The organism is Streptomyces flavofungini (assembly GCF_014650815.1).
In the GTDB taxonomy this organism is placed as follows: domain Bacteria; phylum Actinomycetota; class Actinomycetes; order Streptomycetales; family Streptomycetaceae; genus Streptomyces; species Streptomyces flavofungini.
Window position 1 is genome coordinate 418,380 of record NZ_BMVR01000007.1, and the last position, 56,294, is coordinate 474,673.

51 protein-coding genes, 1 pseudogene and 2 riboswitches (2 of these 54 cut by a window edge) are annotated in these 56,294 nt (G+C 71.1%); of the genes and pseudogenes, 26 read left to right on the forward strand and 26 right to left on the reverse strand.

All coding sequences use genetic code 11. The annotated features are described in order from the left end of the window. Both lanKC and IE274_RS20965 read right to left on the reverse strand, forming a co-directional pair. Nucleotides 1-47: the start of a class III lanthionine synthetase LanKC gene (gene lanKC, locus IE274_RS20960; protein ID WP_190117358.1), read on the reverse strand. Its footprint begins 2,554 nt before the window's first position; 47 of the gene's 2,601 nt are visible here — the first part of the coding sequence; its start codon is at nt 45-47; its stop codon lies beyond the left edge, outside the window. A 312-nt stretch (nt 48-359) separates the two neighbouring features. After that, nucleotides 360-1,457, reverse strand: coding sequence for a radical SAM protein (locus IE274_RS20965; RefSeq protein WP_190117359.1), 1,098 nt, complete (start codon nt 1,455-1,457; stop codon nt 360-362). A 353-nt stretch (nt 1,458-1,810) separates the two neighbouring features. Here IE274_RS20965 and IE274_RS20970 point away from each other — a divergent pair, with 353 nt between their 5' ends. Both IE274_RS20970 and IE274_RS20975 read left to right on the forward strand, forming a co-directional pair. Beyond that, nucleotides 1,811-3,682, forward strand: coding sequence for a sensor histidine kinase (locus IE274_RS20970; RefSeq protein ID WP_190117360.1), 1,872 nt, complete (start codon nt 1,811-1,813; stop codon nt 3,680-3,682). Further along, nucleotides 3,675-4,439, forward strand: coding sequence for a response regulator (locus tag IE274_RS20975; RefSeq protein ID WP_307822151.1), 765 nt, complete (start codon nt 3,675-3,677; stop codon nt 4,437-4,439). Before IE274_RS20970 ends, IE274_RS20975 begins: the two co-directional genes overlap by 8 nt. Here the strand turns inward: IE274_RS20975 and IE274_RS20980 are convergent. Next, nucleotides 4,390-5,220, reverse strand: a complete 831-nt coding sequence (locus IE274_RS20980) for a class I SAM-dependent methyltransferase (protein WP_190117361.1) — start codon at nt 5,218-5,220, stop codon at nt 4,390-4,392. The genes IE274_RS20975 and IE274_RS20980 overlap by 50 nt on opposite strands. Before the next feature lie 457 nt (nt 5,221-5,677). Between IE274_RS20980 and IE274_RS20985 the strand changes: the two genes are divergently transcribed. Continuing rightward, nucleotides 5,678-6,079: a 6-pyruvoyl trahydropterin synthase family protein gene (locus IE274_RS20985; RefSeq protein ID WP_190117362.1), complete on the forward strand. Its 402-nt coding sequence runs from the start codon at nt 5,678-5,680 to the stop codon at nt 6,077-6,079. Here the strand turns inward: IE274_RS20985 and IE274_RS20990 are convergent. Continuing rightward, complete coding sequence (locus tag IE274_RS20990; RefSeq protein ID WP_190117363.1) at nt 5,985-6,551, reverse strand: PfkB family carbohydrate kinase; 567 nt, start codon at nt 6,549-6,551, stop codon at nt 5,985-5,987. The genes IE274_RS20985 and IE274_RS20990 overlap by 95 nt on opposite strands. Before the next feature lie 91 nt (nt 6,552-6,642). Between IE274_RS20990 and IE274_RS20995 the strand changes: the two genes are divergently transcribed. Both IE274_RS20995 and IE274_RS21000 read left to right on the forward strand, forming a co-directional pair. Further along, nucleotides 6,643-7,950 carry an MFS transporter gene (locus IE274_RS20995; RefSeq protein ID WP_190117364.1) on the forward strand — a complete coding sequence of 436 codons (1,308 nt, stop codon included), beginning with the start codon at nt 6,643-6,645 and terminating at the stop codon, nt 7,948-7,950. A 336-nt stretch (nt 7,951-8,286) separates the two neighbouring features. After that, on the forward strand, nt 8,287-9,411 hold the full coding sequence (locus tag IE274_RS21000) for a hypothetical protein (RefSeq protein WP_229909693.1): 1,125 nt from the start codon (nt 8,287-8,289) through the stop codon (nt 9,409-9,411). A gap of 26 nt (nt 9,412-9,437) precedes the next feature. On the opposite strand, the gene IE274_RS21005 is transcribed toward IE274_RS21000, so the two are convergent. Next, nucleotides 9,438-9,845: a RidA family protein gene (locus IE274_RS21005; RefSeq protein WP_190117365.1), complete on the reverse strand. Its 408-nt coding sequence runs from the start codon at nt 9,843-9,845 to the stop codon at nt 9,438-9,440. 383 nt (nt 9,846-10,228) lie between these two features. On the opposite strand from IE274_RS21005, the gene IE274_RS21010 reads away from it, so the two are divergent. Together IE274_RS21010 and IE274_RS21015 are read left to right on the forward strand one after the other, a co-directional pair. After that, nucleotides 10,229-11,479 carry a lipase family protein gene (locus IE274_RS21010; RefSeq protein WP_190117366.1) on the forward strand — a complete coding sequence of 417 codons (1,251 nt, stop codon included), beginning with the start codon at nt 10,229-10,231 and terminating at the stop codon, nt 11,477-11,479. A gap of 259 nt (nt 11,480-11,738) precedes the next feature. Further along, nucleotides 11,739-12,230: a hypothetical protein gene (locus tag IE274_RS21015; protein WP_190117367.1), complete on the forward strand. Its 492-nt coding sequence runs from the start codon at nt 11,739-11,741 to the stop codon at nt 12,228-12,230. 57 nt (nt 12,231-12,287) lie between these two features. Here IE274_RS21015 and IE274_RS21020 read toward each other — a convergent pair whose 3' ends face one another. Further along, a complete protein-coding gene (locus IE274_RS21020; RefSeq protein ID WP_190117368.1) occupies nt 12,288-13,523 on the reverse strand; it encodes a winged helix DNA-binding domain-containing protein in 1,236 nt (411 codons plus the stop codon). A gap of 146 nt (nt 13,524-13,669) precedes the next feature. Here IE274_RS21020 and IE274_RS21025 point away from each other — a divergent pair, with 146 nt between their 5' ends. Further along, the gene (locus IE274_RS21025; protein WP_190117369.1) at nt 13,670-14,086 is read left to right on the forward strand and encodes an MmpS family transport accessory protein; all 417 of its coding nucleotides are present in this window, start codon (nt 13,670-13,672) and stop codon (nt 14,084-14,086) included. Between the two features lie 87 nt (nt 14,087-14,173). On the opposite strand, the gene IE274_RS21030 is transcribed toward IE274_RS21025, so the two are convergent. The 4 genes and pseudogenes from IE274_RS21030 to IE274_RS21045 all read right to left on the reverse strand — a co-directional run bounded on the left by IE274_RS21030 (nt 14,174) and on the right by IE274_RS21045 (nt 18,069). Further along, nucleotides 14,174-14,641, reverse strand: a complete 468-nt coding sequence (locus tag IE274_RS21030) for an SLAC1 family transporter (protein WP_372447112.1) — start codon at nt 14,639-14,641, stop codon at nt 14,174-14,176. 43 nt (nt 14,642-14,684) lie between these two features. Further along, a pseudogene (locus IE274_RS21035) lies at nt 14,685-15,385 on the reverse strand (molybdopterin-dependent oxidoreductase); the annotation flags it as partial. Nucleotides 15,386-15,808: 423 nt separating this feature from the next. After that, entirely contained in the window at nt 15,809-16,264 is a 456-nt protein-coding gene (locus IE274_RS21040; RefSeq protein ID WP_190117371.1) for a hypothetical protein, read from the reverse strand. A 212-nt stretch (nt 16,265-16,476) separates the two neighbouring features. Further along, the gene (locus tag IE274_RS21045; RefSeq protein WP_229909695.1) at nt 16,477-18,069 is read right to left on the reverse strand and encodes a purine-cytosine permease family protein; all 1,593 of its coding nucleotides are present in this window, start codon (nt 18,067-18,069) and stop codon (nt 16,477-16,479) included. 70 nt (nt 18,070-18,139) lie between these two features. On the opposite strand from IE274_RS21045, the gene IE274_RS21050 reads away from it, so the two are divergent. Both IE274_RS21050 and IE274_RS21055 read left to right on the forward strand, forming a co-directional pair. Next, nucleotides 18,140-18,778 (forward strand): TetR/AcrR family transcriptional regulator, encoded by a 639-nt coding sequence (locus IE274_RS21050; protein WP_190117372.1) that lies wholly within the window; start codon nt 18,140-18,142, stop codon nt 18,776-18,778. Nucleotides 18,779-18,974: 196 nt separating this feature from the next. Further along, complete coding sequence (locus tag IE274_RS21055) at nt 18,975-20,600, forward strand: amidohydrolase (RefSeq protein WP_190117373.1); 1,626 nt, start codon at nt 18,975-18,977, stop codon at nt 20,598-20,600. An 83-nt stretch (nt 20,601-20,683) separates the two neighbouring features. Here the strand turns inward: IE274_RS21055 and IE274_RS21060 are convergent, their stop codons facing one another. Beyond that, nucleotides 20,684-21,595: a LysR family transcriptional regulator gene (locus IE274_RS21060; RefSeq protein WP_198897840.1), complete on the reverse strand. Its 912-nt coding sequence runs from the start codon at nt 21,593-21,595 to the stop codon at nt 20,684-20,686. Between the two features lie 90 nt (nt 21,596-21,685). Between IE274_RS21060 and IE274_RS21065 the strand changes: the two genes are divergently transcribed. Then, nucleotides 21,686-23,098, forward strand: coding sequence for an aspartate aminotransferase family protein (locus tag IE274_RS21065; protein WP_190117375.1), 1,413 nt, complete (start codon nt 21,686-21,688; stop codon nt 23,096-23,098). 92 nt (nt 23,099-23,190) lie between these two features. Here IE274_RS21065 and IE274_RS21070 read toward each other — a convergent pair whose 3' ends face one another. Then, nucleotides 23,191-23,751 carry a TetR/AcrR family transcriptional regulator gene (locus IE274_RS21070; RefSeq protein ID WP_190117376.1) on the reverse strand — a complete coding sequence of 187 codons (561 nt, stop codon included), beginning with the start codon at nt 23,749-23,751 and terminating at the stop codon, nt 23,191-23,193. 114 nt (nt 23,752-23,865) lie between these two features. On the opposite strand from IE274_RS21070, the gene IE274_RS21075 reads away from it, so the two are divergent. Both IE274_RS21075 and IE274_RS21080 read left to right on the forward strand, forming a co-directional pair. Further along, on the forward strand, nt 23,866-24,876 hold the full coding sequence (locus IE274_RS21075) for an NADP-dependent oxidoreductase (RefSeq protein ID WP_190117377.1): 1,011 nt from the start codon (nt 23,866-23,868) through the stop codon (nt 24,874-24,876). Nucleotides 24,877-25,001: 125 nt separating this feature from the next. Continuing rightward, nucleotides 25,002-25,397, forward strand: a complete 396-nt coding sequence (locus IE274_RS21080; protein WP_190117378.1) for a VOC family protein — start codon at nt 25,002-25,004, stop codon at nt 25,395-25,397. Nucleotides 25,398-25,530: 133 nt separating this feature from the next. On the opposite strand, the gene IE274_RS21085 is transcribed toward IE274_RS21080, so the two are convergent. After that, nucleotides 25,531-25,872, reverse strand: a complete 342-nt coding sequence (locus IE274_RS21085) for a hypothetical protein (protein ID WP_190117379.1) — start codon at nt 25,870-25,872, stop codon at nt 25,531-25,533. A gap of 161 nt (nt 25,873-26,033) precedes the next feature. On the opposite strand from IE274_RS21085, the gene IE274_RS21090 reads away from it, so the two are divergent. Both IE274_RS21090 and IE274_RS21095 read left to right on the forward strand, forming a co-directional pair. Continuing rightward, nucleotides 26,034-26,945, forward strand: a complete 912-nt coding sequence (locus IE274_RS21090) for a LysR family transcriptional regulator (protein WP_190117380.1) — start codon at nt 26,034-26,036, stop codon at nt 26,943-26,945. 141 nt (nt 26,946-27,086) lie between these two features. Next, complete coding sequence (locus IE274_RS21095; protein ID WP_190117381.1) at nt 27,087-28,139, forward strand: S1 family peptidase; 1,053 nt, start codon at nt 27,087-27,089, stop codon at nt 28,137-28,139. Nucleotides 28,140-28,198: 59 nt separating this feature from the next. Here the strand turns inward: IE274_RS21095 and IE274_RS21100 are convergent, their stop codons facing one another. Beyond that, nucleotides 28,199-29,251: a radical SAM protein gene (locus IE274_RS21100; RefSeq protein ID WP_229909696.1), complete on the reverse strand. Its 1,053-nt coding sequence runs from the start codon at nt 29,249-29,251 to the stop codon at nt 28,199-28,201. 399 nt (nt 29,252-29,650) lie between these two features. Here IE274_RS21100 and IE274_RS21105 point away from each other — a divergent pair, with 399 nt between their 5' ends. Both IE274_RS21105 and IE274_RS21110 read left to right on the forward strand, forming a co-directional pair. Beyond that, nucleotides 29,651-31,492 (forward strand): ABC transporter ATP-binding protein, encoded by a 1,842-nt coding sequence (locus IE274_RS21105; RefSeq protein ID WP_190117383.1) that lies wholly within the window; start codon nt 29,651-29,653, stop codon nt 31,490-31,492. After that, entirely contained in the window at nt 31,485-33,569 is a 2,085-nt protein-coding gene (locus IE274_RS21110; protein WP_190117384.1) for an ABC transporter ATP-binding protein, read from the forward strand. The genes IE274_RS21105 and IE274_RS21110 overlap by 8 nt, the downstream gene beginning before the upstream one ends. Here the strand turns inward: IE274_RS21110 and IE274_RS21115 are convergent. From IE274_RS21115 to IE274_RS21140, 6 genes are all read right to left on the reverse strand, one after another. After that, nucleotides 33,543-36,305, reverse strand: coding sequence for a LuxR C-terminal-related transcriptional regulator (locus tag IE274_RS21115; protein WP_190117385.1), 2,763 nt, complete (start codon nt 36,303-36,305; stop codon nt 33,543-33,545). The genes IE274_RS21110 and IE274_RS21115 overlap by 27 nt on opposite strands. A 373-nt stretch (nt 36,306-36,678) precedes the next feature. After that, a complete protein-coding gene (locus IE274_RS21120; protein ID WP_190117386.1) occupies nt 36,679-37,623 on the reverse strand; it encodes an AraC family transcriptional regulator in 945 nt (314 codons plus the stop codon). A 142-nt stretch (nt 37,624-37,765) separates the two neighbouring features. Beyond that, nucleotides 37,766-38,692, reverse strand: coding sequence for an NADP-dependent oxidoreductase (locus IE274_RS21125; RefSeq protein WP_190117387.1), 927 nt, complete (start codon nt 38,690-38,692; stop codon nt 37,766-37,768). 293 nt (nt 38,693-38,985) lie between these two features. Beyond that, the gene (locus IE274_RS21130; RefSeq protein ID WP_190117388.1) at nt 38,986-40,044 is read right to left on the reverse strand and encodes a vWA domain-containing protein; all 1,059 of its coding nucleotides are present in this window, start codon (nt 40,042-40,044) and stop codon (nt 38,986-38,988) included. 218 nt (nt 40,045-40,262) lie between these two features. Beyond that, nucleotides 40,263-40,829 (reverse strand): hypothetical protein, encoded by a 567-nt coding sequence (locus IE274_RS21135; protein WP_190117389.1) that lies wholly within the window; start codon nt 40,827-40,829, stop codon nt 40,263-40,265. A gap of 118 nt (nt 40,830-40,947) precedes the next feature. Continuing rightward, nucleotides 40,948-41,973, reverse strand: coding sequence for a Leu/Phe/Val dehydrogenase (locus IE274_RS21140; RefSeq protein ID WP_190117390.1), 1,026 nt, complete (start codon nt 41,971-41,973; stop codon nt 40,948-40,950). A gap of 227 nt (nt 41,974-42,200) precedes the next feature. Between IE274_RS21140 and IE274_RS21145 the strand changes: the two genes are divergently transcribed. Beyond that, entirely contained in the window at nt 42,201-42,761 is a 561-nt protein-coding gene (locus IE274_RS21145) for a hypothetical protein (RefSeq protein ID WP_190117391.1), read from the forward strand. Nucleotides 42,762-42,968: 207 nt separating this feature from the next. On the opposite strand, the gene IE274_RS21150 is transcribed toward IE274_RS21145, so the two are convergent. After that, nucleotides 42,969-44,099: a serine hydrolase domain-containing protein gene (locus tag IE274_RS21150; RefSeq protein ID WP_190117392.1), complete on the reverse strand. Its 1,131-nt coding sequence runs from the start codon at nt 44,097-44,099 to the stop codon at nt 42,969-42,971. 316 nt (nt 44,100-44,415) lie between these two features. On the opposite strand from IE274_RS21150, the gene IE274_RS21155 reads away from it, so the two are divergent. The 4 genes from IE274_RS21155 to IE274_RS21170 all read left to right on the forward strand — a co-directional run bounded on the left by IE274_RS21155 (nt 44,416) and on the right by IE274_RS21170 (nt 46,583). Further along, nucleotides 44,416-44,868: a nuclear transport factor 2 family protein gene (locus IE274_RS21155; protein WP_190117393.1), complete on the forward strand. Its 453-nt coding sequence runs from the start codon at nt 44,416-44,418 to the stop codon at nt 44,866-44,868. A 231-nt stretch (nt 44,869-45,099) separates the two neighbouring features. Then, nucleotides 45,100-45,597, forward strand: coding sequence for a peptidylprolyl isomerase (locus IE274_RS21160; protein WP_190117394.1), 498 nt, complete (start codon nt 45,100-45,102; stop codon nt 45,595-45,597). A 355-nt stretch (nt 45,598-45,952) separates the two neighbouring features. Further along, nucleotides 45,953-46,210, forward strand: coding sequence for a ribbon-helix-helix domain-containing protein (locus tag IE274_RS21165; RefSeq protein ID WP_190117395.1), 258 nt, complete (start codon nt 45,953-45,955; stop codon nt 46,208-46,210). Nucleotide 46,211: 1 nt separating this feature from the next. Next, nucleotides 46,212-46,583, forward strand: coding sequence for a toxin Doc (locus IE274_RS21170; protein WP_190117396.1), 372 nt, complete (start codon nt 46,212-46,214; stop codon nt 46,581-46,583). Between the two features lie 104 nt (nt 46,584-46,687). On the opposite strand, the gene IE274_RS21175 is transcribed toward IE274_RS21170, so the two are convergent. The 3 genes from IE274_RS21175 to IE274_RS21185 all read right to left on the reverse strand — a co-directional run bounded on the left by IE274_RS21175 (nt 46,688) and on the right by IE274_RS21185 (nt 49,678). After that, nucleotides 46,688-47,050, reverse strand: coding sequence for a hypothetical protein (locus IE274_RS21175; protein ID WP_190117397.1), 363 nt, complete (start codon nt 47,048-47,050; stop codon nt 46,688-46,690). A 493-nt stretch (nt 47,051-47,543) separates the two neighbouring features. Next, nucleotides 47,544-47,755: riboswitch (cobalamin riboswitch) on the reverse strand. Nucleotides 47,756-47,944: 189 nt separating this feature from the next. Then, a riboswitch (cobalamin riboswitch) is annotated at nt 47,945-48,079 on the forward strand. Nucleotides 48,080-48,449: 370 nt separating this feature from the next. Further along, nucleotides 48,450-48,875 carry a tautomerase family protein gene (locus IE274_RS21180; protein WP_190117398.1) on the reverse strand — a complete coding sequence of 142 codons (426 nt, stop codon included), beginning with the start codon at nt 48,873-48,875 and terminating at the stop codon, nt 48,450-48,452. A gap of 104 nt (nt 48,876-48,979) precedes the next feature. After that, a complete protein-coding gene (locus IE274_RS21185) occupies nt 48,980-49,678 on the reverse strand; it encodes an SDR family oxidoreductase (protein WP_190117399.1) in 699 nt (232 codons plus the stop codon). A gap of 85 nt (nt 49,679-49,763) precedes the next feature. Here IE274_RS21185 and IE274_RS21190 point away from each other — a divergent pair, with 85 nt between their 5' ends. After that, nucleotides 49,764-50,252, forward strand: a complete 489-nt coding sequence (locus IE274_RS21190; protein WP_190117400.1) for a winged helix-turn-helix transcriptional regulator — start codon at nt 49,764-49,766, stop codon at nt 50,250-50,252. Between the two features lie 94 nt (nt 50,253-50,346). Here the strand turns inward: IE274_RS21190 and IE274_RS21195 are convergent, their stop codons facing one another. Next, nucleotides 50,347-51,750: an amidohydrolase family protein gene (locus tag IE274_RS21195; protein WP_190117401.1), complete on the reverse strand. Its 1,404-nt coding sequence runs from the start codon at nt 51,748-51,750 to the stop codon at nt 50,347-50,349. A gap of 247 nt (nt 51,751-51,997) precedes the next feature. Here IE274_RS21195 and IE274_RS21200 point away from each other — a divergent pair, with 247 nt between their 5' ends. Together IE274_RS21200 and IE274_RS21205 are read left to right on the forward strand one after the other, a co-directional pair. After that, nucleotides 51,998-52,927, forward strand: coding sequence for an endo-beta-N-acetylglucosaminidase H (locus tag IE274_RS21200; protein WP_190117402.1), 930 nt, complete (start codon nt 51,998-52,000; stop codon nt 52,925-52,927). 422 nt (nt 52,928-53,349) lie between these two features. Further along, entirely contained in the window at nt 53,350-53,922 is a 573-nt protein-coding gene (locus IE274_RS21205) for a transcriptional regulator (protein ID WP_190117403.1), read from the forward strand. 161 nt (nt 53,923-54,083) lie between these two features. Here IE274_RS21205 and IE274_RS21210 read toward each other — a convergent pair whose 3' ends face one another. Further along, the gene (locus tag IE274_RS21210; protein WP_190117404.1) at nt 54,084-55,670 is read right to left on the reverse strand and encodes an MFS transporter; all 1,587 of its coding nucleotides are present in this window, start codon (nt 55,668-55,670) and stop codon (nt 54,084-54,086) included. A 182-nt stretch (nt 55,671-55,852) separates the two neighbouring features. On the opposite strand from IE274_RS21210, the gene IE274_RS21215 reads away from it, so the two are divergent. Beyond that, nucleotides 55,853-56,294: the 5' portion of an XRE family transcriptional regulator gene (locus tag IE274_RS21215; RefSeq protein WP_190117405.1), read on the forward strand. 116 nt of this gene lie beyond the right edge of the window; 442 of the gene's 558 nt are visible here — the first part of the coding sequence; the start codon lies at nt 55,853-55,855; the stop codon falls past the right edge of the window.

Genomic DNA, 56,294 nt, shown 5'->3' on the forward strand with positions numbered 1-56,294 from the left:
AAGTCGGGGTCCGCGCGGTAGAAGCGGTCGTAGTCCTGAAGTTTCATCACGGCGCGGTCCTTTCAGCCGGAAAGAGGAGCCCGGACCCGGTGCGGGACGGTGGTTCGGGGACGGGGCGGTGCGGGGAATCCGGGGGCGCGCCCGGATGGAATACGGACGAGTTCCGGACAGGATTCAGCTGCGTTCCGGACAGCAAGCGAAAGAGCGGCGGACGGGAAGCGGACGGGGACGGCGGGACGAAGTCCGACCGGCGTCGGCGGCGGAATGACGGACGGTCAGCGGCGGCGGAATGGGTGACCGGTGTCGGCCGGGCAATGGGTCGGGTACGAGAGCGATATGACGGCGGAATACCCACCGTGTCAGGCGGAGCGCCGACCCGGCGCGCTCTGGGCGATCGCCCTCGCCGGAGTGATGAATTCCGGCGGATTCGTACGGACCGAACGCCGGTCGAAGCGGGCCAGGTCCTCGGCGGTGCCGAAGTGGCGGTCCATGCGCCGGACGGCCTCCGCCCAGGTCTCCATGGAGTGCACCGAGGACAGGGTCTCCACGACGAAGGGGTCCTCCAGGCGCGCGAGCGTGCGCTCCCACAGCACCGTCCCCGGCTCCTCCAGGAGGCTGCCGACGGTCCCCTCGTACACGGGGATCCCGCGCACCAGGCCGTCCGGCTCCACCTGCATCACCAGGGTGTCGACGCGCCGGGCGACGCGCTCGGGGTTCATCACCAGGTTCATGTTGTCCGTGGTGTAGACGGACACCGTCGGCGGCGCCAGCGTGCGCAGCCGGGAGCGCAGCGTCTCACTGGTCAGCTCGGTGACCTGGTCGTCGTCGAGGAGCTCGTGCGCGTAGAACTCCAGGCGGCTGGCGAGCCCTTCGGGCACGGCGGCGTTGAACCCCAGCGTGGTGAGGTGCGGGAACCGGTGCGCGATGTCGGCCGCGAAGGCCTTCAGCTGCGGGAAGTTGCTGCGGATCACCACACAGTCGATGCCGAAGCGCAGCCGCCCCCGGCCGGCCGCGCTCCGTTCCCCCGCCACCTCGTCGAGGAGTGCCAACGTCGCAAGGACCCGGTCGAAGGAACCCTTGCGGCCCCGGATGCGGTCGTGCACCTCGGGCGTCGCCCCGTCGAGGCTGACGATCACCTCGTCGAACCGGTCCGCGAGCCGCTCGGCGAGCGCCCGGCTCATCACCCAGCCACTGGTGTTGATCGACAGCTTCACGCCGCCGGCCCGCAGCCGCTCGGCGACCTCGAACACGCCCCGGACGACGAGCGGTTCGCCTCCGGACAGCGCCACCACCCGCGGCCCGAGCGCGACCAACGCGTCCGCGACCCGCAGCATGTCCGCCGGCCCGAGCTGTCGCGACGGCCGCCGCCCCGATTCCGAATAGCAGTGCGAGCACCGCAGGGGGCAGGCGTACGTGGTGTCCCACACGACCACTTCCGGACCGGAACTACGACTCATGACAGCCACCCGTTCTCGAGGAATCCGCGCTGGCGATTGAGTTCAGAGTGTTCTCTCCGGCGTCATTCCGCGGCACCCGGGCACCCCCCAAACCGTATGGCGGTTTTCCTCCATACGCGGTGGATTATTTCCGTGGACGCCCGTCGTGACGAACGCCGATAATGTCGCCCGTGGCAGGCAGAAGCAGGGGGATGTGCCTTGTCGCGGTAAGTGGCGGAGTGTTCATGCTCTGGGCAACGCTTATCGGGACAACGCAGCTGGAGAACCGGTATGTTCTGCCCTGGGTCCTCGGATCCGTACTACCGTGCTATTTCGCCGGGCTTTTCACCTGGTGGCACGCCCCGTCGAGCCCCGTGGCCCGCCGCCTCCTGCTGCTCGGCACCTGGCTGTCCGTCGCCATCGCTGTGCGCCACACCACGAACCTGATGATCCGGGAGCTCGGGTGGCATCTGCGCCCGAAGGTCGGCGGCCCGGTGCTGCCGCTCGACCTCGGCCTCCAGGTCACCCACGAGATGTGCAACCTGGCGGTGAGCATCCTCATCCTCCGCCTGCTCGCGCTGCTGCCCGACGGCCGCTACGTCTTCCGCTACGAACGCCACGTCCTGCGTGCCCTGTGGGGACTGCTGGCCCTGCCGATCGTGCTGCCCCTCGCCGGAGTCCCGCAGAACATCGTCTACTACGTCGTCTTCTACTACCCCGAGGCCTGGCTGCCCGGCCTCGGCGCCGCCCTCCTCGTCCTGCGCTGCCTGCGCGCCCGCGCCGCCGGACGGTCCGACATCGCCGCCCTGCTGCCCTGGGCCGCGCTCGGCGCCGCCGTCCTGCTGGCCCGTGCCGCCAGCCGCCTGTTCCGCTCCTGGCAGGGCGAGCAGGGCATGTTCTACTTCATCGGCGCGCTCCTCGGCGCCCTGCCCTACATCCTGATCTCCGTCACCCTCGTCTACGCCGCCTTCCGCCACCGGCTGCTCGGCGTCGACATCGTGCTGCGCCCCTCCGCCGTCTACGGCTCGCTGTGGTTCATCATCAACAGCTGGTACCTCGGCATGGCCCTCACCCTCGGGCTCACCGCCGGGCTGTTCTTCCCCGTCGGTCTGGCCCTGCTGGTCGCCGTCGTCGCCACCGCCCTGTTCCGGCCCCTGCGCGACCGGCTCGACGCCCTCGTCGAGCGGCGCGTCTTCGGCAAGCGCCTGAGCAGGTTCGAACTCCTCGTCCAGTTCAGCACCACCCTGGAGCACGCCTACGACCTCGACCGGCTCGCCCCCCAGCTCGCCACCGGCCTGCGCGACGGCCTCGGCCTGCGCTGGGTGCGCGTCCGGCTCGGCGGCAACGGCCTGCCCCTGTCCACCGCCGAGGCCGGGGAACGGCCCGCCGCCGCCCGGCCCGTCAAACAGTTCCCGCTCTTCTACGGCGACGACACCCTCGGCCTCATCGAGTACGGCCCCAAGACCGAGGGCCGCTTCACCCCTGAGGACCACGCCATCGGCGGCACCCTCGCCCGCTCCGCCGCCCTCGCCGTGCACAACGTCCGCCTCGCCGCCGAACTGTGCGCCCACGCCGACGAGATGCAGCGCCAGGCCGCCGAACTCGCCGCCTCCCGCGCCCGCATCGTGCACGCCCAGGACACCGAGCGCCGCCGCATCGAACGCCGCCTCCACGACGGCATCCAGCAGGACCTGGTCGCCCTCGTCGCGAAGCTCGCCCTCGCCCGCAACCGGCTGCACCGCGGCGGCGGCATCGACAGCGCCCTCAACGAGATGCAGGACGACGCCTACCGCGTCATCGACGAACTCCGCGAACTCGCCCACGGCATCCACCCGCCCATCCTCACCGACCAGGGCCTCGTCGCCGCCGTCACCTCCTGCGCCCGCCGCATGCCCATCCCCGTCACCGTCCAGAGCGGGCAGTCCCTGGCCGGCGTGCGCTACGCCCTCGACATCGAGGAGTCCGCCTTCTACCTGGTCTCCGAAGCCCTCACCAACGTCCTCAAGCACGCCTGCGCCGGACACGTCACCGTCCGCATCACCCGCGCCGACGGTCGTCTCCAGGTCGAGGTGACCGACGACGGCACGGGCTTCCCCACCGCCACCACCCACGGCTCCGGCCTCACCGGCATGCGGGACCGCACCGAGGCCGTGGGCGGCGAACTCACCATCACCAGCCGCGCCGGCGCCGGCACCGTCATCCGCGCCCGACTTCCGGAACACGTCAGGGAGGACACCCGTGCCTGACCGCCACCCCGTGCCTGACTCCCACCCCGCTCCCGACCCGCACCTCGCGCCCGACCCCCGCCCTGCTCCCGAGCGCCCCGCACCGCTGCGCGTCGTCATCGCCGAGGACCACTATCTGGTCCGCGAGGGCACCCGCCGCCTCCTGGAGGACACCGGCGAGGCCGACGTCCTCGCCGCCGTCGGCACGGCAGCCGAACTCCTCGACGCCGTGGCCCGGCTGCGCCCGGACGTCGTCGTCGCCGACATCCGGATGCCGCCGGGCCACCACACCGAGGGCATCACCGCCGCCCACGCCATCCGCGAGGCCCACCCCGGCATCGGCGTCGTCGTCCTCTCCCAGCACGCCAACGAAAACTACGCCTTCGACCTCTTCCGGCGCGGCACCGACGGCCTCGCCTACCTCCTCAAGGAACGCATCGGCGAGGTCGACGAACTCCTGCGCGCCCTGCACGAGGTCGCCGCCGGACGCTCCGTCGTCGACCCGCGCATCGTGGAGGTCCTCATGGGCAGCCACGCCCGAGCCGCCGACGCGCCCCTGTCCCGCCTCACCCGCAGGGAACTCGACGTTCTGCGCCACATGGCCGAGGGCAAGACCAACCGCGCGATCGCCGACTCCCTGCGCCTGTCCGAGTCGACCATCGAGAAGCACGTCAACTCCACCTTCGCCAAGCTGGGCCTCGCCGAAATACCACAACTGCACCGCAGGGTCAGCGCGGTCCTCGCCTACCTGCGCCACGCACCGCCCGGACCGGAGTGAGCTCGGCCGCGAAGAGCACGCGGCGGCTCGCGCAGGCGGTCACCTCCCGCAGCTCCCGCAGCCGGGAACGGAAGACGGCGGGATCACCATCGGACTCGGCGGCGAGCTCCGTCACCGAGTCGAGCAGCAGCTCGGTCGTGCGCACCTGCCGTTCACGCCAGCGATCGGTCACTTCGTAGGCGCACACGGTGAATCCGGCCGCTTCCAGCACCGGACGGTGGTCGGTCACCTGCGGCGGCCGGGCGTCCGGTTGCGTGTGGAAGTCCCAGGTGGTGCCCACCAGGCGGCTGCCCGGGCGCAGGACGCGGGCGGCCTCCCGGCAGGCCGCGGCCTTGTCGGGGGCGAACAGCAGGGCGTCGACCGTCATCACCCCGTCCACGGACGCGTCCGCCAGGGGCAGCTCGTCGAACGCCCCGAGGCGGAACTCCGCCCGTCCGGCGGGGGCGGACGACGGCCCCCGGCCCGCCGCCCGCGCCTGCCGACGAGCGTGCCGCAGCGCGACCGCCGAGACGTCGACCCCGATGAGCCGGGCACCCCGGCGCCCCGATACCCGCAGCCCCGGCCCGCCGCGCCCGCAGCCCGCGTCCACCAGGACCTGCCCCGCTCCGACTCCCAACACGGCCTCCATGCGGGTCAGTTCGCTGCGGGTGACGTAACTGTGGATGTGCAGGTTCTCCGGGTACTCGTGTCCATAGACCTCGCGCCAGACCCGTTCGGTCACCCGGGAGCCGGGGCGGGAGTACGTCCGCTCGTGCCGTGCCGTCCAGTCGGTGTCCGCCATCGGTGCACTCTCCCCACACGGCGGGGTGTGCACAAGAACCCCCGCGGGAAGCGCTGTGCGCCGCTCGCGCCGCGCAGCGCCCCTCGGCTCGCGCCGTCCTCGCGCGCAATGCCCTCCTGTGCCGGGCGCGTCGGCTGTACCACGATGGTGACCGCACACCGACCGGTGTCGGAGTGTGTCTGAGGCGGCGCGTTCCCTCTCGTCCGCGGGAGGGAATCGCCTCGCGCCAGTTGTGCCGCGACGGGCCAGGGGCGGCCCCGAGGGCTTGGACCCACATCTGTGGCAGCGAGCCGCGGCCGGCTTTTCCTCTCGGAGACGAACCGTGCGGTCGTCTCCGCCTTTTCCTCCGATGCGGCTGGGAAGTGACGCCGCAGGAGGTACGCGCAGTACAGCAATGGCGAAATCTTCGTCCGGGCACCGCCGTGCGGTGTGCCTCGGCGAGAAAAGGAGTGAGGGCTTGTTCACCATCACCAAGGAATTCCACTTCTCGGCCAGTCACCGGTTGGACCACCTGCCCCCGGATCACCCTTGCGGGCGGCTGCACGGGCACAACTACATCGTGGTTCTCGAGCTCTCCGCCGCCTCCGACGAGTTGACCCGGCCCGGCTTCGTACGGGATTACGGGGAACTCGGCCAGTTCAAGAAATGGCTCGACGAGACGGTGGACCACCGGCACCTCAACGACGCGCTCGCCGACCGTAATCCATCGGCGGAGAACATCGCCCTGTGGATCTACCAGACCTGGACGAACGACTATCCGGAACTCACCGCCGTGCGGGTCTCCGAGACACCGAAGACCTGGGCCACGTACCGGCCCGCGATGGCCGTCGCCGCGCGCACGGGCCATGCGGGCGACTGACCCGCCCGACCCGGCCGACCCGGCCGACCCGCCGGGCAGGGTGGACAGGTCCGGCACACGAGGCGATGCGTCCCGCGGGGCCGCGCAGGGCGACGGCCGCCGCCGGGTCGGGCAGGGCGATGCGCGAGGCGAGCTGACGACGCAGGCCGTCGAGCGTGACGTCGAAGCGGCCGATGCCGTGGGCCGTGCGGAGCACCTGCAACCGGACGCCGAGGCGCGTCAGCTCGTCCTCCAGCTTCCCGGCGTCCGGCCCGAACCCGGAAAGGCCCACGAAGGCGGGCCGCGCCCCCAGCCTGGCCAGATTGACCGCGACATTGCGGCCCACACCGCCGTGATGCCGCTCCACGCTCCACACCGCCTGCGTCCGGCCGCCCGCCGCCGAGGTGTGGGTCCCGGCGCTGAAGTACTTGCGGTCCATCACCAGCGAGCCCATGACGACGATCTCGCCGAGGCCGTCGAGTTCATTCCGCACCGGATCGTGCCCCCGAAACCAGTCGTGCCGCCGAAACCAGTCGTGCCCTCGCAACCATTCGTGTCCCCGGACCCAGAGGAAACCCCACGTCGTGGAAGAGAAGGCTGAGAAAGCCGCACAGAGCCACGGAGTTGACGCGTCCTCGGACACCGCCGAGGTGTCCGGCTTCTGGTGGAAGTTCTGGCTGATCTATCTCGCGGGCGTCACCGCCGCCACCAGTATGGGGAAGATTACGCCGGTTTCCGTAGAGATGCGAGAGGATATGTCGCTCTCTCTCAGCCAAGTGGCGCTCATCGCCTCCTTGGTGACGGCGGTCGCCGCCGTACTGGGCCTGCTCGTCAGCTATCTGCTCCGCCCGTTCGACCCCCGCCGGATGCTCGTGGGCGGACTGGTCGTCATGGGTGTCGCCGGGCTCTTCTGCGCCCACACCGGGAGCTTCGGCACCCTCCTGGGCGGACGCCTCCTGGAGAGCGTCGGCTACGTCATCGTGGTGATCGTCGCCCCGGTGCTGCTCTTCGGCCTGGGCAGCGGCAGCCGCCTGACGTCCGCGCTCGCCATCTGGGGCACGTTCATGCCGGTGGGCCTCGCGGTGGGGTCGTTCGCGGGCGGGGTCCTGTCCACCTGGTTCGACTGGCAGGGCTGGCTGACCATCGCGGGGGCGGCGACGCTGGCGGTGGCGGTCGCGACGACGCGGCTGCCGGGGGACATCGCTGGACGACGCCCGGCCCCCGTACGCGTACGCGGGGATGCCGGGACCGTACGCCGCCGAGCCGAACTGCGCCGACGCACCCGCAGGCTGGCGCGCCCCCTCGCGCTCGGCGCGGCCTTCGCCACGATCAGCGGCGCGATCGTCACCTGCGTGACCCTCTACCCCACGTACCTGCACGAGGAGTTCGACGTCCCCACCGAGACCGCGGGGACGCTCACCGGCATCGTGTCCTTCGTCGGCGTCGCCGGTGGCTTCCTGGCCAGCGCGCTGCTGCGCCGGGGCAAGGACGTGAAGTACCTGTTCCTGGTGGCGCTCCTTATGCCGGCCGCGGCGTTCGCCGCCTTCGGGGGAGTGGGTGGCACCGCGGGCTCCGTCAGCGGCGCCCTGGTGGTCGCGCTGAGCAACGAACTCGTCGTGGCATCGGTCTTCGCGGCCATCCCGCTCGCCGTCCGCGCGACCTCCGACATGGACGCCGCGAACGGGCTCGTCGCCCAACTCGGCAGCATCGGCGCGCTCGCGGCCCCACCCCTGGTCGGCCTCGCGGTCACCGCGGCGGACGGCTGGTGGGCGGTGGGGCCCTGCCTGCTGGTCGGGTGCGGGGCGGGGACGGTGCTGTTGTGCCTCGCGGCGCGCGAGGGAGGGGAGGAAGGGCGGAAGGGGGAGGAGGAGCGGATGGCGGAGGCGTCGTGAGGGCGCTGCGGGCCGATGGCGTCGCCTGGCGCGTCGCGGGCGTCTGGCTGAGCCGCTGAGCCGCTGAGCCGCTGAGCCGCTGAGCCGCTGAGCCGCTGAGCCGCTTCGCCGTAGCGCCGCTGAGGTGCTGCGCGCTGTCGTCGCGGGAGACCTGCGCGGTGCGCGCGAAGGCTTCCACGACGCTGCGCCCCTGCCGAGCGGATGTGGCGCTGAGCCGCTGACTCACAGCCCCCGCGCCGGTTTTGTCACACGCGTGGCTAGTCCTCTGTGCCTCCCTCGTCGACGGTGGTCCCTTCTGGGCGCGTGGAAGGACTCAGCCGTGAGAGGGGTTCAGCCGTGAGACGTAGGCGGTTTGTGGCAGGGATGGCGGGGGCGCTGTCGGGGATCGCACTGGGTGCGGACCCGGTCCGGGCCGCCACGGCGGCACCGCGCGCGCAAGGCTGGCAGGCCGTACCGGCGCCCGGCAGCACCCCCGCATCGCAACTGCGCCGCATCGCCGCAGCCACCACCCAACTGGCGTGGGCCGTGGGCGAGGAGGGCCTCGCAGGACCGTCACGTGGGCGTGCTCTCGCGATGCTGTGGAACGGCAGCACCTGGACGAAGACCGACCTGTCGCACCTGGCGCACAGCCGGTTGAGCGACGTCGCCGGTACGTCCTCGGCCTCGGCCTGGAGCGTCGGCATGCCCACCGGCACGGCCAGCCCGCTGCTGCGGTGGGACGGGACCACCTGGCGCCCGGCCGCGTTCCCGGGGCAGGGCGAGTCGGGCGTGCGCCTCGACGGGGTGGCGGTCGGCGCCGACGGGCAGGTGTGGGCCTGCGGCAGCCGGGGCGGCGCGGCCCGCCTGCTGCACGGGGACGGGCAGCAGTGGCGGTGGCTCGACCCGCTGCCGGTCGCGGGCGCGAGTCTGTACCGGGTCGTCCTGGGGGCGTCGGGCGAGGTGTGGGTGGCCGGTGACCAGGCGTCCGGCGGCGGCTGGTCGGGACTCGTGGCCCGCTGGAACGGTACGTGGACGGTCCTGCCGCCGATCACCGGTGCCCGGCTGAGCGTCAGCGATCTGCACCCCGCCGGGCCGGACGACGTCTGGGCCGTGGGCACCGACGCGGGCGTCGGCGGCCCGCCCGGACGCCCCGGCAACCCGGTCCTGGGCCACTGGGACGGCACGGCCTGGACCCGCGTACAACCGGGCTTCGTGGTCGGCTCGTTGACCGGCGTCGCCGCCGACGTGCAGGGCCGCGCCGCGTGGATATCGGGCTGGAACTACCAGGACCAGGCCCGCAGCACCTACCTGCGCCGGGACGGCGACACGTGGACCGTGGTGCGGGGCCCGGCCGGGGCGGCAGCGCCGTACCTCAACGACGTCACCCCCGTCCCGGGGACCGCGGGCTACTGGTCGGCGGGCATGACGGGGTCCGCGCCGTTCCCGCCGACCGAGGCGTACACGGAGCGCTTCGAGGCCTGAGGCGCGCCGCGTGCGGGCGGCGGCCCTCAGTCGATGACCGCGGTGGCCTCCAGCTCGACCAGATGATCGGGAACGTCCAGCGCCGCCACACCCAACAACGTGCCGGGCGGCACCGGGGTTCCCCCCAGCTTCGCTGCCGCCCGGGAGACGCCTTCCAGGAACGCGGGCATCTTGTCGGGAGACCAGTCGACGACGTACACGGTCAGCTTCGCCACGTCGCCGAAGGAACCGCCGACCTCGGCCAGCGCGGTCGCGACATTGAGATAGCACTGCTCGACCTGAGCGGCGAGGTCGCCCGCGCCGACGGTGACGCCGTCGGCGTCCCACGAGACCTGCCCGGCCACGAAGACCAGCTTCGACCCGGTCGCGATCGACACCTGCCGGTACGCGTCGATCTCCGGCAATCCGCTGGGGTTGACCAGGGTGATGGCCATGCTGTCCGCCTCTCCTCGCGATGAGCGCCCACGGGGCTCGCACGCGGCCGCCGAACCAGCGGGCGCTCTCGGTTCCTTGTGGTTACTCGGGAACGCTAAGAGAGTGAGCGCTGACCTGGAAGAACGCACTTTCCGGTGACTGGGGAACCTGGAGGTGACCCAGCAGCTCAGAGGCATGCTCATGCGCAAAAGGGACCCGGACCGCACACCCGTGAAGCAGCCTGCGAAGGGCTCCGCCTGTGCCTGCGAACGGCTCCACCTGTAGGGAAAACCCCCGCACTCCGCAGCGGCGAACCCCCTCGCCTTGCAGGGGCAAACCCCCTCGCCGAAGCGGAGGATCACCCCAGTGCACCCCGGGTGCCGAAAACGGCAGAGTCGCCGACATGACCTTCACTCGGTTACCTGGAAGATTCCCGGCGTCCGGCGCACTCGCCCTGGTGTGCGCCGCGACCGTACTCGCAGGCACAGGGCATGCGGACACCCAGAACGCCGCCTCACCCGCCACCCGGGCCGCCCACCCGCAGCAAGCCGCGGCTCGCGGCTCGGTGATCTCGGCGACACCCGTGGCGGACCTGAACGCGAAGGAGGTCGCCGCCCGCCTGAAGACGGCAGGCATCGACGCGGAACAGGTCCGCTACGGCGTGCGGGCACACCGGATCGTGTACCGCACGGTCGACACCGAAGGCCGTCCCACCACGGCCAGCCAGCTGGTCGTGGTGCCCAGGAACGATGACCGTGAACTCCGGGTCGTGTCCTGGCTGCACGGCACCGAGGTGTTCCGGGGCGAGGTGGCCTCGGTCAACGACGAGTCCATGGACCGGGCCACGGCGCTGCTGTTCGCCTCGACCGGCCTCGCGGTGTCCGCGCCGGACTACCTCGGCCTGGGGGAGGGCCCCGGATCCCATCCGTACGGCCACCCCAAGGCGACCGTCACCGCACCACTGGACGCGCTCCGGGCGACCCGCGCTTTCGTCCAGCGGGACGGGCGCGACCTCGACCGACGCGTCCTCATCAGCGGCTTCTCCCAGGGCGGGCCCGCCACGATGATGCTGGGCCGGGCCCTCCAACAGGGCACCGACCGCTACTTCCGCCTGGGCGCCCTCGCCCCCATCGCAGGCCCCTTCGACCTGACCGGTTTCGAGGCCGCCGCGGCGAACGACGAGATCGCCCGCTCCTCCCTCTACCTCGCCTACTTCGCGACCGCGTGGAACCGCATGTACGGCCTCTACACCACGCCGAAGGACGCCTTCCGCGCCCCGTACGACAAGAAGGTGGAGTCCCTCTTCGACGGCAACCACACAGGTGAGCAGATCGCAGCCGTACTGCCGAAGACCTCCAAGGAATTGTTCACCCCGGCCTTCCTCAACAAGATCCGCCACCCCACCGGCGAACTCCGCCGCAACCTGCGGGCCCTGGACACCACCTGCGACTGGCGCCCCCAAGTCCCCGTCCACCTCTTCCACTCCAAGGCCGACGAAGACGTCCCCTTCAAGAACTCCGCACACTGCGCACGCCAACTGACCACCAACGGCGCCGCACACAAGCTCACCGAGGTCACCGAGGCCGACAGCCACAGCACGACGGTCCTGAAGGCCGCGCCACAGGTGGCACGCGAGTTCAACACCACCCACTGACCCGCACCGCACCTGCTCGCCGTGTGCCCCGCACGTCCCCGGACGCGCGGGGCACACGCTCTGCGGCGCCGCAGGCGCATCGCCGCGAACCGTCCACCCAGGCCGCGCAGCCGTCCAGCCGCACAGTCACACAACCGCACAAAAGTTTGCCCATTCGCTCGTCATGGCGATTTCCCTGTTCGTGTTCATGACGAGAAGCTGATCCGTGGCATCGCCAACGGCGCCTGGTCGGCGCACGGCTTCCTGAGGGAGAGTCACCGTGAGGACCATCGAGCACGTCGTGTCCAGGCACCATCCCGCGTTCGACGTTCCGGCCCTGCATCTGGGCCTCGGCCGGGACGACAAGGTCTATCTGGTGATCGCCGGCCGCGCGGACGGGCAGGCGGTGCGACTGGAGCCGGACGGTTCGAAGCAGCGGTTCGGGCGGGTCGGGTACGCGGCGTTGGCCATCACGGTCAACGCGGACGGCGTGATCGCGACCGCCGAGACCCACTTCCCGCACCGGATCGACTTCTGGGATCCCGAGTTCAACTCGCTCGGCAGCATCGACGACTTCACCGCGAACGACACGGACGGCTACTACGCGCCGTCGGCCGTCGAGGCGGCCGAGTCCGGCTGGTTCTACGCCATCGACCGACCAACTCGTCGTGCGCAGCAACGGCGACGGCGCGCTGTTCGACCAGATCGTCCTCGCCCGCACCGAAGCCGCCCTGCCGGACCTGCGGCTGCCCCCGTCGACCTGATGTCGTAACACGCTGTGGAATGAAGGCAGTTGGATGACGTGGAGGCTGCTCGTGCCGCGCACTGATCAGGCGTGCTGGCCCGCCGTGACCGTACCGATGGTCAGGCGCAGGTCCGTGACGTCCAGGAACGTACCGATCCGAGCGGCCTCCTTGTCCAGAGCCCGCCGCCTGGCCGCGCTGAGCGGGGCCAGCGGCTCCACGGTCAGGTCCGCCTTCCGCCCGGAGCGTCGCAGATGCCACACCCCGGCGACCGTCCCGTCGATCAGCAGCACCGGGTAGTTGCCCGCCTGGCCGGTGCGGGACAGGGCGCGGGCGGCGGCCGGGCCGGGGAAGAGCCGGTCGCGCGGGTGGCAGCCCACCACGTACGCGTCGAAGTAGGGCAGGAGCCGCAGCGCTGTCGCAGGAGCGGCACGCTGTGGTCCCTGGTCCGCCTCCCCGTCGTCGGAAGCGCCCAGCCAGCCGGTGCTGCCCTCGACATCGATCTGGCGCAGGCTCCCGTCGGCGGTCAGCTTGTCGAAGAGCGTGGCCGCCCACGGGGCGGGTGCGCCCAGCCACTGGGCGAACTGCCGGGGCGTCGCCGGTCCGTAGGCGTACAGGTAGCGCTCGACGAGCGCGCCCAGGGCCTCGTCGGCGGGCGCGGGCCGGAAGCCGGGCAGCCGTCGCCGAGGGCTGACGTAGGTGGCCTTGCGACCCCGGTCGGGGCCGAAGCACAGCGCGCCCCGGCGGGCCGCGGGGACCAGTGCCTGGCGCCAGCGGGGCCACATCCCCTGGAAGGCCGGGATCACCAGGTCGCCCGCCCACGGGCCGGTGGCCCCGACGACCGCGTCGCCCAACTCCTCGACGGTCAGCCCGTCGTCGGCGGCGTCCTCCAGCGCGACGGCGATCGCCTCGACGACCTGCTCGGCCTGCTCGTCCGTCAGTCGCGACCCCTTCGGCATCGCACCCGGCCCCGACGGCAGCGCGGACAGCGCCCCGGTCCACATCGGCAGATCGCGCGCGGGCAGCAGATGCACGGTGCCCCGCGGCCCGAACGTCTTGACCAGGCCGTCCGGCCCGCGGAGCGCCGCACGGACATCGGCGCGGGTGCCGCCGCCCGACCGCGCGCCGATCGACAGTTCGGCGGCGGACATCACCTGGGCGTGCGCCCCGCACATGGCGGCCACGATGTCGGCGACCCGGGACGGCTCCGCGGTGGCGGGCGACGCACCCGTCAACCCGTGCCGCGCCATGCGCCGGGTCCATACCTGCCGCCACGACAGGTGCGGGCCCGCGGTGGTGTCGATGTCCGTGTCGATGTCCATGGCCGCCACCGTAGAAGCAAAAGAGGTCAAATTCCGTCCTAGGTGGCGGCGGCCGCGCCGAAGCGGATGCCCTCAATCCCCTCTGAACTGGGGTTATGGCAGCGGCGCAGATTGACTTTGCGAGGCCTTTACTGTTGTCTGCCGCCATGAACAGACGCATTCGCGCCACCGTGTGCACCCTCGCCGCCGCCGGTCTCCTGCTCACGCTGAGCGCCTGCTCCGAGGCCGAGAAGAAGGCCGTCGACGCCGTGGACAAGGCCGTCAACGAGAAGTACGAAGTGACCTACGAGGTGTCCGGCAAGAGCGTCGACGAGATCGAGTTCGCCGCCGGCGGAGGTTCCGCGTCCAACCCGAAGCTGGAGAAGGTCAGCAAGGTGCCGCTGCCGTGGAAGAAGACGGTGACGCTGCGCGGGATCATGCCGCCCACCGTCGTCCCGATCTCGACGGACCCGACCGGCTCCGACCTCACCTGCAAGGTGATCTACAAGGGCAAGGTCATCAAGGAGGCCTCCGGCGAGAACGTCGTGGCGGGCTGCATCGCGGTCTCGCCGATGGGCAAGTAGCACCCCCGTACCTGCGGGTGAGCGAAGCAGCCGGTACGGAGCCTCCCGCCACGCGCGCGGGAGGCGGGTCGTGGGCCTGGGCGCCGCTCAGGCCCTCGCCGCAGGCCGCCCCGACGGTCGCCCCGGAGCCCACCGCCCCGTGAGCCACCGCGTCCCGACCGCGACCCAGGCCGCCAAGGCCACCCACGCCAAGGGCCGCTGGGGCAGCGTCGAGGCGCCGATGCGCTGCGCCGCCGCGAGATGCGCCGCCGTGAGGTGCGCGGTAGCGGTGGCGTACATCCCCAGCGGGAAGACGATGCACCACAGCGCGGGCTCATACGCGAGCGGGACGCGATGGCGCAGATGCCGCCAGACACCGGTGGCCGGCAGGACGGGGATCAGGAGGGTGGCCCAGGACCACAGCACGACGACCGCGGCGCCGAGCGGGGCGCGGGCCACCGTCGGCAGGAGTTGGTCGTGGGTAAGGAGTTGGGCACCGCGAGGGTGCTGATGGCGGCGGCGCCCATGGTGACCCAGTAGCTCGGCGCCAGCCGATCCGGCGGGGGCAGGTCGCACCGCAACCGCCGCACGACGGACGCCAGTGTGGCCGCGTACAGCAGGCGTCCCACCAGTCGCCGGACTCGGGGACGTCCGTCTGGTCGCCGAACACCTGCGGCGAGGCGATCGGCAGGTCCGCGTACCAGTCGTAGAACGACAGCATCGGCGCGCCGATCAACGCGTGGAACCGGGCGCCGACCGCGTGCGAGGCCATCGACATCGCCGGGATCGGGGAGAAGCCCGCGATCCGGTCGGGGCCGTGCTCCTGGAGCGTGTGCACATGCGCGGCCGCCGCGATCTCCAGGGCCTCGGCCCAACTGACGCGCACCAGGCCGCCCTTGCCACGGGCTGCCTGGTAGCGGCGGCGTTGGTCCGGATCACCGGTGACCTCCGCCCACGCCGCCACCGGGCCACCGCCATACCGGGCCTTTGCGTCCCGGAACATCTCTACGAGGACGCCCGGGCCAGCGGATAGCGGACCCGCGTCGGCGAGTACGTGTACCAGGAGAACGATGCCCCGCGCGGGCAGCCCCGCGGCTCGTAGTCCGGCCGGTCCGGCCCGGTCGAGGGGTAGTCGGTCGCCTGCGTCTCCCAGGTGATCAGACCGTCCTTGACGTACACCTGCCACGAACACGACCCCGTGCAGTTCACCCCGTGAGTGGAGCACGCCACCTTGTCGTGGGCCCAACGCTCACGGTACGGCTGGTCGTTGACCTGCTGATCCGTACGGAAGACCGCTCGTCCCTCGGGCGTGGTCGGCACCCGCCGCAACAACTGCCCCGCCGCGAATAATCGTTCAGCCGCATCCGAGGCGATCCGCCCCGCCTTCGCCCTGCCACGTCCCACACCACGGACTCCCCTCGGAGATCGGCATGCCGGAGTGGTCGTCTCCCGCACCCGCGTCTCGACGAACGGGGCCAGAATTCTCTCCTCCGGTCCGTGGTGTAGACCTATTTTTGGCCAGTTGGATGTACCTAGACGTTATTTTCCGTGCTCTTTGCGATGGTTGATACAGGGAAAGTCAAAAGGGGGACGAAGCGGAATCGCGCGCGGTGGCGACACCTCGCCGTTCGCACGCCTGACTGCTTGAGTGCGCGATTCTTTGATCGCTCGTGGCAGGTCGGGCTCGGGGAGCCCGGCCGCCGGGCCGCCGACGCGGCGCGAACAGGTGGTGGTGCCTCGGGATCAGCCCGCGTACACCCGGCCCTGTTTCACGACGAAGCGCGCGGCATCGGAGCAGCCGATGGACGGCGTCACGAGCAGACGCACGCTCAACGGCGCGGGTTCGGTACTGGCCGTCGAGAACGCGCAGACGGCGCCCTTGCCGGTGAGCGGGTACCAGAACCAGCCGTCGACGTCGCCGACGGTGACGCGGTCCGATTCCTTCCAGGCGCCGTTGCGCTGCTGGTAGACCTGCAGGCGTACGGAGGCGGCGTACTGGTCCTCGGTGGAGCGCAGCGCGGTCAGGGTGATCTTGTAGTCGGAGCCGAGGGCGGACGAGGCGATCTGCCGGGTCTGCGGGGCGGCGGTCCCCGCGGTGGAGGACCCGGCACCGGCGGCTCCGAGGGCGGCCGCCATGACGAGGGTGAGGGCAGCGGTGACGCTGCGGCGCGTACGCGTGTGGGTGCGGGGCAGGCTCATGTGGTCCCCCCGTGGGAACGAGTTGAACGGACGTCGTGAATGCCACGGACGTCGGAACAAGTGGGACGGAGAGCCGAACGGCCCCCGTTGCATGCGAAGACACGCCGTACGGGCCCGGGCTTGTACGCCCACGGACCGGCTGCGAATGACGGACTGCGGAGTGCGGTTGAGGACCGTGCCCTCGTTCACGCGGCAGGGTGCGGGCGACGCCGTCACCCGCACGGGGCGTCGACTGATCCGGAGGGGCGCATCCGACGGCTGAGGATCGCGTACAGCGACCCGGAGACGACGATCCCGACGGGCAGCGCGAGGTCCAGGCCGTCCAGGGCCCGCGCGATCGGCCCCGTGTAGAGGGTGTTGACGCACAGAGCGGACGCGGCCACACCTCCGGCCAGCGCCAGGGCTCCCGCCGTGTTGACGCCGGCGGTGTACCAGAATGGGCTGTCGGGGGTCTCGTCCATGAGGGTCGGGCCGTCGTAGTGGTTGTGGCGCAGCCAGATGTCCGTGGCGTAGATGGTCATCGCCGGGCCGAGCAGGACGACGGTGAGCTGGAGGACGTTGCTGACGGTGTCGAGGAAGTCGGAGACGAGGAGCGCGTACAGGGTGAGGGAGACGGCGGCGGTCCCGTCGGCGAGCACGCTGAGGGAGCGGCGGATGCGGATGCCGACGGCCTGGAGCGCGAGCCCCGCGCTGTAGGCGGTCAGGGCGTTGAGGGCGATCGTGCCGAGGATCAGGGCGAGCAGGAAGAGCGGGTCGAACCAGCCCGGCAGGATCTTCCGCAGCCCGGACTGCGGGTCCGCCATGTCGACCGCCGACGCGGCGCAGGCGCCCAGGGAGCAGACGACGACGCCGGGCACGAACCCGCCGAGCGCGGTCCAGCCGAGCACCGCCTTCACGGAGGTCGTACGCGGCAGATAGCGGGCGAAGTCGGCGCTGGTGGTGTAAGACAGCGGCGCGGACGAAATGAGGGTGACCCCGGCGACGAGAACCGTCCACAGCTCGGCTCCCCTGAGCGGCGCGGGCGGCGCGTACGAGAAGTCGGTGTGCCGGAGCACGCTGACCGCGACGACGGCGAACACGGCGGTCAGGGCGAGGGTGATCGGCAGGTACAGCTTCATGATCAGGCCGTGGCCGTACACACCGATGGTCAGGGTGATGGCGGCGATGACAAGGACCACGACGATCTTGACGCCCGTGCTCGCGGTCAGACCCGCCTTCTCGACGAGGGAGAACGCGGCGGTCGCGGCGGCGGCCAGATTCAGGGCGAAGTAGCAGACGGAGATCATCCAGCCGACGACGGCGTTGTTCACGCGATTGCCACGGATTCCGTAGATCGCCCGCGTGATCACCTCGCTGGGCGTGCCCGCGGCCGGGCCGGATATGGAGAGCAGGCCGGTGAGGAGCCAGAACAGGTTGCCCACCACGATCACCACGAGGGCCTGCCCCAGCGTCAGGCCCATGAGGATCAGGGTGCCGCCGACCACCAGGCTCAGGTAGTTGACGTTGGCCGCCGCCCAGACGGAGAACAACTGGCGTGGGTGGCCGTGGCGTTCGTGCTCGGGGATGTAGTCGATGCCGTGCGCTTCGACGCGGCCCGCGACGTCGGAGGCGGGCCGGGCCTGCTGCTCGTCGGCGGTGGGTGGTGCCGCTGGCTTGTCGGCCGTCGGTCGTAGCTCTTGCCTGCTGGGGGACGGCCGTACCTCCTGCCCACCGGGGGACCGTGCCCCTTGCCTGCCGGGGGAGGGCTCCGCCTCCGGTCGCGCGGTGCAGGTGCTCTCGGGCGGGTCGGGAATCGTGGACGCCATGCGGCCCCTCCGGATGCTCTGGTAGCCCACCTGCTTGCTTATTGGTCGCACACTCAATAGCATGGAATCCATGCCGTCAAGCGTCCAGAACAAGCGAATTCGCAAATCTCCAGCGGCCAGACGTGCGGAAATCGTTGCGGCTGCCGCCGGTGTGGCACTGGCGGAAGGGCTGGAGTGCATCACCCTCCGGCGCGTCGCGGAGGAGCTCGACGTCCGGCCGGGGCTGATCAGTCACTACTTCCCGGCGGTGGACGACCTCGTGGCCGAGGCCTACGGCAACGCCGTCGGCTCCGAACTCGACGAACTCCTCCCGGCCGACCGGGCCGACGCCACCCCCACCCGGCATCTGGCGCGGTTCTTCGCCCGCACGACGGGGGAGGCGTACGACGACGTCAGCAGGCTGTGGCTCAACGCCCGGCACCTCAGCCGCTACCGCCCCGCGCTGCGCGACCGCGTCTCCGTCCAGGAGGACGCCTGGCGCGACCGTCTGGAAGGAGTCATCCGCGACGGCGTCGAGACGGGCGAATTCCGTACGGAGGACCCCTTGATGACGGCCATTCAGATCCTGGTCGTCCTCGACGGCCTGGGCATGCTCGTCAACAACGCGAGCGCCGACGGCGGCCCACCCGCCGTCCGGCGCCTGCCCGTCACCACCGCGGAACGCGAACTCGGCCTGCCCGCCGGCACGTTGGCCGGCGCCCCGAACTGACCCGCCTCAAAGGCCTTCGCCCTCAAGGGTGCCTCGTCCCGCCGGCAGCCCTCATCTCTCAAGAGCCCCCGTGTCTCGCGGAATCCCTCTGCCTCACCGAACCCCTCTATCTCGCCGAACCCTCGCGTCCTACAGAGCCCTCGCATCCCACAGAGCCCCTGTGTCCCACAGAGCCCCCGTGTCCCAAGGAGCCCCCGTGCGCACCTCCCTCGTCCTCCTCTCGGCCCGCCTGCTCGACCCCGTCACCGGCGAGTTCCTCCCGCAGACCGCGCTCGCGGCGGCCGACGGACGTATCACCGCCCTCGGCGACACCCGGGACATCCGCGCGCTCGCCGACGCGTCGACCACGGTGATCGACCTCAACGGCGCCGTCGTCACCCCCGGCCTCGTCGACGGACACATCCACCCCGTCACCGGCGCCGAACTGACCCACGGGCTCGACCTCACGGGCTGCGAAGACGTGGAGCAGGTGCGCACGGCCCTCGCCCGCGCGGTACGGGACCTCGCCCCCGGGGCATGGCTGCACGGATGGGGCCTCGACCCCAACGTCTTCGCCGGAGCCCCCGTCGAAACCGCCCCCTTCGACGCCGTCCTCGACGGCGTACCCGCCCTGATGCTGCTCTTCGACGCGCACTCCATGCTGGCCAGCCGCCGCGCCCTGGAACTCGCGGGCGTCACCGGGCCGCGCACCTTCGACCAGGCCACCGCCGCAGTGGTGTGCGACGCCGACGGCCGCCCCACCGGCCTGCTCCTGGAAGAAGCCGCCTGCGCACTCGTGGAACGCGCCGCCCCGCAGCCCACCCGCGACGAGCGCCGGGAACGGCTCGCCGCCGTCCTGCGCGCCATGGCCGCCACGGGCCTCACCGGCGGCCACGCCATGGACGCAGGCGGCGACAGCCTCGCCTTCTACGCCGAGCTCGACGCCGCCGGTGACCTGCCGCTGCGGCTGCGCGTCGCGCCCTGGTGCCAGCCCGGCACCGACGCCGACGGCCTGCGTACGCTCATCGAGCAGCAGGGCGCGGGCGGACGACTGTGGCGGACCGACGGCGTCAAGATCTTCATGGACGGCACCATCGACAACGGCACCGCCTGGCTGGAACACCCCGACTGCCACGGCGAGTCCCGCCACGCGTTCTGGCCGGACCCCGAGGAGTACACCCGCGTCGTCGGCGAACTCCACCGGGCGGGCGTGCCCATCGCCACCCACGCCATCGGCGACGCCGCCGTACGCCACGTCCTGGACGCCGTGGAAAAGGCCCAGTCCGACGACCCGCGTCCGGTACGGCACCGGATCGAGCACATCGAGACCGTCCCCGACGACACCCTGCGCCGCTTCGCCGACCTCGGTGTCATCGCCTCCATGCAGCCGACCCACTGCTGCGACTTCACCCGCGCCGACCACACCGACAACTGGTCGCGCCGCCTCGGCGAGGAGCGCGCCGCCCGCGCCTGGCGCTGCCGCGACCTGCACGACTCCGGCGCCGTCGTCGTCCTCGGCTCCGACTGGCCCATCGCCCCCTACCCCCCGTCGGCCGTCATGGCGGGCGCCCGCCACCGCCGCCCCAGCCGCGACCTCACCCGGCCCCCGCACGGCCCGCACCAGGCACTCACGGCCCTGGAAGCCCTCCAGGGCATGACCGTCAACGCCGCCTACGCGGCGGGGGAGGAGCACGAGGCCGGGCGCATCACGGTCGGCCACCGCGCCGACCTGACGGTCTTCGCCGACAACCCCCTCACGACCGCGGCCACCGACCTCCCGGACCTGCCGGTGCTGCTCACCGTCCTCGACGGCGACCCCACCCACCGCGACCCGCGCCTGTGACGGGTCGCGGTGGGCACCGCACCCGGAGCCGACAGCTACTGACACCGGCGGCCCGCTGAACTCCAAGGGCAGGGCCCCGCTCGCTACTCACGACTCAGCAACGGCAGCTCCTCCGACGGATCCCGCAACGCCTCAAGGACGACCCGCACCGCCGCCCGAGGCGGTGAGCCGCGGCGGACCGCCGCCGTGATCGTGCGCGTCAACGGAGCCGCCAGTTCCGTGGTGGCGACGCGAAAGCGGCTGCGGTCGACCGTCAGGCCGGGCAGCAGCGCGATCGAAAGCCCGGCCTCGACGTGCTGCAGCGTCATCATGTAGTTGCTGAAGCGACACACCACGCGCGGCTCGAACCGCGACTGGCGGCACAGCCGCAGCGCGAGGTTGGCCATGTACGACTGCGGCATGTCGAACGCCCACGGCTCGTCCGCGTACGCGGCGAGGTCCACGGCGCCGCGCCCCGCCGCCGGATGCCCGGGCGGGACCACCAGCAGGATCGGGTCCCTGGCCAGCGGGACCAGGTCGAGGTCCGGGCCGAGGGGCAGCTCGTCGAAGTCCGTGGTCGTGATGATGATGTCCGCGTCGCCGACCCGCAGCGCGGGCATGCTCTCGTGCGGCTCCAGCTGCAGCACCTCGACGTCCAGGTGCGGATGCGCGCGCTTCAGCCGGGTCACCGCCGGGACGGCCATCGTGTGGATCGCGCTCTGGAACGCCCCGAGCCGCACCAGGCCCGCCGGTTCCTCGCCGAAGCCGCGCAGCTCCGCCTCGACGCTGTCCATGTGATCGAGGACGGCCCGCGCCCGGCGCGCGAGGATCAGCCCGGCCGGGGTGAGGCGCACCCGGCGCCCCGTACGTTCGAGCAGCTGGGTGCGGGTCTCGGACTCGAGCACGGCGAGCTGCTGGGACACGCTCGACGGGCTCAGGTTCGCGGCCTGGGCGACCGCCCGCACGGTGCCCAGTGTGTCCAGCTGGCTCAGCAGCCGCAGTCTCCAGGGGTTCATCACGCCCTCATTGTTGTGCGGTTTTGCCGAACAGGACAGCCGGAATTGTGAGATGGACGTGTCGCTCGGGGGCGACCTACGGTCGAAGACATGGCTGCTACGACCCCCACCCCGACCTCCCCGCCGCCCTCCGGCCCGACCGTCCCGCCGTCCTCCGGCCCCACCGCACCACCGCCCTCCACGGTGCCCTCCACGACGCCCTCCACCGAGGCCTTCTGGGCCGACGCCGAGAAGCACCTCGTCCGCTACGGCGGCGAATTCACCCGCGAGGTCATCGACCGCGCCGCCGGAAGCTTCGTCTACACCGCCGACGGCCGGAAGCTCCTCGACTTCACCTCCGGCCAGATGAGCGCGATCCTCGGCCACTCGCACCCGGAGATCGTCGCGACCGTCCAGCGGCAGATCGCGTCCCTCGACCACCTCTTCAGCGGCATGCTCAGCCGCCCCGTCGTCGACCTCGCCCGCCGCCTCGCGGAGACGCTGCCCGCGCCGCTGGAGAAGGCGCTGCTCCTGACGACCGGCGCCGAGTCCAACGAGGCCGCCATCCGGATGGCGAAGCTCGTCACCGGCAAGCACGAGATCGTGTCGTTCGCGCGGTCCTGGCACGGCATGACGCAGGCCGCCGCGTCCGCCACGTACAGCGCGGGCCGCAAGGGCTACGGCCCGGCCGCGCCCGGCAACTTCGCCATCCCCGCGCCGAACGCGTACCGGCCCGACTTCACCGCCCCCGACGGCTCCCTGGACTGGCGGCGCCAGCTCGACTTCGCCTTCGAGATGATCGACGCCCAGTCGACGGGCAGCCTGGCCGCGTGCCTCGTGGAGCCGATCCTCAGCTCGGGCGGCATCATCGAGCCGCCGCTCGGGTACTTCGCCGCGCTGCAGGCCAAGTGCCGTGAACGCGGCATGCTGTTGATCCTCGACGAGGCCCAGACCGGCCTGTGCCGCACCGGCACCTGGTACGCCTTCGAACGCGACGGCGTCGTCCCCGACATCCTCACGCTGTCCAAGACGCTCGGCGCCGGACTGCCCCTCGCGGCCGTGATCACCAGCGCCGAGATCGAGCAGGAGGCGCACGACCGCGGGTTCCTGTTCTTCACCACGCACGTCGCCGACCCACTGGTGGCCGCCGTCGGCAACACCGTCCTCGACGTCCTGATCGCCGACAAGCTCGACGAACGCGCCCGCGCGCTCGGCACGTTCCTCCGCGACGGCCTGACCGACATCGCCACCCGCCACGAAGTCGTCGGCGACATCCGCGGCCGCGGCCTGCTGGCCGGACTCGAACTCGTCACCGACCGCGAGACGAAGCGCAGCTCCAGCGAACTCGGCGCCCGGGTCACCCGCCGCTGCCTCGAACTCGGCCTCCACATGAACATCGTCCAGCTCCCCGGCATGGGCGGAGTCCTGCGCATGGCGCCGCCCCTGACCGCCACCGAGGACGAGCTCTCCCTCGGCCTGACGATCCTGGACCAGGCGATCGCCGAGGCCCAGGCCGCCCACTGACCGGCGCGCGGACGGCCGTCGCGGCTCCTGGCCGGAGCCGCGGCGGCGTCGTGCTGCCCTGCCTCACCCCGCTCGTCGTGATCGTGGGCGGCCTATCCCTGCGACGGCCCGCGGGTCAGCACCGCGCTCGCGACGACATCGAAGAGATGGTCGGCGCGGGGCGCGAGCGAGGGCTGGTCGTTGAGCCATGCGAGCGCTCCGACCAGTGCGAACAGATCGGTGCCGTCGATGTCGGCCCGCGCCGCGCCCGCGGCCTGGGCGCGGGTGAGGAGGCGGGTGCCCGCCGCGCGCATCGCGACGCACGAAGCGTGGAGCGCGGACTCGGGATCTTCGATGGCGGCCACCATCAGTGTCACGACGCCCCGGTACTCATGCGCGCCCGCGACGCAGTCGCGCAGCCACGAGAGGAGCGCGTCCGCGGGCGAACCGGGCGTCTCGAGCGCGGCCGCCCGCGCCGCCAACTCGTCGAACCTCGCGCGCAGCAGGACCTCTAGCAGCGCCTCGCGCGTCGGGAAGTGGCGGTACAGCGTGCCGAGGCCGACGCCGGCCCTGCGGGCGACATCGCGCAGTGACGCGTCGGCGCCCTGCTCGGCCACGACGTCGCGCGCGACGACGAGCAGGTGGTCGTAGTTCTTCTTCGCGTCGGCTCGCATGTGCCTTCCTCGCCCCATCTCCCGCCAGGTCTTCCTTGCCAAGCGGAGCAGTGCTCCATATATTCGGAGCACTGCTCCGCTAAGGATAGTCCGCTGCAGGGAAAGGTGACAGCCATGCCCACAGGCACGATGAAGGCGATCCGGGTCCACGAGTTCGGCGGCCCCGAGGTGCTGCGCGACGACGAGGTGCCCATTCCCGAGCCGGGCCCCGGTGAGGTGCTCGTGCGCGTGCGCGCGGTGGGCATCAATCCGCCCGACTGGTACGTGCGCGAAGGCATGCGGAACATACCGCCGGACAAGAGGCCGACGCTGACGCTGCCCGCCATCCTGGGGACGGACGTGTCGGGCGTCGTCGAGGCCGTCGCCCCGGACGTGCGCGGCTTCGCCGTCGGCGACGAGGTCTTCGGTCTCCTGCGCTTTCCCAGCCTTGAGGGCAGCGCGTACGCCGAGTACGTCGCCGCGCCCGCCGCGCACCTCGCCCGCAAGCCCGCTCACGTGGACCATGTGCACGCCGCCGGGGTGCCGATGGCAGGGCTCACCGCGTGGCAGTTCCTGATCGAGCTCGGACACGATCACCCGTCGCCGTTCCAGGCGGCACGCCATCGCCCGTTGCCGCTGAACACCGGGACGACGGTGCTCATCAACGGCGCGGCGGGCGGCGTGGGGCACTTCGCGCTGCAGCTCGCCAAGTGGAAGGGCGCGCGCGTCGTCGCGGTCGCCTCGGGCGGGCACGAGTCGTTCCTGCGCGAGCTGGGCGCCGACGAGTTCATCGACTACACGAAGAACCGTCCCGAGGACGTCGTGCGCGATGTCGACCTCGTGCTCGACGCCGTCGGCGGTCGGGGCGGCGGCCGTCTCCTGCGCACGCTCAAGCACGGCGGCGCGGTGTACCCGGTGTTCCCCGGCGACTACGACGCCGAAGAGGCCGCGAAGCTGGACGCCACCGTCTCGGCCACCCAAGTGCGCTCCAACGGCCCGCAGCTCGCGGAACTCGGGCGCCTGCTCGACGCGGGCACGCTGCGCGTCGGCATCGACAGCACGTTCCCGCTCGCGCGGGCGCGAAGCGCCCACGAACGAGCCGCCCGAGGGCACATCCGAGGCAAGATCGTGCTCACGGTCGAGTGAGGCAGAGCCGCTCGCGGCGCTGTGATCGGGAGGTGCCGCCGCCACGAACAGGCGCGCGGGACTCCCGCGCCGAACGGTCAGGAACGGAGAAGCGACGCCCACCGGCCGCGCCTAGTGTGGCCTGCATGAACACCACATTGAAGGTCAGTGTCATCATGCTCGGCGTCCAGGACGTGGAGCGCGCCAAGAAGTTCTACGTCGAAGGCCTGGGCTGCGCGATCGACCAGGAATTCCCCGGCTTCGTCAAGTGCGACCTCGGCGAGGGCTCCTCGCAGCTCGCGCTCTACGAATGGGACGCGGTGGCGGCCGACGCCGGTGTCCCCGCGGCGGGGTCCGGGTTCCGCGGCACCTCGTACCACTTCCTCACCGGCTCCCGGGAAGAGGTGGACGAGGTCCTGCGCGCCGCCGCGGCCGCGGGCGGCACCGTGGTGCAGGAGGCTGCCGCCGCCGACTGGGGCGGGTACTCCGGCCACTTCAGCGACCCCGACGGCTACCTGTGGAAGGTCGCCACCGCCGCCTGACCGTGGCACCGCACCCGGGTCGGACCGGGTGACCGGGCGTCGTACACCGCACCCGGATCAGACCGGGTGACCGGGCGTCGTACACCGCACCCGGATCGGACCGCGTGACCGGGTGTCGCGCACCGCGCCCGGATCACAGCGTGCACAGCATCAGGACCAGACCGGTCAGCCCCGTGGCCAGGCCTGCCATCGCCTGCTTGCGTCCCGCCCCGTGCATGCGGTGGGCGTTGGCCCACCCGGTCACGCCCAGGACGAGGGCGGGCACGGGAACGGTGCCGGTGACCGTGCGGACCGGCGGGAACAGGGCGCCGACGACGGACAGGGTCCCGTAGGCGAGTGCGAGGGTGGCGAGGCCGTTGAGCGGGCCCTTCGCCGAGGGCCGGGAGGCGTCCGGGGAGGTCGTTCGGGGGGTCTCCCCGAACGGCTCCCGGGCGGTCTCCTCGGCTGTGGCTGCGGCCAGCGCGTTCCTGGGCATACGACTCCGAGTCATCGAAAACGGCAGGGGAGGGGCGACGAGCGGCGGCGCCGAGCCACGCACGGAAGGACTCGGCGCCCCGCCGTCGGCCCTGTCGATGCTAGGAACCCGACAGGCATAGATCAAAGACGAAATTCCACGGGGAAACATAGAGTGGGGCTATGCCTGCACCCCCGACCCTCCGGCAGCTCGAATACCTCCTGGCTGTCGTGGAGACCGGCTCCATCACGGACGCCGCAGCCCTCCTGCACGTCTCCCAGCCCACCCTCTCCCAGCAGCTCAAAAGCCTGGAGCGCACCGTCGGCACCCCGCTCCTCGAACGCACACCGCGCGGCGCCCACCTCACCCCGGCGGGCCGCGCCTTCCTGCCCGGCGCCCGCCACGCCCTGAACGGCGCCGAGCGCGCCACCGGCGCCGCCCGCGCCGTCGCCGACATGGTCCACGGCGAGGTGCACCTCGCCGCCGTCCTGAGCGTCGCCCTGGGCGTCGTCCCCGGTGTCCTCGCCGCCTGGCACCAGCGCCACCCGCGCGTCGACGTCGTCCTGCACGAGTACGCCGACCTCGGCCACTTCGCCCGCGCCCTGACGGACGCCACCGCCGACGTGGCCATCGGCCCGCTCCCGGACGGCTGGGACGGCCCCCACCATCCGCTGGGCGCCGAGGAGTTCGTCGTCCTCGTCCCGCCCGGCGACCCCCTCGACGGACGCAGGACCGTACGCCTGGAACAGCTCGCGCAGCGCCCCTGGGTCCAGTACGGACGCACCCACGCCCTGGCCGCCACCGTCGAGAACTTCTGCTCCGCCGCCGGATTCACCCCCCACGCCGCGATCCGCTCCACCCAGACCGCCGCCGTCCCCCGCCTCGTCGCCGCCGGACTCGGCGTCGGTCTCGTGCCCGCCAACGTCCTCACCCCCGACTTCCCCGGCACCGCGCTGCGCCTCCATCCCCGAAGGCGCCGCGCCCTGTCCGTCTTCACCCGCCCCGGCCCGCACCCCCTCGTCGCCGAGCTGGTCACCGTCACCCGCGAACACGCCCGCCTGACACCCGATCACCTCGCCGAGCAGCTCTCCTGAATGGCGCCCGCCCGCGCGGCACAACCTGTACAGGACAGGTCCAGACCCTTGCGCGACTGACGCAGACATGCCACGTTCCTGCTCGGTACGTCCCACGCGTACCGCGGTACGTCACACGTCACCGTCAAAGGAGCCCCCCACATGAGACGCACCACCTGTGCGCGTCTGGGCCTGTCCGCCCTGCTCGTCACCGGATCCCTCGCCCTGGGCGTCACCCCCGCCAGTGCCCAGAGCGAACCGACGCCCTCCGCGTCCCGTCTCAACGCTCTGAACGCCCAGGTCGAACGGCAGCTCGGCGCCGACAGCGCGGGCACGTACCTGGACCGGAAAACCGGAAACCTCGTCGTCACCGTCACCAGCGACGACGCCGCCGAACGCGTCCGCGCGACCGGCGCCACCCCCCGGCGCGTCCAGCGCAGCGCCGCCCAACTCGACGCCGCCATGGACACGTTGGAGTCCCGCGCCAGGATCACCGGAACGTCCTGGGGCGTCGACCCGCGCAGCAACCGCATAGCCGTCCAGGCCGACCGCTCGGTCTCGGCCCGCGACCTGGCCCGCCTCAACCGCGTCGCCGACTCGCTCGACGGCGCCGTACGCGTCACCCGCGTGCCCGGCACCTTCCACCGCGAGGTGGCGGGCGGCGACGCCATCTACGGCGGCGGCTCCCGCTGCTCGGCCGCCTTCAACGTCTCCAAGGGCACCACCCGGTACTTCGTCACGGCCGGGCACTGCACCAACCTCAGCGCCAACTGGTCCGCGGCCTCCGGCGGTGCGGCCGTCGGCGTGCGCGAAGGCACCAGCTTCCCGACGAACGACTACGGCATCGTCCGCTACACCAACGGCTCGTCGCCCGCCGGCAACGTCAACCTCTACAACGGCAGCTACCAGGAGATCTCGTCCGCCGCCGACGCGGTCGTGGGCCAGGCCATCAAGAAGAGCGGCTCCACCACCAAGGTCACCAGCGGCTCCGTGACCGCCGTCAACGTCACCGTCAACTACGGCGACGGGCCCGTCCACGGCATGGTCCGCACCACCGCCTGCTCCGCCGGCGGCGACAGCGGCGGCGCCCACTTCGCGGGCACGGTCGCCCTCGGCATCCACTCCGGCAGCTCCGGCTGCACCGGCACCAACGGCTCCGCCATCCACCAGCCGGTGCGGGAGGCCCTGTCCGCGTACGGCGTCAACGTGTACTGACCCGCGTACGACCGCTTCCGACCGACCCCCGGCGGCAACCGTGGTTGCCGCCGGGGCCCTCAGCTCGCCGAGCTGAGGGGCACGTGCACCGGCCGGGCCGCGATCCGCGCCCGGTCCTCGTCCGACGCGAACCGCTCGTCGATGCGCCGCACCGCCTCCGCCCAGTCGGCGCGGCTGTGGATGCTGTTGAGGGTCTCCACGACGAACGGGTCGTCCCAGCGCTCGTACGACCGCCGCCACAGCACCTGCGGGTCCTCGGTGAGCAGACTGCCCACGGTGCCCTCGTAGATGGGCATCGCGCGCACCTCGCCGTCCGGCTCGATCTCCATGGGGCGGAAGCTCGGGGTGCGTGCCAGGAACGCCGGGTTCATCTGGACCTCGAAGTTCTCGGTGGTCTCCACGGTGACGGACTCCGGCGCGGCCGCGCGCAGCCGCCGCAGGGTCTCCGGGGCGATCAGCTCGGCGACCTGCTCGTCACTGAGCAGCTCGTGCTCGACGAACGACGGTCGGCTGGCCAGGCCGGTGGGCACCACGGCGCCGAAGTACAGCGTCTCCAGGTGCGGGAAGCGCGGCGCCACCCGCGCGCACATCTCCTCCAGCTCGTCGAAGTTGCTCCGGATGACGACGTAGTCGATGCCGAACCGCGGCGCCCGCAGCCCCGCCGCCTGCCGCCGGGCGACCTCCGCGTCGATGCGGGCGAGCCCGTCCGTCGCCCGCGCGAACGACCCGGAGCGGCCACGGATCCGGTCGTGCGACTCGGCGGTGGCGCCGTCCAGGCTCACCACGATCTTCGTCACGACGTCGGCGAGGGCCTCGACCGTCGAGGCGGGCAGCGCCCACCCGCTGGTGTACAGGAAGACCCGCACCCCCGCGTCGTCGAAGTGCCGCGCCAGATCGACGATGCGCCTGATGGTCAGCGGTTCGCCGCCGCACAGCGTAATCATCTTCGGCCGCATGGAAATGATCGCGTCGGCGACCCGCACCATTTCCTCGTACGTGAGGTTCTTCGCGGGCCGCCGCCCCGATTCCGTATAGCAGTGAACGCAGCGCAGGGGACACGCGAAAGTGACGTCCCAGATCACGGCGTTGGGGTTCCTGAGCGACTTTTCCATGGACGTTTCTCCAGGCAGAGGGCCAGTAAGCATTCCGGCTTCGCACCCTAGGAACCCCCGGGAATTCCCGTCGTCCGTACCGCGGTACGCAATCGCCACCCGCTCCTACGGACGCGCTCCGTACGTAGGTGATGCGGCCCGACGCTCTTCCGTAGTCGCCTTCCGCCTTTGCGTACCCGATTACGGATCTGCGCGCCCGCCCCGCCGCATAGCTTTCTGTCCGGCAACGCAGTGCACCCGAGACGGAGAGGAGGTGAATCACCATGATGTATCCGCCCCCGACCGTCGGCGACTGACGGTGACGCATGCGGGCGGTGGCCGCTCCCGAGCCGGAGCGGCCACCGCACCTTTTCGGCCACGACGGCCGACGGGTTCGATCCGGCGGAGGGGAACAGATCCATGACAGCCAAGGCTGCCCAAGCAGGCGGCGCGCCCGAGGCGGGGAGCGCCGTGTGGGCGCTGATACGCCAACTGCCGCGCGTCGCCCGGGGCCTGACCATCGCGCTCGCCCTGCTGATCCTCGCGCAGACCGCGGGCAGCGCCCTCCTGCCCCTCGCCACCGGCTACCTCGTGGCCGCGCTCACCAGCACCCCCAAGTCCCTGAACAGCATGACGGTGGGGCTAGCGCTCCTCGGCCTCGTCCTGCTCCTGGACGTGGTCCTCGACCCGATCCGCACCATGGTGGCCTCCCGCCTCGGCACCGCCCTGGACGGGGCGACCGCCCAGCAGACCGTCGACGGCGCACTGCGCCCCGCCCAGATCGACCACTTGGACGACACCGAGGTCGCCGACCGGATCGAGCGGGCCCGCGCCGTCGGCCTGGGCGCGCACCCACCCGGCCAGGCCGTCACCGCGCTGGCCGGGCTCGTCCCGCTACGCCTGACAGGACTGGTCTCCGCCGCCCTCCTGGGCTGGTTCGGGCAGTGGTGGATGCCGTTGGTCCTGGGCGCGGCCTGGGTGCTCACCGGCCGCTGGCAGGAGAAGGAGATCGGCCGGTCGGTCTCCGCCCACTCCGGCAACACCGCACAACTGCGCCGCGCCGCCTACCTGCGGGAACTGGCGACCACCGCGCCCGCCGCGAAGGAAGTACGGCTCTTCGGGATGCGCTCCTGGCTCGTCGAGCGCTTCAGCATCGCCTGGTGGGACGGCATGGTCCACATGCGCCGGGCGCGGGTGAGCCCGCGACGGCACGCTCTGGCGATCGCGTTCCTCCTCGCCGCGCACCTGGCCGTCGTCCTCACCCTGGCGTTCTCGGCGGCACACGGCTCGTTGTCGGTAGGGCAGTTGACGGTCGCGCTGCAGGCACTGCTCGGCCTGTTCGCCCTGGGGTTCAGCGGTGACCTGCAGTGGACGCTGCACACGGCCAGCGCCGCCGTGCCCGCGGCCCTGGCGGTCGGCGAACTGGACACCAGGGCCGAGCCCGGGACGCGTACCGCGACAGCGGCCCTGCCCGACCGGGAGATCCGCTTCGACCAGGTGCGTTTCCGCTACCCCGGCGCCACCGCACGCGTACTCGACGGCCTGGACCTGACCATCCCGGCGGGCTCGTCGCTGGCGATCCTCGGCGACAACGGCGCGGGCAAGAGCACCCTCACCAAACTCCTCGCCGGCCTCTACCTCCCCGACCGGGGTCGCATCACCGTCGACGGCCAGGACCTCGGCGACTTCGACCCGGCGGCCTGGCGGCGCCAAGTCGCCGTGGTGTTCCAGGACTTCGTCCGCTACCCCTTCTCCGTACGGGACAACGTGACCTTCGGCCACATCGAGGCGGCCGCCACCGACGACGGGCACCTGGTCGAAGCCGCCCGGCTCGGCGGCTTCCTCGGCGTCGAACCGGAACTGCCGGACGGCTGGAACACCCCCCTCAGCGGCGCCTATACCGACGGCACGGAACTGTCAGGCGGACAGTGGCAGCGGCTGGCGCTGAGCCGCGCGCTGTACGCCGTCCGGCACGGCGCCCGCGTGCTCGTCCTCGACGAGCCCACCGCCCACCTCGACATCGAGGCCGAACACGAGCTGTACGCCCGCTTCCTGGAGATCACCGCCGGACTCACCACGATCCTGGTCTCGCACCGGTTCGCCACGGTGCGCCTGGCCGACCGGATCGCCGTCGTGGACGGCGGCCGCATCAGCGAGTACGGCACACACGACGAACTGCTCGCCTCCCAGGGGCGGTACGCGCGGATGTTCCGCGTGCAGTCCGAACCCTTCGACGTACGCCAGGGGAGCCACAGTGGCTGACAGCCGACGGGACGCGAAACCGAGCAAGCCGAGCAAGCCGAGCCAGGCGGGCAAGTCGAGCAACCCGGGCCGGCCCGGCAAGGCGGGCAAGGCGGGCAAGACGCGTGAGGCGGGCAGGACGACCGGCACGGGCAAGGCGGACGCGGCGGCGAAGGCCGGACCGGGACGCCGGAGCCGGGGCCGCAGGGGGCTCGCCGGGATCCGCCTCCTCGTCGGCACGGCGATCCAGGTCGACCCGCGCCGCGCCCTGCTGGTCCTGATCCTCTCCCCGCTCCTCAACGTCGTCGCCGCGCTCCAGGCCCTCGGCCTGCAGTGGATGGTCGACGGAAGCACCGGCCACGACCGCGCGGAGACCGTGCGGGGCGGGCTGCTCCTGCTCGTGGTCACGGTGTTCGTGCACCAGGCGGCGGCCATCGCCACGGACGTACGACTGGTCCTGCAGCACCGCATCGGGCTCGAGTTCGACCGTCGCCTGATGAACCTGTGCTCCTCGCCCGCGCACATCGGGCACTACCAGGACCCCGACTTCCTGGACACCGCCGAGGTCGTACGCCAGCGCCGCGGCGAATTCGGCACCGGCTTCGCGGCCCTCGTGGAGAACGCCAACCTGGTGGCCCGGTGCATCGGCGCCCTGGTCCTGCTGGCGTTCGCCAACCCGCTGCTCGCGCTGCTGCCGCTCACCATCGTGCCGTTGGCGTGCGCCAACCGCTGGCAGGCCCGCCTGGTCGCGGAGGCGGAACGGGCGGGCGCCGCGGCCGACCGGCACCGCATGGCCCTGTTCTCCCTGGCCACCGACCCCGTACCGGCCCGCGAGGTACGCCTGTACCGACTCGCCGGTGAGCTGTCGGCACGGCACCGGACGGCCTTCCTCGACGCGAGCACCCCGCGCGAGGCGGCACGGGCCAAGGGCGCGTGGGCCGTGGCGGGCGGCTGGCTGTTCTTCAGCGCCGCGCTGATCGGCGGTCTGTACCTCATCTCCCGGGCGGTGATCGACGGCAACGGCTCCGCGGGCCAGGCGGTCCTGGTCCTGCTGCTCAGCACCCGGCTCGTCGGCGCGACCACCGGCCTCGGCTGGCTCCTTGGCTGGCTGCGCCGCGCCCTGGACACCGTCGCGCAGTACCTGCACCTGGTCGACTACCCGCAGGGCGACGTCCCATCCGGCGAAGGCCGGACCCTGCCTCCCCGGGGCGATCTCGTCCTCGACGGCGTGTCGTTCACCTATCCGGGTCGTACGCAACCGGCGCTGGGACCGGTCGACCTGCGTCTGCCCTCGGGCGCCACCGTGGCCGTCGTGGGCGACAACGGCGCGGGCAAGTCCACCCTCGTCGCCCTCCTCGCGGGGCTGCAGCCGCTGGGGGAGGGCCGCATCACCTTCGGCGGCCGCGACCTGAAGGAGGTGGCGCCGGAGGTGTGGCGGGCCGGGGTGACCGCGTGCTTCCAGGACTTCTGCCGCTTCGAGCTGCCCGTCGCCGAATCCGTGGGCCTCGGCGACCTCAACGCCCTGGAGGACCGCGACAGCGTCCGGGCAGCGCTCGACCAGGCCGGTGCGAGCGACGTCGTGGCCGGGCTCGACGCGGGCCTCGACACCCAACTGGGCCGCACCTACCCGAACGGCACGGACCTCTCGGCAGGCCAGTGGCAGAAGCTCGCCCTGGCCCGGGCCCGGATGCGGACCCACCCCCTCCTCGTCCTCCTCGACGAGCCGACGGCCAGCCTCGACCCGGACAGCGAGGCGGAACTCCTGCGCCACTACTTGCGCGCCGACCGTGCCGACCGCGGCCACCCGGACACCATCACCGTCATCGTGTCGCACCGCTTCAGCACCGTGCGCCAGGCCGACCTCATCGTCGTCCTGGACGGCGGCCGGATCACGGAACTGGGCACCCACACCGAGCTCCTCGCCCGGCACGGCCGCTACGCGACCATGTACGCCTTGCATGCCGCCGCGTACGCCGACACCGCCCCGACCGGGACGGCGTCGGCGCCCGGCACGGCCGACGCCACGACTCCCGTTCCCGCCCCCGTTCCCGCTTCGGCGGCGCGCGCGGGGTCAGGTGCGGTGGAGGGCCGGAGGTAGGTCCTTGCGGGAGTGGACGCCGAGTTTGCGGTAGATGCGGGTGAGGTGGCTCTCGATGGTGCGGACGGACACGCCGAGGCGGTGGGAGATCATGCGGTCGGGCAGCCCGGCGGCGGCCAGCGAGGCGATCTCCACCTCGCGCGGGGTCAGGGCGTCGGGCAGGGGCCGGGGCGGGGTGACGCCGAGGCGGTGGCGTAATCGGCTGGCCAGGACCACCGCGTCGCTGTGGTGGCGGCCCTGCGCGGGCAGGGCGGTCGCGGCGTGTTCGGCGAGCCGCCACGCGGGTGCGTTCATGCCGAGGGTGTCCAGGCGCGTCGCGTGGTCGAGGAGTTCGGTGCCGATGCCGCGGGACAGCGCGAGGACGGCCTCGGCCGCGGCGATCAGCCGGGGCGCGTCGACGTGCCGGACGGCGGTGGTGAGCCGGTCGGTGACATCGGCGGGTGGCCGGGCGGGCGTCAGCCAGGCCGTGTACACGAGGTACTCCACCTCCACCGCCCAGCAACCGGCCGCTCGCGCGGCCTCGACGGCACCGCGCATGTGCCCTGCCGCGGCCGCCGTGTCGCCGCGCGCCACGGCCACGGCGGCGTGGGCCCACTGCCACCGCCCCGGCATGATCGAGACCGCGTCCGGCGGACAGGCCGCGAGCACCCGCTCCGCGTCCTCCGGCCGCTGCTCCTCGGCCAGGCACACGACGAGCCAGCACACTGCTTCGGTCCGCAACAACCGTCGGCCGCTGAGCTGTTGGACCACCGCCTCGCGCAGCCGGGTGATCGCGTCGGGGCGGTTGCCGAGGGCCCAGTGGAGGCAGCCGCCGAGCAGCGTCGCGGCGGAGCCGCTCAGTTGCCCGCCCGCCTGGCCGGTACGGCCTGCCGGGCTCGGACGGCCTTCCCGCCCGTCCAGGTGATCTGTCGGACTCGGATGGCTTGCCTGCCCCACCAGGCCACACCTCGGACGGCCTTCCCGCCCTGACTGCTCCGGCCCGCGGGACCGGGCCCGCTCACCTGCCGCCCCCGCCTCCCGCGGGTCGTCCGCCTCCGGCCCGGGGGCGGGATCATCGGCGAGGACCCGCGCATCCGCGGTGCGCCAGATCTCGGCGAACGCACAGACAGCAGCCGCCCATTCGCGTTCCCAGGGGCTGCTCGCCGGGTTGGCGGCCGTGGTCTCGGCGAGCGTTACCGCGTCGAGGGTACGTCCGGTCAGCGCGAGGGACACGGTCAGGGCGAGCCGGGCGTACGCGGGGCCCGGCCCTCGTGCGGCGTGGCGCAGGACCCGCTCGGCGAGGGCGAGCGCGGCGTTGGTGCGCCCCGCGCAGAGCAGGACCAGGGCGCGCATGCCGTCCACGGCGGCTGCGGCGGAGGGCGAGGCGGCGGCCGGGTGGAGCCGGGTGAGGTGGAGGTCGGCGGCGGCCGGATCCCGTTCCGCCCAGCAGCGGTGGGCGCCGAGCGCGATCGCTGCGCCCAGCCTGCCCCAGGGCGTGCGGGCCCGGGTGTGCTCCCCTTCCAGGACGGTACGGGCCCGGACGGTGTCGCCGAGTTCGACCAGGGCGTCGGCCAGCGGCACCGCGGCCGTCCGGGACTGCTCGTACGCGCGGCGGGCGAACCGGCAGGCGAGCTGCGGGTCGTGCCCGCGCACCGCCTCGGCCGCCCGGATCAACAACCCGGTGTCGACGGGCCCGTGGGCATCGAGCTGCCAGCGGGCCAGGGTCACCGGATCGGGCGGGGACGCGCAGGCGTCGAGCAGCGCGGCAGCCAGCCGGCGCCGCCGCAGCCGGGGCAGTCGCTGCCGCACAGCGGCCCCCAGCATCGGCTGGCCCAGGCGAACCAGGAGCTGCCGCCCCGGCCCGTCGAAGGTGTGCAGCAGCCCTTCGTCCTCCAGGTCCTCCAGGCGCCCGGCGAGTCCGGGTGCGACCGCCTCCAGGACGGGCAGGGGCAGCGGTTCGCCGAGCGCGACGGCGGCCAGCGTGTCCTGGTCGGCGGGGGAGAGGTGGTTCAACTCGTGGTCGTACAGCTCGGCCAGCCGCGGTGGCACGATCAGCGGCCCGCGCCAGCGCCACAGACCGCCCTCGGCCACCAGATGGCGCGAGACGCGGGCGTGGCGGACGAGTTCGGTCAGCAGCAGCGGGTTCCCGCCGGTCCACTGCTGCAGACAGTCGACGGTGGCTTGCGCGACCGGCCCGCCCGCCAGGCTGCGGATGAGCTGCTGGGTGCCGACGCGGCCGAACGCCGCCAGGTCAAGCCGCTCCAGGTAGCCGTCCTTCCACAGCGCCACCACGGCGTCCGACACCGGCGGTTCCGCCGCGCAGGCCGACGGGGAACACGCGGCGACCATCAACCGCACCACCCCCTCGGCGGCCAGCCCCAGCGCCAGCGCCGCGCCCCGGTCGTCGAGCCGGTGCGCGTCGTCGATGACGAGCACCGGGACGCGCGGCCCGGCACGCCGGACGAGTTCGGCGTTGAGCGCACCGTACGCCTGGTGGTCGTCGAGCCGGTCGCAACCGCCGAGGACGGAGCGGAACGCGCCGAAGGGAACCTGCCGGCTCGCCCGCGTCGCGGCCGTCCACACCACCTCGAACCGCGACGTAGCAAGCCGCCGCGCGACGGCGGAGAGCAAGGCCGTCCTGCCGACTCCCGGCGGACCGACGATTGCCGTACCCCGCATGGACACCACCGCCGCCAACGCCGTACGGAGCTCCTCGTCCCGGGCGACGAAGGCCCCCATGCCCTGGTTGTCTCGCATTGTTTCTCCCCCACGCGCGGCACGGCCCGCTGACATGACGTCCTGACCGGGCATCGCCGCACCGTTTCAGGAGACCCCCGCGGGCACGGGCGGCCTCCCCTTCATGAGCGAACTAGGGTGACCTGCCTGACAGAACGGGCCTGAGCGGGCCGAGCGAGCCGCGCGTGGGGCCGAGGGCGGGTCGTAGGGCCGGTACTCTCCCGCGCACCGGCGGCGTCATGCCACGCGCGAGCCGCCCCTCCAGGGCGGCCGAGCACCGGCCCCGCGGACGGGAGCGCTCTGCGCAGCTACAGAGCAAGCCCACGGCATCGCAATAAACAAGCCATGAATGCCCGCTCAACGCCGCGCTCCGACAGCCTGGCGGCTCGGCCGTTCAGTGCTGCGGGGCGGCGTGTGTCTGCCGACGATAGTGCCCGGGAGCCTGTCCGTGCTCACGCTTGAAGGCTTTGGCGAACGCGTACTCGGAGCTGTATCCGGTCCGGGCCGCGATGGTGGTCAGCGGTGCCTGCGTCTCGCGCAGGAGGGTGGCGGCGGTCGTCATGCGCCAGCGCGTCAGGTAGGCCATGGGGGGCTCGCCGACGAGGTGGGTGAAGCGCCGGGCGAATGCCGCGCGGGACAGCCCGACGCGTTGGGCGAGCGACTGGACGGTCCAGGGGGCGGCCGGCGTCTGGTGGATGGCGGACAGGGCCGGGGCGACGGCCCGGTCACCGAGGGCCGCGGCCCAGCCCTGCGCGGTGGCCGGAGCCTGGTCCTCCAGCCAGGCCCGCAGGATGTACAGCAGCAGCGAGTCGATCAGCGCGGGAACGATCCCGGCCGATCCGATACGAGGTGACTCCAGCTCCGCCTTGAGCAGCTGCACGGCCGCGCTCAGCTCCCCGTGACGGCCGTTCCCGGTGGCCAGATGAATGATCTCGGGGAGCTGGCCCACCAGCGGATGCGGTCGCGCCTGGTCGAGGTGGTAGTTGCCGCACAGGAGGCTGGTCCGGGGCCCGTCACCGCCGATGGTGACGGTGCCGAGCACGGGCCCCGCACTGTACTGCTCGGGTTGTTCCTCCACCGCCGGGGTGGCGGGGTCGTCGGCGAGGATGTGCCCCCGGCCATTGCGCAGGAAGACCACATCACCCGCGGCGAGGGCCACCGGAGCCAGCTGCGGCGCGTCCTCCAGCGGGACCAGCCAGCACTCGCCGGACAGCACCACATGGAAACCGGCTCCGGCGACCGGCGGAAGGCGCAGCCCCCAGGGGGCACTGCCGAGGGTGCGTACGGACGCGGGCCGCCCGGTACGCATCGAGGTCAGCGCCTCCGTCAGGACATCCATGCCTTCCCCCAGCCCCCGGCTCCCGCTCCGTGGCCGTCCCTGCCCAGGTGCACCGACCCCCGTGTCGCATTGACCCTGGTGCACCGGCTGGACGTACCGGCCTCCCACCTTACGTTCCCCTCGCATCCGTTCCGGGCCCGCATCAGCTGACGCTGAGTACGACCTTGCCCTGGACCGTGCCCGATCCGACGAGCTCGTGCGCCTTGGCGGCATCGTCCAGCGGGAAGGTCTCGGCGACGTGGGGACGGATCCGACCGGCGTCGACGAGCTGGGCGATCGCCTCCAGCGACGCGTAGTCGGGCTCGACGGAGACCCCGGCGAAGCGGCGCCCCGCGGCCTGCACACGGGCGGCCAGTTCCCGGTCGCCGTGTTCCATGATGCTCACGAGCGTGCCACCGGGCCGCAGCACCGACAGCGAACGCTCCCCTTCGGAGCTGGAGTCGAAGACCACCTCCACATCCCTGACCGCCTCGGTGAAGTCGGTGGTGCGGTAGTCGATGACCTCATCGGCCCCCAGACCGCGTACGAAGTCGTGCTTGGGCGCGCCGGCCATCGCGATGACATGGGCCCCGCGAGCCTTGGCGATCTGCACGGCGAAGTGCCCGACACCCCCGGCCGCACGGTGGACCAGCACCCGCTGCCCCTCGCTGACCCGGGCGGCGTCGACCAGCCCCTGCCAGGCGGTGAGCGCGGCCAGCGGTATGGCGGCGGCCTGCACGTGATCCAGCGTCGCGGGCTTGCGGGCCACCTGACGCGAGGGAGCCGCCACGTACTCGGCGTACCCGTTCGCGGCACGCGGGAAGAACGGCATCCCGAACACCTCGTCACCCACCGCGAACCGGGCCCCCGGCCCCGCCTCCGCCACCACCCCGGAGATGTCCCAGCCCACCCCGAACGGCGGCTCACCCAACAGCGGGTAAGCACTCGAGCGCACCGCCACGTCGACGGGGTTCACCCCTGCCGCCCGCACCCGCACCAGCACCTCGCCGCCGAGCGGAACGGGACGGTCGACCTCGACCGTCCGCAGCACCTCGGGCCCACCGAACGTCTCCTGCTTGACAGCACGCATGACTGATCTCCCTCACATCTCCCAGGGCTTACGAGCACGACCCGCGCTCCGCAGCCCCAACTGGCTGATGCGCCTCACTCTATGAAGATCGAACGAGCCGATGAATATCTACTGGTCTCCAGAAGATGTCCCATCGTCTACATCGACGGGGTAATGGTGTGGGCGGGCCGGCCGCCGCAGGAACACCACATGATCTGTCACGGCGGGTCTCCCCGCTTACTGGAGCGAGCGCGAGCGCGAGCGTGGGCGCGAGCGGGAGTGCGAGCACGAGCGCGGGTGCGGGGGCGGCAGCCTCAGACCATGAGGAGCAGACGCGTATGCGGCTTGAGCTTCCTGTTCACCGAACGGCTCTGCACGTACACCTCCAGCTTCGGGTTGTTCCCTGCCTTGACGGAGACGGTCCCCTGGATCCCCGTACCGAACAGGAGGCTGCGCGCCGCGTCCCCCGTGTAGGCGCGATCGGTGTCCTTCTCGACGACGATGACTTCCTTGTTCTGCTGCACCTGGGCCCGGGCGCCCAACTGGTAGTAACACGCGCCGCGTTCGTAACTCACGCCCGGGTGCGAGTCGACGAAGGGGCGGATCTCGACTTCCTTGTCGACCTTCAGGAGTCGGTACTTGTCGGCCGGAATCGGTTCGAGGTTCGCCCGCACCTCGTCCACCGATAGGTCCTGGCCGACGGCGAACAGGTGCTTCGTGCCGCGCACGCCCTGCTCGCGGCCCCGGAGGAAGCTGGTGGCGGCGGCGCGCACGGTGCCGATCGCCTCCTCCACGCCCTTCTGGGAATCCGCGTTCCAGATCGCGATGTTCCCGGCGGGGAATCCGTAGTTCTGGGCGGTCCGCTTGGCCAGCGAGTTCGGAACGAGGATCGCGGAAGTCCAGTGCCCCGGAAGTCCGCCCATCGTCGCCGTGATCCTGTCGAGCCAGGGACCGAGGACGGCCGGGTCGCCGTCGTGCCGCCGATCGCCGCCGGACGCGTTCTCCTCGCCGTCCGTCACCACGATCTGCAGGAAGCTGTGCTCGCCGTACTCCTCCCAGATGTGGCCCAAATCGTCCAGCGACTTCAAAGAAGCCTCGATGAGGGCCGTGGCGCCATTGTTGACCTGGTACAGCCCCCGCATGGACGGCAAATGCTTCACGTCCATGTCCCAGACCAAATTCTCCACCCTGTGGTCGAAGGAATAGAGGCTGATCCGGGTCTCATGGCCGAGGCTGTCCGACTCGGCCTTCAACCCGGCCACGAACTCGTCCACCACGCGGATGAGTTGATTCTGGTGCGGACGCATGGAACCCGAACAGTCCACTACCAGCGCGACGTGATTCACCTTGTGCTGGATCCTGTGTGCGGACACGTTTGTCCTCCCCCTCCGAGGCTCCCCGAGTGACGTTTTCACTCTACGAGGAGGCACTGACAACGGCGCCTGATGGCTCCTCACCTGCGGTTGTCCGGACGTCACCACGGACGACGGCGCCCCGCCGCCCGTGTGGGCGGCGGGGCGCCGTGCAGGAACCCGTGGGTGCCGGAGCCTGCCCCTCATCTCCGTGCTCCGGCAACCACAGCGGCTGCTTCCTACTTGTGGTCAACGAACCACTTCGTGCAGCCCTTGCCTCCCGAGACGGGGAAGACGCAACTACGCACGGCGTAGGACTTGTTTCCCCCGATCTGCAGCTTCACGGTCTTCGTCACCATCCAGTCACGCACGTTCGCGTCGAACCAGTTCGCTGTCTTGCTGCAGCTCTTGTAGCCGCCCTTCTTCTGCTTGATGTACTTCGTCGAAGGGTGCTGCACATGGTTCTTCATCTTGAACGGCTTGATGCTGCGCTGCACCTGGACCTTGTCGCCCTTCGCGATGTCCTCGGCGTAGGCGCGGGCCTTCTTGTCCCGGATGCTCTCCGTGTCAATGCTGGTGAAGCGCCCCTTGTACCGGCGGTTTCCGCTGTCCCGGTAGATCCCGACGCCAGGACCGGAGCAGAACGCCCTGGCCTCCTGGGACTGGGACGTCCCAGCGGCGGCCCGGGTCTCCTTGGCGCCGCTCGGGGCGCTGTCAGCGACGGCCGGCAGGCCGCCCGCCCCGACCGCGCCCGCTGCGAGAAGCAGCGAGGCGACGCTGAGGGTGGCCGTGCGGTTCTTGGTCATGAGATCTCCCCGTAGTCGTCTCCTGATCCGAGCCACCATGCTCATGGCCCGCACCCGACCGACTCCAGGGGTTTCGACGCTGCCCGAAACACTCTGACTCGCCCAAGGACGGGTCGAGTCAGCGAGGACGCAACCGCTCCCTGGCCAGCGCGAGCGCGGCCTCCGTCGGCGGCACACCGGACCGACGCCCATGCTCGATGACCGCCGCCAGGCGCTCGCCGACCTGACGTACCCGCTGCTCGGCCCGAGCGTCGTCGTGCTTGAGGAGCCGCTCCTCGAGGAAGGTCAAGCCGCCCGCGTTGACGCAGAAGTCGGGCGCGTAGAGGATCCCGCGCGCCTCGAGCGCGGCGGCGTACTCGGGGGCGGCGAGCACATTGTTGGCACCACCGGCGATGATCCGGCAGCGCAGCTCCGGCAGCGTACGGTCGTTGACGACACCTCCCAGAGCGCACGGGGCGAGAACATCGCAGTCGGCGACCACCGCGGTGGCGGGATCGACGACGCGCGCGCCGACGCCTCGGGCGACGGCATCCGCTCGCCGGGAATCGACGTCGGACACCAGCAACTCCGCACCCTCCGCCGCCAGCAGTCGAGCGAGGGCGGCACCCACATTCCCCACGCCCTGCACGCACACCCGAACACCCCGTAGATTCCCGTCGCCACCGGTGGCACGCAGACATGCCCGTATCCCTTCGAGGACACCGAGCGCGGTCATGGGGGAGGGGTCGCCGTCGGCGCAGACGGGGGAGGTCTCGGTGCCGATCACCGCCAGGTCGGCCTGCGTGGTCCCGACATCGTTGACGGGGATGAAGCGCCCGCCGAGGGTGGCGACGAAGCGGCCCTGGGCGCGCAGCAGTGCCTCGGACTTGTCGCGCACCGGGTCACCGATGATGACGCTCCAGCCTCCACCAAGATCGAGCCCCGCGGCCGCAGCCTTCAGCGTCATGGCCTGCGCGAGGCGCAGACCGTCTTCAAGGGCGGCGTTCTCGCTCTCGTACGGCTGCATGCGCACGCCCCCGAGCGCGGGCCCGAGGGTCGTGTCGTGGAGAAGAACGAGGGACCGCAACCCGGTCTCGGCATCGTGATGGAACAACGCCTGCTCGAAGCCGCCCGACTGGAGCCGGTCGAAAATCGTGAAGGTCATCCGGTCATCGTCGCAGCGACCACTGACATCGGGGGGCGCGGGAGCGTGCAGGGGAACCTCCGCCCCGTCGGACCTCCTCCCCGCACACCGCCCAGCGCGCCCACCACTGTGCGCTCCGGGCGATGAGCGTGGTCCCGTTCCCGACCCCTGACCTGGCTCGGGAACCATTCCCCCAGATCCTGCGTGATGTGATGTCGGCTGATGCTGAGGTGACCGAAGGGGACGAGATGAGAACGCGGACGATGGTGAGCGGGGCGGTATCGGCCTGTGTGGTGCTGATGGCGAGCGCGTGCGGTCCGGACAACGCGAAGGGCGACGCGGACACGAAGCCCTCGCGACCGTCCACGTCCACGCGGGAGAAGGAACCGTCGGCCAAGCCGTCCGCGCCCACCCGGACGAAGAAGCCATCGGCCACCCCGACCGGCGACCGGCCCGCCCCCAGGACGAAGGAGGGCGCGATCCAGCGCTACGAGCAGTACCTCCACGCCCTCGGCCGCGAGGACATCGACGGGGTCTGCGACGTGGCAGGTCCGGCAGCGAAGAAGGCAGAGGACCAGGGCCTCGGCCCGTGCACATCGACGTACGTCACCGTATTCAAGATGATCTCGCCCCCACAGAAGACGGCCCTCAAGACCGCGACGGTCGACCCGAAGCGCATCGTCGTACGCACACCCGAGAAGATCGAGATGCCGGTCGCCGCGGTCAAGTCCTCCGCGACCTTCTCGGAGAGCGACCTCGGCAGCTACACCCTGGAGTACCTCAAGAACAACTGGTACATCACCGACTGAACCGCGACGCAACCGACTGAACCCCGACGGCGAGCTGGCCGCGGAGGTGTGGACCGAACCTCACCACCGGGCCCGCCCGCTACGTGCAGTACAGGCGTGAGTACCTCGGCTGGGGCGTCTTTGCGCTGATGAGCCGCTGACACTCCGGCCGTGCGGGTCTGGGCAGCACACCCCTCGTGCCTCCCTTTTGCCGCCGCGCCTGTCGCGTCAACGCCCGTCGCACAGGGCGGCGTCCACCGCACCCTGGAGGTGTGCGAGCTTGGAGCCCTCCGCTGCCCCGGTGGTGGTGTAGACGGTGACGGTGCCGCGGCCGCCCGAGGCGCGGCCGCCGCCCACCGAGTCGCCGGGCAGGTCGCCGCCGTGGCCCCAGTACTCGCCGCCGCAACTGAGCGGGATGCTCGCCACGCCGTAGCCGTACCGGCTGCCCTTCGGGTACACGTCGCGCCCGCCGACGTCTGTCGTGTCGTGCGTCATCTGCCGTACCGCCCAGACCGGCAGCAGCTTGCCGCCGAACAGGCCGTCCCAGAACGCGTTCAGGTCCCCGGGAGTGGTGACGAGCCCACCGGACGCGCCGAACTCATAGCCCGGCAGCTCCGTCGCATCCACCTGGCCCTTCGGATGCGCCGGGTGGATGCCGTAATTGCGGGCGTGCGGGCCGCGCAGCGTCAGCTCGTCCCGGCCGGGCCAGTACGTCGACTTGAGACCCATCGGCTCCAGGATCGTCCGCTTGATGTACGTGCGGTAGTCGGTGCCGGACACGCGGGCGATCACCATGCCGAGCACCATGTAGTTGGTTTTGGAATAGCCCCACTCCGCGCCGGGCTCGAAGTCCGGCCCGGCCTTCAGCACCAGATCGAGATAGCCCTCGTCGGTATTCGGCCTGTCCCAGTCGATCAGCCGCGCGTACTCGGTCAGTCCACTGCGCTGCTTGAGGAGCTGCCGGATGGTGATGGGGCTGTCGGCGAGCTGTGGCACGTACCGCCCGGCCCGGTCGTCCACCCGCAGCTCGCCGTCGGCCACCAGCCGCATCACGGCGGCGGCCGTGAACGACTTGGTGTCGCTGCCCATCCGTAACCGCCCCTCCGGCCCCACCATCGGCTTCCCGCTGCCCGGTTCGGCGGTCCCGGCCTTGACGGCGCGGTGTCCCTTCTCGTACGCCAACGCCCCCGGCACACCGTCCTTTCCGACGAGCAGATCCAACTGCTCCTGCACGCCGGACGCCCCGCCGTGGTGACCGCCGCCACGTCCCCCGTCGGCGGCTGCCATCGGGGCGGCGACGCCGACGAGCGCGGCGGCGGACAGGACGGCGGTGGCGACGCGCGTGCGCTGGCTGCTCATGGTGCTCTCCCTGGCTCGGCGGACCTGCGCCGATCGCGGGTCCGGTGTGTCCTGTGTCCGGTTGGGGAACGCAGGACACATTTCCGTACGGCCACGCACAGCACACTGGTGCGGACCTCCGGCCCCGGGGTGTGGCCAGTACCAACCCACCCTCGGCACTGTGACTGACCCGACCGAAGGGTGTAGCGCCCCTGGGCCTGCCGCGAGAGCGGATCTTGATGACGATTACGTGGGAGGTAATCGTCGGGGGCTGTGAGGGTGGGTAAGGATGCGATCTCTCAGCGCCAACACGTGGTTTCAGACGGAGGGATGACCCATGTCCTTGGACACGCGCACGACCACTCGATCCGTGGTGGAGGAGTTGCTGCGCCGGATCGGCGAGGGCGACCCTGACCGGATTGCCGAGCTGTATGCGGAACGCGGCGACTGGAAGCTGGACTGGCCAGAGCCCGAACACGGCCGCACCGCCACCCCGTGGATCCGCCACCGGTACACCCGCAGCGACGCGGCAGCTCACTACCGCGAGCTTGCGGAGCACCACGTGCCCGGGCAGGCGGCCACCGAGGTCGAGCGCGTCCTCATAGACGGCAGTGATGCGGTCGTGCTCGGCGAGATCCGCCAGACCGCCCGGTCCACCGGACGCGCGTATCGCGCGCGATTCGCCTTGCACCTGACAGTCGAGGACGGCCTGGTGACCCGACACCATGTCTACGAAGACAGCCTCGCCGTTGCTCAGGCATTCGACGCGGCCACCCCTGAGGGGCGGTGATCGCCTACGGATGGCGGTGATCGCCTACGGATGAAGGAGCCGCAGCGGCTCTCGGCCGCCCATCGGCCGAGGTCGCCGTGGGACGGCTCATCCGGGCGGGCTCGACGTACCGGCCATACCGGATGTCGTCCGGAGTGCGGGGGATCGGAATCTGGCTCTGATCGTCTTGCGGCGGGCGAAGGGGAGGGGCGGCTTGAGGGCGACAGGCCAGGTCCGTGGCATGATCCCCTCATGTCTACCAACGTTTTCTTCGACATCACCATCGACGGCGACGCCTCGGGGCGGATCGTCTTCAAGCTGTACGACGACGTCGTTCCCAAGACGACGCAGAACTTCCGTGAGCTGGCCACCGGCCAGCACGGCTTTGGATACGAGGGTTCGGGTTTCCACCGGGTCATCCCGGACTTCATGCTTCAGGGCGGTGACTTCACCCGTGGTGACGGCACCGGTGGCAAGAGCATCTACGGCGAGAAGTTCGCCGACGAGAACTTCAAGCTCAAGCACGACAAGCCGTTCCTGCTGTCCATGGCGAACGCCGGTAAGGACTCCAATGGCTCGCAGTTCTTCATCACCACGGTGCTCACGCCGTGGCTGGACGGCAAGCACGTGGTGTTCGGCGAGGTCGTCGAGGGCCAGGACCTGGTGACGAAGATCGAGTCTCTCGGCTCGCGCTCCGGTGCCACCCGGGCGAAGATCGTGATCGCTTCGTCGGGTGTCGTGGGCGAGTAGCACCGGCGCCCCGGGCGGCGGGGCCGGTGCTACGCAGGCAGTCGCTCTGACCGCGCACCCGCCCGCTCGACCCGGTGCGCCCTTGCAGCTCCCCGGCCCTGCTGCCGCTGCTGGTCAGGGGGGCGCGAGGCGCACACCGTGGTCCTGGCGGGCCGCCCGGAGGCCTATCGCACCGGGGTACCCGTCCACGTCGCGCGCTGGACCGGTGCCGCGCTGTCCCCCGCCGAGGCGCTGACGCGCCGGTGGACTGCTTCCAGGGGGCCGGTGGGCGCGGGCACCACACGGACGGGTGCCGTCCGGGACCGGTCCGGTCGTATCCGTCCCCGCGCTGTACACCCTGCTGTACGGTCGGAGTATGTCGAAGTCAGTGACGATCCGGGTCCCCGAGGAACTCCACGCCCAGTTGCAGGAGCGGGCCGACGTCGAGGGCACCACGGTGACCGCGCTCATCACCGAGGCCGCGCGCAACGCGGTCCGTGACCCCCGCCTCGAAGGCGCCGCGGCCGTCTTCCGGCAGTTCGTCGCGCAGAACGCCGACGCGTTCGACGCGGCCTTCCCCGACGACGTCCCGGCCCGCCGGGACCCGACCGGACAACCGGGGCGGGCTGCCTGACGTGGAGTTCCACATCGATATCCGCTGGCTGCTGGAGCGCCAGGCGGAGGTGCTGCCCAAGCACCCTGAAGTCCACGACTTCTCCAACCTCGTGGCCGCGGTCGCCCGGCACCGCGTCAACACCCCGCAGGTCGGCGTCACCACCGACAACGCGTGGCGCGCCGCCGCCCTGATGCACGCCGTCATCCGCCTGCGCCCCCTCCCGGCCCGCAACGCCCTGTACGGCGCCGCGATCGTCGTGTCCTACATGGACGCTGCGGGCGAAGCCATCGACGCCCCGTACGGTGCGTTGATCGACCTCGCCCGCGACATCGACGCCGGCCGCGCCGACGGCTATGACGCGGCCGACCGCATCCGTTCCTGGCAGATCTGATCCGCATCCGTTCCTGCCCGCGGCGATGTCCCAGGCCGCGCCCAGGGCCCTCTCGTCCCCGCACGCCTCGGTGCGCAGCCGGGATGGTGTGTCGCGGCTGAGACTCAGGCGAACCTAGGTCTCGGCCCGGCCGGGTGAGTGACGGTTGCGCCCGGTGCGCCCTGCCCCGGTGAGGACGCGTGCTGGTGTGCGTGTTGCCGTATCTCGGTGGCGAGGGCCAGGCCGGTGTGCGGGGGACCGGTGGTCGACGGCGCCCCCTGCGGCTCGGACGGGGCGTCGCTGTCGAGAGTCTCGGCCAGGGTGTCCAGGAAGTCGGACATGGCGACGAGCGTGTCGCGCAGCATTCGTATCCGCGCTGTCTGGCCGCCGAGCTGTCTGCGGATGGCGAGCAGACTCTCGAACTCCTTCACGGACACGGCGATCATGGGATTGCCGTCCACGAGGACCTGCCGCGGATTGTTCCGCACCGATGGACCCCTTTCGTGCCTTGATCGAGTCAGTGCTGTTCGTCGGGGCCGGGTCGCTTGTGGTGTCCCGGCGCCCTGGGTGTCCACGGTCAGGAGGCGGGCCGTTGCACCCGGTCCGTGCGGGCGGCGGATGGCCTGGACGATGTCGCGCGCGTGGTTGCCGAACACGGCGTAGCAGGGCGGCCCGGTTCGGAGGGAGTTCGGCGGTGACGCGGCTGTTCCAGCGGGCCCTCGACGGCCTTGTCGAGCTCTCGGTTCGCGCCCTGACGGAAGTAGCCGTACGCGGTGGCCGGTGCTGCTGCCGCGGTGGCGGATTCGCGGGTCACGTAGATCTCCTTCGCGAGATGAATTCATCACGTCCCGGCGAGGGGGACGAGAGCGCGAAGGGATGACGAACCGGACGGAAACGACCTCGCGCGGCAAGCGCGGTCGTCCGCACGGTAGGTACGCCGACCCGCCCTCGAGGTCACCGGAATTTCCACGCGCGAAGTGGTCCGCACACGGGCAGTCGGCAGGTCTTCGGACTCGCGGGCACGTCCTCACGGAGGACACCTACTGGCCGTCGCTTCCCGGATCCGCCATCGGATCCAGTGCCATGACGGCGGTCGTTCTCGCTCACCGCTGCGGGGCAGTCCCGGATTCTCACCGGGTTCCCTCTTACGACGCTCCCACCTGGCGGGCGGGGCGAACCAGCTGCATCGGACACCCCACGGGGTGCCGCTCGCGCGCCACAGCACGGTCCAGGATCCGGAAGGTTCTGCGGCGTTGAAATCTGGCGCAGACATGTCGGAGAGGAAGCATCGAGAAGGTGTTCATTCAAAAACGTCGATCTCCCTTGGATCACGGGGGGATTGACAGTCGAGTGGGGGGCCGGTAGGGGGTGACTGGCGCAAGGGAAACTGCTACACATAAGGGGCCAATGCCCGCGGCACGGGGAATCCGGTGAGAATCCGGAACGGTCCCGCCACTGTGACCGGATGAGCCCCGGCTCCCGGAAGTCAGATCGCCGTCCGCGGGTCAACGACGAAGCCCACGAGGATGGCGCTGAAACGTCGGGGAGTCATTGCCATGCATTTCCGCTGCTTCTCCTGTGTGAGCGGAACCGGAGCCTTTCGTCCTCAGCGCTCGGGCGTGTCGACCCTGCCCTGATGCATACGAGTTGCGCCGACTCAGGCTTCCAGCCTGCCGTGCCGCGGCCCTCCTGGCGTCGCGCCCTGCGCACACTCGCCGGGCACACCTCGCCGGCGCCGCTGGACATCGCGTATCGCTCGTGCGGACACCCACAGGTCAGCCGCCCGGCCCCCGGAGGACGCGGCTTGCGCGGGGCGGTGTCAGGTGCTGGGACCGCCACTCAGTACGCGTACACGTCAGTACGCGTACACGTCAGTACGCGTACACGTCAGTACGCGGACGCCGCGTTCAGCTCCGCCCAGCGCTTCTCGGCGTCGGAGCCTCCCGGGGGCGGCACGATTCCGTTGATCATCCAGAGGTCCTCGCTGGTCTCGTCGACATGGAACTCCCAGTGCAGTCCAGCGTGCCGTTCGAGGTGTGGCTGCAGCATGCCCCTGATCCACTGGGCGGTGCGGCGGCGGGCTTCCTGGTCGGGGTTGCGCCGGGCGATGTGGTCGATGGCGATGCGGACCCCCGCCGGGGTGGGTTCCCCGCCGACGTGGAAGTCCTCGGGCCGGGTCTCGTGGAACAGCGTGACCACGTAGAAGCGGGGCAGCCCGACCTTCTCGTAGTGGTCGGCGACGCGGGCGGCGAGTTGGTGCTTTTCGTCGTCGGTGAAGATTCCGGGCGTGTGGTGAATGGTCCACAGCGGCATGGCGGTTCGGTTCTCCTTCGCCTACGGAAACGGGGAGGGCGGGGCGTCAGGGGGACGCCGAGCAGGTGCGGCGGGGCTCAGGCGCCGAACGGGCGCGGCGGGGCTCAGGCGGCTGAGAACGTCAGGTGCTCCACAGGGCCGGAGAGCCCCGCCTTCACGCCGACGGTGACGTCGTCGGCGAGGACTTCGGTGTCCCCGGCCTCGAGGCCGTCGAGGATCCGCGCGGCGATCTCGGCGGGCGTGGCCTTCGGCCGGTCGAGGGCGGAGACCATGTCGGTGTCGATGAATCCGGCATGCACGCCGACGACCTGGGTGTGCTGGGCCGCCAGTTCGAGCCGGAGCGAGTTCGTGACCGACCATGCCGCGGCTTTGGACGCCCCGTAGGCGCCGCTGCCGGCCAGCCAGGACAATACCGAGTGCATGTTGACGAGTGCGCCCCCGCCGCCCGTGGCCAGGATCGGCGCGAACGCCCGCGCCACCCGCAGCGGCCCGAAGACGTTGACGTCGAAGGTCCTGGTGGCGTTGTCGAGGTCGCCCGTCAGGAGTGCGTCCGGCAGCAGGACACCGGCGTTGTTGAACACGATCTCGGCGTCGGCGGCGACCCGCGCGAGGGCGGCGACCGATTCCGCCGAGCGCACTTCGAGTTCGACGGTGACCACCTCCGGACGGTCGTCGACGTGCGCCGAGCGCGCGGTGGAGTACACCTTCCGCACCCCGCGCGCCAGCAGTTCGTCCACCAGCGCCGCGCCGAGCCCACGCCGGCCGCCGGTCACCACGGCCACCTTGTCCGCTACCGCAACCACAGCATCCTCCTCTGAGTAACGCTCTCGTTAGCGAGATGGAAGCACGCGCCCCCTGGGTAACGCAAGCGTTAGTTACAATGGCGTCATGGCGATGGAGTTCGAGAAGCGACTGCGCGACCGGGACGCCTGGTCGATCGGCGACGGATGCTCGGCGGAGCGGGTCCTCGGCCTGCTGAGCACCAAGACGGTGTTCCTGGTGGTCCGCGAGTGCTTCTACGGCACCACCAGGTTCGAGGACTTCGTGGCCCGGATCGGCACCTCCGCACCCGCGGTGTCCCGGGCGCTCAAACAGTTGGAGTCCGCAGAGGTCGTCGCGCGCGTCCCCTATCAGGAGCCGGGCAGGCGGGCCCGCGACGAGTACCGGCTGACGGAGGCCGGTGAGGACCTGCTTCCGGTGTTCCTGTCCCTGATGCAGTGGGGCGACAAGCATCTGCAGGAGGGCCGCCCGCCCCTGGAGTTCATCGAGACCGGCACCGGCCGCACGATGGGGGTCACCGTGACCGCGGAGCCGGTGCCGCAGACGACATCGGACCGCATCGAGATCCGACTGAACCCCGCCCGGCGACGCGACTAGGGCGCGCCCGGCGCAGTCGCGCCGGACACGCCCTAGGGTCCCGCCGAGGTCGTTGGTGCTGGTGCGGATGGGTTCCGCGGCCGGTCGCCGTCGGTCAGGGGGCGGAAGTGAGGCGGGCTGCGGCCCGTTCTGCCGCGAGGACGACCTTCTCGGTGTCCACGCCCACCAGTTCGCCGCCGGTCTTGCGCAGTCGGCCGTCCACGTACACGTCCGTGACGTTGTGCGGCTGGCCGTTGAGGACGATCTGGCTCGTCCAGTCGAAGCGGGGGGCGAAGTTCAAGGTGCCCGGGTCGAGAACGAGGACGTCGGCACGCTTGCCGGGGGTCAGTGAGCCCACCTGGTCGGCCATGCCGATGGCCTCGGCGCCGCCCAGCGTGCCCATGCGCAGCACGGCGGGCAGTGTGGGGTGGATCTTCGGGTCCTCGTGCACGGCTCGCTGGAGGCCGACGGCGGCCTTCATGAGGGCGAACATGTCGGAGGTGTCGTTCGTCCCGCCGTCGTGGCCCAGACCCATCTTGACTCCAGCCTCGTGCAATTTCGGCAGAGGCATGACACCTGAGGCCAGGCGCATGTTGCTCAGCGGGCAGTGCGCCACCCGTACGTCGTGGTCACCCACGAGCGCGATCTCCTCGCGGCTCAGGTGGACGGCGTGGTTCATCAACAGGCCGGGGCCGAAGGCGCCGATCTCGCGCAGGGCCGGGATCTGTTCTTCGTCGCGGTCGGTGCGGTGCTCCAGCACGTGTGAGTTGAGCATCAGCCCCAGGTCCTGGGCCTGCTTCCAGGACGCGCGCAGTGTGTCGATGCTTGCTCGGCGCGCGTGCACCGCGATCTGGGCGGAGGCCAGCGGCAGCGGGTCCAGGAGCCGCTCCTTGACCGTGCGGACCTGTTCTTCCGCACCCTTGAAGGAGGCCATGGCGTAGACGAAACGCAGACCCGCGTCGTCCAGAGCCTGCACGTAGTGCTCGCTCGTCGCATACGGGATCGCGTGCACCCAGTCGACCAGGGTGGTCACGCCCGCCTGGAGGGCATCGAGCGCGGCCAGGTGCACGAAGGCGTACATGCCGGCGGGGTCGATCTTCGGCAGCGTCGGCAGGTTGCACGTCTTCAGCCAGCCGACCAGGTCCTGGTCCGAGCAGCCGCCTCGGATGCTGGACTGCCACAGGTGGTTGTGGATGTCTACGAACCCCGGCAGCACGAACCGGCCCGAGACGTCCCGCACCCGGGCGCCCCTCGGCGCCTCCAACTGCCGGCCGACCGCTGCGATCCTGCCGTGCTCCAGCAGCACATCGGCGTCCTTGAGCAAGCCCAGCTCCCCGTCGCCGATGTGGGGGTCCATGGTCAGGACGAGTGCGGCGCCCCGGAGCAGGGTGGCCTGCCCGGGCCGCTCGGCCACGGCGGCTGCCGGCCCGGCGGCTTTGGAGACAGCGGCCAGAGAAAGGCCACCGGCCCCGGCGAGAAGACTGCGACGGTTGAGGCGCAAGGGATTCTGCAGAGTCATTGCGTCGTTATACCGCTGGACGCCATGCGATCGACAGACGGGCCAAGCGGACAGGCGGGACAGGCGGGAACCTTGGACGCGCCAACTCCCGCGCCTGGGCACTGGGGTGACGCGACGTGCGTGAGTGTCGTGAAGGGTTCGTGCGTGATTCTTGGGATTCGGTCACAGGAGCGGAAAACTCGGAGGGCTCACTCGGCGCTTTCGAACAGGTCGGGCGCCGACCCATGCGACGGGAGACCGATCAACGATGTTCAGTCTGGTACGGAGCAGGGCGCGGACGGCGGCGCTCGCGCTCTCGGCTGTCGTGGCCCTCGCCCTCGGCACGACCGCAATGACCGGCGCGGCAGCGGCCCCTGGCCCCGCTCCCGCGCCCGCGAAACAGGGACCGACCTCGGTGGCCTACGTCGAGGTGAACGACAACAGCATGCTGAACGTCGGCAAGTACACCCTCGCCAACGGCGGCGGCAACGCCTTCGACGTCGCCGTGATCTTCGCGGCGAACATCAACTACGACACGGGCTCGAAGGCGGCGTACCTGCACTTCAACGAGAACGTGCAACGCGTTCTCGACAACGCCGCCACCCAGATACGGCCGTTGCAGCAGAAGGGCATCAAGGTCGTCCTCTCGGTGCTCGGCAACCACCAGGGCGCGGGTTTCGCCAACTTCCCGTCCCAGCAAGCGGCGTCGGCGTTCGCGAAGCAACTGTCGGACACCGTGACCAAGTACGGCCTCGACGGCATCGACTTCGACGACGAGTACGCCGAGTACGGCAACAACGGCACCGGGCAGCCCAACGCCAGCTCGTTCGTGCACCTGGTGACGGCACTGCGCGCGAACATGCCGAACAAGATCATCAGCCTCTACAACATCGGCCCTGCCGCGTCGCGCCTCTCCTACGGCGGTGTCGACATCTCGTCGAAGTTCGACTACGCCTGGAATCCGTACTACGGCACCTGGCAGGTCCCCGGTATCGCGCTGCCCAAGTCGAAGCTCTCACCGGCGGCCGTGGAGATCGGCCGGACCTCGCAGAGCACGGTAGCCAGCCTCGCCCGCCGCACCGTCAGCGAGGGCTATGGCGTCTATCTGACGTACAACCTCGACGGCGCCGATCGCAGCGCCGATGTCTCCGCTTTCACCCGGGAGTTGTACGGCAGTGACGCCGTCTACACGCCGTAAGGCGACCGCAGTGTCCGCTCTGTCGGCCTGACGTTCGGCGGGGTTGCGCCGTCGGTTGTGCAGGGACGCATGGCCGGACGCCGTTTCTTCGGCGTCCGGTCTTCGGCGTCCGGCCATCGGTGCGGGAAGGAGGCTGCCGGTCGGCATCCGAGCCTGTGCCGGCTTGGGTGTGGTGGGTTATGAGGTTGCTGTTCGTGTGGGTGGAGGCGGGCTGGGGTGAATTCCCTTCTGGTATCCGTCGCGATGGACATGTTTTCTGGCTCTCGTGTGCTGGGGTGGGGAAATTTTCGGGCGGCCGGTCTTGGTGTGGCGCATTGAGGCTCTCGAAATGGTGTGGAACTGTTGGGGTGATAGTGGGAGTTGGGGCATTATGGATTGCGTGACTCCTGTGCGCGTGAATTCCTGCGCGGAAGGGTTTCGGAGTGTCGGAGAGGGGTCGTGATTTCGGTAAGTATGGTGCGCGTGGCATCAAAGGGCATGAGGTCGTGGCACGTCAGCTCGATGCTCTCGCCGGTTATTTCACGACCCCTGTGACGTTCCGCCGTGGCCTGTTGGTGAGGTTGCATTACCTGACCCGCAGTGCTCATGCGCGCCAGACGGCGCGTGCTGCTGGTCTGACGGTCACCGACCGCACGGTGAAGGCCTGGTTGGAGGGTGCGCGCCGCCCTTCGAAGAGAAATCTGGAGCTTATCGAAGAGGCCTACTGGATGGTGCGGCGGCAGAATGTGGCCCGGTATCTGTTGCGGCGCCTGAATTCCGGGGGCCGGGGGACGAGGGTGGAGATTCATCCGTTGAATCAGTCCCAGGTGCCCAGGCCGCGCCAGCGGGTGGTGGAGTACCGGAGTTTGAACATCCGTCAGTGGGATGCGCTCGTGCGGGCGTGGACGGACGGGAACGACGCGGCGCTGGATGACGCGTGGGTGCAGCAGCTCGTGGATCTGGGCAGTCAGTGGGGGCGGTACGAGTACGTCACCAACGTGGGGTTCGCCGCCTGAGAACAGGCCCAGGGAATCCGTGGCGTCGCTCGCGTAGAGGCGCGGCGATTCCCATTCGGCGAGCGTCCCCGTGACGCCCACCCCGAGACGTGCTGTGGCCGCAGACCTCGGCCCGGGCGTCGTGGGAACTGCTCCCGTCGGTGAGCGACGCTCGGACTCCGTCACCGCACGTGAGAACTGCCGTGGTCGGATGACCCGGCCAGGCGGCCTCGGGTCAGGACGTAGGCGAACAGGACGGCCATGATGGCGGTACCTGCCCACATGGCATGCTGCCAGCCGGTGATGAAGGACTGCTGGGCGGCGTGGACGAGGGCCTCGGCGTGGGGACCGGCGGTGTGGGCGGCTTCGGCCGCGTTGGCGATGCCCTCGTGTGCGGCGCCGGCGGAGTCCTGAGGCACGCCGTGGAGTTTGGTGTCGATGGCGTTCTGGTAGCCGGCCGTGACGAGAGCGCCGAGCAGGGCGACGCCGAGCGCGGTACCGAACTCGCGGGTGACGTCGTTGAGCGCCGAGGCGACGCCTTGCCGTTCGCGCGGCAGGGAACTGGTGATGGCCTCGGTGGACGGTGTCATCGTCAGGCCCATACCGATGCCCATGGCCAACATGCCGGGGAGGATGGACAGGTAGCCGCCGTCGGCCGAGACGAGGGCGGCCATCAGCGCCAGTCCGGCACCGGCCAGGAGGATGCCCGCCGCCATGGTCAGGCGTGCTCCGATCCGGACGGCCAGTAGGGGGGCCAGTGCGGAGGCGGCCATCATGGCCGCGGCCATGGGCATCAGCGCGAGTGTGGACAACAGCCCCGACCAGCCGAGCACGGCCTGGAAGAACGGGAACAGGACGACGAAGATGCCGGCCTGCACACCGAACACGGTCAGCAGCGCTATCGAGCCGCCAGCCAGGCCGCGCTCGCGGAAGAGACGGACGTCCAGCAACGCGGCGTCCCGGCGGCGCAGTTCCCACACGATGAAGAAGACGGTGGCGACGAGCCCGGCGGCCAAACCGAAGAGGACGGCGGGCTCGCTCCAGCCGCGCTCAGGGCCCTCCTGGAGGACGAAGATGAGGCCGGCCACGGCGACTGCGGAGCTGAGGGCGCCGACGGTGTCGAAAGAGTGCCCGTGGTGCTCGCGGGAGTTGGGCACCGACCGCACGGTCATGGCGAGCGCCGCGAGGACCAGCACGACGGGCAGGACGAACAGGTAGCGCCAGTTCGCCACGTCCACGAGCGCGGCCGAGAGGAACATGCCCAGGATCCCGCCCGCGCCGGCCACGCCGGTCCACACACCGATGGCGCGTCCGCGCTCCTCCGCGGGGAAGACGGAGGTGATCACAGCGAGGGTGACTGGCATGATCATGGCCGCGCCCACGCCGCTGAGCAGGCGGGCGCCGAGCATGACCTCGACCGACGGGGCCAGGCCCGCCGCCGCACTGGCGGCACCGAAGAGGACGAGGCCGGTGATCAGTACGGGCTTGCGGCCCAGCCGGTCACCGAGCGCGCCGAGCGGCAGCAGGAGCGCGGCCAGGGTGAGGGTGTAGATGTTGATGATCCACAAGATCGTGCTCTGTGAGGCGTTGAACTCGACGGCCAGGTCGGGTTGGGCGACGTTCAGCCCGGACACCGAGGCGATGACGGCCATCAACGCGACGCAGACGGCGGTCAGGATGGAGCGCAGCTGACGTGCGTCCAGCGTGCCCGGGCTGTGGGCGGAGTCGGATGGGGCGGCTGGTGCGGGCGCGGGCTGGTGTGTGCTCATGAGTACCTCTCGGCAGGGGGGGTGGGGGACGGGGCACCGGGCCGTCACCGTGCGTGGGCCGGGGCAGGGGCGGAACGTGGGTGCTCTCGCGCCTGGCGGCTCGGGTGTCGGCGGTGGCCGGGTGCGGTCTAGGTGCGGACGACGTTAGCCACGCCTTGCCTGGGCGGCATAGCATCTTGCGTATGACGCAAAATGATGACGGGCTGGACAGCCTGGTACGCAAACGCATCCGCGCTCTGCGGGTGGCGCAGGGATGGTCCCTGGAGGAGCTGGCCACCCGTGCCAGGCTCAGTCAGTCGACACTCAGCCGAATCGAGAACGGTCAGCGTCGCTTGGCCCTGGACAGCCTCGTCACGCTCGCCCGTGCCCTGGACACCTCTCTGGACCAGCTCGTGGAGACCGCCTCCGACGACGTGATCATCAGCCCGATGATCGACAACACGCACAGCCTGATGCGCTGGCCCGTCAGGTCCGACCCCGGAATGACCGTCGTACGTCAGCGCATCACCGACCCGCCCCCGCACAACCCCGCACGCATGCGCGCCCACCCGGGCCGCGAATGGCTGGTGGTCTTGTCCGGCACCGCGACCCTCCTGTTGGGCGAGCGTCGCCTGCGCGTCGAGA

What these genes read in the sequence shown, in the direction of transcription:
- IE274_RS20965 (WP_190117359.1), bottom strand. Translation starts at nt 1,457, where the DNA reads ATGAGTCGTAGTTCCGGTCCGGAAGTGGTCGTGTGGGACACCACGTAC.
- IE274_RS20980 (WP_190117361.1), bottom strand. Translation starts at nt 5,220, where the DNA reads ATGGCGGACACCGACTGGACGGCACGGCACGAGCGGACGTACTCCCGC.
- IE274_RS21005 (WP_190117365.1), bottom strand. Translation starts at nt 9,845, where the DNA reads ATGGCCATCACCCTGGTCAACCCCAGCGGATTGCCGGAGATCGACGCG.
- IE274_RS21010 (WP_190117366.1), top strand. Translation starts at nt 10,229, where the DNA reads ATGACCTTCACTCGGTTACCTGGAAGATTCCCGGCGTCCGGCGCACTC.
- IE274_RS21020 (WP_190117368.1), bottom strand. Translation starts at nt 13,523, where the DNA reads ATGGACATCGACACGGACATCGACACCACCGCGGGCCCGCACCTGTCG.
- IE274_RS21025 (WP_190117369.1), top strand. Translation starts at nt 13,670, where the DNA reads ATGAACAGACGCATTCGCGCCACCGTGTGCACCCTCGCCGCCGCCGGT.
- IE274_RS21040 (WP_190117371.1), bottom strand. Translation starts at nt 16,264, where the DNA reads ATGAGCCTGCCCCGCACCCACACGCGTACGCGCCGCAGCGTCACCGCT.
- IE274_RS21045 (WP_229909695.1), bottom strand. Translation starts at nt 18,069, where the DNA reads ATGGCGTCCACGATTCCCGACCCGCCCGAGAGCACCTGCACCGCGCGA.
- IE274_RS21050 (WP_190117372.1), top strand. Translation starts at nt 18,140, where the DNA reads ATGCCGTCAAGCGTCCAGAACAAGCGAATTCGCAAATCTCCAGCGGCC.
- IE274_RS21060 (WP_198897840.1), bottom strand. Translation starts at nt 21,595, where the DNA reads ATGAACCCCTGGAGACTGCGGCTGCTGAGCCAGCTGGACACACTGGGC.
- IE274_RS21065 (WP_190117375.1), top strand. Translation starts at nt 21,686, where the DNA reads ATGGCTGCTACGACCCCCACCCCGACCTCCCCGCCGCCCTCCGGCCCG.
- IE274_RS21070 (WP_190117376.1), bottom strand. Translation starts at nt 23,751, where the DNA reads ATGCGAGCCGACGCGAAGAAGAACTACGACCACCTGCTCGTCGTCGCG.
- IE274_RS21075 (WP_190117377.1), top strand. Translation starts at nt 23,866, where the DNA reads ATGCCCACAGGCACGATGAAGGCGATCCGGGTCCACGAGTTCGGCGGC.
- IE274_RS21080 (WP_190117378.1), top strand. Translation starts at nt 25,002, where the DNA reads ATGAACACCACATTGAAGGTCAGTGTCATCATGCTCGGCGTCCAGGAC.
- IE274_RS21085 (WP_190117379.1), bottom strand. Translation starts at nt 25,872, where the DNA reads ATGCCCAGGAACGCGCTGGCCGCAGCCACAGCCGAGGAGACCGCCCGG.
- IE274_RS21090 (WP_190117380.1), top strand. Translation starts at nt 26,034, where the DNA reads ATGCCTGCACCCCCGACCCTCCGGCAGCTCGAATACCTCCTGGCTGTC.
- IE274_RS21095 (WP_190117381.1), top strand. Translation starts at nt 27,087, where the DNA reads ATGAGACGCACCACCTGTGCGCGTCTGGGCCTGTCCGCCCTGCTCGTC.
- IE274_RS21100 (WP_229909696.1), bottom strand. Translation starts at nt 29,251, where the DNA reads ATGGAAAAGTCGCTCAGGAACCCCAACGCCGTGATCTGGGACGTCACT.
- IE274_RS21105 (WP_190117383.1), top strand. Translation starts at nt 29,651, where the DNA reads ATGACAGCCAAGGCTGCCCAAGCAGGCGGCGCGCCCGAGGCGGGGAGC.
- IE274_RS21115 (WP_190117385.1), bottom strand. Translation starts at nt 36,305, where the DNA reads ATGCGAGACAACCAGGGCATGGGGGCCTTCGTCGCCCGGGACGAGGAG.
- IE274_RS21120 (WP_190117386.1), bottom strand. Translation starts at nt 37,623, where the DNA reads ATGGATGTCCTGACGGAGGCGCTGACCTCGATGCGTACCGGGCGGCCC.
- IE274_RS21125 (WP_190117387.1), bottom strand. Translation starts at nt 38,692, where the DNA reads ATGCGTGCTGTCAAGCAGGAGACGTTCGGTGGGCCCGAGGTGCTGCGG.
- IE274_RS21135 (WP_190117389.1), bottom strand. Translation starts at nt 40,829, where the DNA reads ATGACCAAGAACCGCACGGCCACCCTCAGCGTCGCCTCGCTGCTTCTC.
- IE274_RS21140 (WP_190117390.1), bottom strand. Translation starts at nt 41,973, where the DNA reads ATGACCTTCACGATTTTCGACCGGCTCCAGTCGGGCGGCTTCGAGCAG.
- IE274_RS21145 (WP_190117391.1), top strand. Translation starts at nt 42,201, where the DNA reads ATGAGAACGCGGACGATGGTGAGCGGGGCGGTATCGGCCTGTGTGGTG.
- IE274_RS21150 (WP_190117392.1), bottom strand. Translation starts at nt 44,099, where the DNA reads ATGAGCAGCCAGCGCACGCGCGTCGCCACCGCCGTCCTGTCCGCCGCC.
- IE274_RS21155 (WP_190117393.1), top strand. Translation starts at nt 44,416, where the DNA reads ATGTCCTTGGACACGCGCACGACCACTCGATCCGTGGTGGAGGAGTTG.
- IE274_RS21160 (WP_190117394.1), top strand. Translation starts at nt 45,100, where the DNA reads ATGTCTACCAACGTTTTCTTCGACATCACCATCGACGGCGACGCCTCG.
- IE274_RS21165 (WP_190117395.1), top strand. Translation starts at nt 45,953, where the DNA reads ATGTCGAAGTCAGTGACGATCCGGGTCCCCGAGGAACTCCACGCCCAG.
- IE274_RS21180 (WP_190117398.1), bottom strand. Translation starts at nt 48,875, where the DNA reads ATGCCGCTGTGGACCATTCACCACACGCCCGGAATCTTCACCGACGAC.
- IE274_RS21190 (WP_190117400.1), top strand. Translation starts at nt 49,764, where the DNA reads ATGGCGATGGAGTTCGAGAAGCGACTGCGCGACCGGGACGCCTGGTCG.
- IE274_RS21195 (WP_190117401.1), bottom strand. Translation starts at nt 51,750, where the DNA reads ATGACTCTGCAGAATCCCTTGCGCCTCAACCGTCGCAGTCTTCTCGCC.
- IE274_RS21200 (WP_190117402.1), top strand. Translation starts at nt 51,998, where the DNA reads ATGTTCAGTCTGGTACGGAGCAGGGCGCGGACGGCGGCGCTCGCGCTC.
- IE274_RS21210 (WP_190117404.1), bottom strand. Translation starts at nt 55,670, where the DNA reads ATGAGCACACACCAGCCCGCGCCCGCACCAGCCGCCCCATCCGACTCC.